Here is a 56998-nt window from a genome sequence, read left to right as displayed (position 1 = left end):
GGAAACGGGGCGGGGAACGGGGAAGGGATCGCGATGGAGCCGGCGCGGGCTGGGGACGGTGTGGCGGGAGCGGAGCGCTTCGTCGTGTTCCGGCTCGCCGGGGCGGAATACGGCCTGCCGGTCGCGGTGGTGCGCGAGGTGCTGCGGCGGCCCGACCATGTGACGCCGCTGCCCAACGCCCCCGACTTCGTCACCGGGGTACTGACCCTGCGCGGCGAGGTGCTGCCGCTGATCGACCAGCGCCGGCTGCTGCATCTGCCCGCCCTGGATGCCGGGGCAAGGGTCGGGCGGAGTGCCGGGGCGGAGCGTGGCCGGGTGGTGGCGGTCGGGCGCGAGGGGGCGGACGCGGCGCGCGTCGGGCTGCTGGTGGACGGGCTGTCCGGCCTGCTGACGGTAGCGGCGGAGCGGATCGGCCCGGCGCCCGCGGTGTCGGCGGCGCAGCGCCGGCTGATCCGCCGGGTCGCCACGCTGGAGACGGCCGGCGGTGCGGCGCGGCTGATCCTGCTGATGGACGCCGACGGGCTGCTCGACATGGACCGGCTTGCCGACCTGCACGGTCCGGCCCTGCCGGTTTCCCCAGGGTGAGGCAGTGAATGGGCAGGCCTGAGCCGACGGTGCTGGTGGTCGACGATTCCGCGCTGATGCGGCGGCGGATCGCCGACCTGCTGGGAGAGGCCGGTTTCCGGGTGGAGACCGCCGCGACCGGCGAGGAGGCGCTGGCGCGCCTGCCCGTCCTCGACCCCGACGTGGTGACGCTGGACATCACCATGCCGGGCATGGACGGGCTGGCCTGCCTCGCCCGCATCATGGTGGAGCATCCCAAGCCGGTGGTCATGGTCTCCGCCCTGACCGGCGCGGGTGCGGAGGAGACGCTGGAGGCTCTGCGGCTGGGCGCGGTGGAGGCGGTCCAGAAGCCGGCGGCCGGCGCCATCGGCCGCATCGGCATGGAGCTGGTGGAGACGGTGCGCGCCGCAGCCTCCTCGCGCCCGCGCCGCGTGCATGGCCTGCGCGAACGGTTGCGGCTGGCGCGTGCCCGCATCGCCGGGGAGGATTTCGCCGCCCCCGCCCCCCCATCGCCGCAGGATGCGCCGCCGTCCCCGGCGGAGGCGCTGGGCGGTGAGGGCGTCGTGCTGATCGGCGTGTCCACCGGCGGGCCGAGCACGCTGGAGGACATCCTGCCGCTGTTGCCGGCGGATTTTCCCTGGCCGGTGGTGGTGGCGCAGCACATGCCGGCCGCCTTCACCGCGACGCTGGCGCGGCGGCTGGATGAGCTGTGCGCGCTCAGGGTGGTGGAGGCGGCGCGGGCGACGGTGCTGGAGCCGGGGATGGTCTGCATCGCCCGCGGCGGCGCCGACCTGGAGCTGGCGCGGCGCGGCGGACGGTTGCAGGCGGTCTGCGTCCCGGCGTCGCCCGACCGGCCCTGGCATCCGAACGCCGACCGGCTGGTGACGAGCGCGCTGCGGCTGCTGCCGGCCGACCGGCTGGTCGGCGTGCTGCTGACCGGCATGGGCGACGACGGCGGGGCGTCGATGGCCGACCTGCATGGCCGTGGCGGCCGGACCATCGCGGAGTCCGAGGACAGCGCCGTCATCTTCGGCATGCCGCAGGATCTGATCCGCCGCGGCGGCGCCGGCATCGTGCTGCCGTCGAACCGGATCGCCGGCCAGCTGGTCCGCTGGCTGATGCCCGCCGCACGGCGGCCTGATCGGCGGCCGGACCAGCGGACAGGCTAGGGAGGATACGGGGCATGGGGCTGGTGAAGAAGAAAGCGGGCGCGAGCCCGGCCGTTCCGCCGGAGGATGTCCGGGCCGGTGCCGCGGCGGCCGATCCGCTCGCCGATCCGCTGGCCGCGCTTGGGAATGCCGACCCGTCGGTCCGGCGCGACGCGGCGCATGCGCTGGGCCGTGCGCCGGAGCCGGATGCCGTCGCGGCACTGGCCCGCCGGCTGGAGGAGGAGGGCGATGCCGGCGTGCGCGAGGCGGTGCTGACGGCGCTCGCCCGCATCGCCACGCCCGAGGCCGCGGCGGCCCTGGTCCCCTTCCTCGACCGCGAGGACGCCGCCCTGCGCAATGCCGCGCTGGAGAGCCTGCAGCAGATGCCGGCGGCGGTCGCCGCTTCGGTCCTGCTGCCGCTGCTCGGCCATGCCGACCCGGACCTGCGCATCTTCGCGGTGCAGGGGCTGGGCGGGCTGGCGATTGGACCCGGCCCGGAGCCCGGCCCTGGCCCGGCCTCCGGCTCCGGCCGGGGGGAGTGGCTGGCGGCGGTGCTGGAGCGCGACGCCGACGTCAATGTCGGCCTCGCCGCGGTGGAGGCGCTGGCCGAGGCCGGCAGTCCGGAAGCACTGTCGAGCCTGGAGATCCTGGCCCGCCGCTTCCCCGACGACCCTTTCGTCGCCTTCGCCGTCGACGCGGCCCGCTCGAGCTTCCGCGGTGGATGATCGCGTGACCGGCGCCGAATCCGAAGGCCTGTCCGCGGAGGATTATGCGACGCTGTGCGACTTCCTGCGCGAACGCACCGGCCTGTCCTTCACCGAGGCCAAGCGCTATTTCGTCGACCGCCGCGTCGCGTCGCGCATACAGGCGGTCGGGGCGGCCGGCCTGCGCGCCTATCTGAACCTGCTGCGCTTCCAGGCGTCGGGAGAGGAGCTTCAGCGGCTCGTCAACCTGATGACGGTGAACGAGACCTATTTCTTCCGCGAGAAGTACCAGTTCGACTGCCTGGTGAATTCAGCCCTCGACGAGCTGGTGCGCGGACGGCCCAAAGGATCGCGGCTGCGCATCTGGTCGGCCGGCTGCGCCACCGGGGAGGAGCCCTATTCCATCGCCATCATGCTGCTGGAGCATTGGAAGCGGGTGGACGATTACGAGATCGAGCTGCTGGCGTCGGACATCGACAGCGCGGTTCTGGACCGCGCGCGCGAGGGCGTCTATGACGAGCGCGCCCTGCAGGGGCTGCCGGCCCATCTGCGCGCCAAATATTTCCAGCCCTGGCGCGGGGCCGCCGAGGGCGGCGGGCCGCGCTGGCGGATCGTGGAGGAGTTGCGTGAGTCGGTCGAGTTCTCGCTGGTCAACATCGCCGATCCGCAGCAGGCGCGGGCGTTCCGCGGGATCGACGTCATCTTCTGCCGCAACCTGCTGATCTATTTCGACGACCTGGGCCGGCGGGAGGCGGCGGGCATGTTCCACGATGCGCTGGCGCCGGGCGGCTTCGTCTGCCTCGGCCATTCGGAAAGCATGAGCCGCATGTCCTCGCTGTTCGTCCCGCGCCGCTTCCCGGACGCGATCCTCTACCAGAAGCCGGCCGACGGAGGGGCACAATGAGCGAAGGTCCCAAGACCGCAGGCCCAAAGACCGCAGGCGGGCCGCGCGTCCTGGTGGTCGACGATGCCGTGACCGTGCGCGCCTTCGGCCGCCGGGTGCTGGAGGCCGACGGCTTCGTGGTGGACGAGGCGGTGAACGGGATCGAGGGGCTGGAACGCGCGATGGCCGCCCCGCCCGATCTGGTGATCGTCGACGTCAACATGCGCAAGATGGACGGCTACACCATGTTGCGCGTGCTGCGCCGCGATCCGGCCCTGCGCGACGTGCCGGCCATCATGATCAGCACCGAATCGAAGGACAGCGACCGCGAGCAGGCGCTGCTGGCCGGCGCCAACTGGTACATCGTCAAGCCGCCGCGGCCGGAGATGCTGGTGGAGGCGGCCCGGCTGCTGACCGGCCGACCGCTCGCCGGCCCTCCGGCAGAAAGCCCCGCCGGCACGGGCGGACATGGCGCGAGCCCGGAGGGAACGCCATGAACGAGCTGTTCGACCAGTTCATCGTCGAGGCGCAGGACCTGCTGGAGACCGCCGGCGCCGCGCTGCTGGCGCTGGAGCGCGACCCGGCCGACCGTACCGCGGTGGACGAGCTGTTCCGCGCCTTCCACACCCTGAAGGGGGCGAGCGCCCTGTTCGAGATGGCGCCCTTCACCCGGCTGGTCCATGCCGGGGAGGACGTGCTGTCGCTGCTGCGCGACGGCCGGCGCAGCATGACTCCCGAACTGGCCGACCGGCTGTTCCGTGCGCTCGACCAGTGCGCCCGCTGGGTGGCGGCGCTGGAAGACGGCGGCGCGCTGCCCGCCGATGCCGCGGACGCGGCCGAGCCGCTGGCCCGTGCGCTGTCGGGCGGCGGGGAGGCGCCTGCGGCGGAGGGGGCGGCCGGGGACGATGGAACCGGAGGCTTCCCCTGGCTGGCGGCGCTGACGGCGGAGGAACGGCGCGCGGCCGGCGAGGGGGTGCTGACGGCGATCGACTACACGCCCGATCCCGACTGCTTCTTCACCGGCGACGACCCGCTGGCGCTGTTCCGCCGGGTGCCCGACCTGCGGCTGCTGCGGATCGACCCGGCGGAGCCGCTGCCGCCGCCGGCGGAGATCGATCCCCATCGCTGCCTGCTGCGCTTCCGGGCGCTCAGCGGTGCTGTGCCGGAGGCGGTGGCGCCGGCCTTCCGCAGCGTGCCCGACCAGGTGCGGACCGGTGCGGTGGTGCTGGCGGCGCCCGCGCCCGCGCCGACGCCGGCCTCGCTGGCCGACGCCATGCTGGCGGAACAGGCGCACATCCTGGACCTGCCCGGCGGCGCGGCCGAACGCGATGCCCGCCGGGCGGCGGTGCTGCGGACGGTGACGGCGATCCAGGCGGCGCTCGGCCGGCGGGTGGACCGGCGCCGGCTGGAGGCCGCCTGCACCGATGGCGACGGCCTGCGCCGGTTCCTTGCCGGCGACGTCGAGGCCGGGCCTGAGCCGACCCCGGTCCCGACCGCCGCCGCCGCCCCTCCGCCGGCCGCGCGCCGCGCCCTGCGGGTGGAGCCCGAGCGGATGGACGCGCTGATGACGCTGGTCGGCGAGCTGTCGGTGGTGAAGGGACAGCTTGGGCCGCTGGTCCGCCGCGCCGCGGATGCCGGTCCGGGGGCCGAGTTCGGGCGCGACCTGAAATCCTTCTCCGCCCGGCTGGACACGCTGGTCGGCGACCTGCGCCATGCCGCCCTGCGGCTGCGGCTGCTGCCGCTGGCCCGGGTCTTCGAACCGCTGCCCCGGCTGGTCCGCGACACCGCCCGCCGGCTGGGCAAGAGTGTGGAGCTGGTGCTGGAGGGGGCGGAGACGGAGGCCGACAAGGACATTCTCGACATGCTGGGCGAGCCGCTGCTGCATCTGGTGCGCAACGCGCTCGACCACGGCATCGAGGGTCCGGAGCGCCGTGCCGCCGCCGGCAAGCCACCCGCCGGCACCCTGCGCATCCGCGCCTTCCAGGACAAGGACGGCGTGGTGGTCGAGGTTTCGGACGACGGCGGCGGCATCGACCCCGCCGCGATGCGCCGCGCCGCCGTGGCCAAGGGGTTGCTGGAGCCGGAGGCCGCCGCGGCCCTGGTCGATACTGACGCGCTGCGGCTGGTCTTCGCCCCCGGATTCAGCACGGCGACCGGTGTTTCCGACCTGTCCGGCCGCGGGGTCGGCATGGATGCGGTGCGCGCCGCGGTGGAACGGGCCGGCGGCCGGGTGGAGATCGCCTCGACGGTCGGCGCCGGCACGCGGGTCCGGCTCGCCCTGCCGCTGACGCTCAGCATCACCCGCGTCGTGGTGGTGGAGGCGGCGGGGGCGCTCTACGGCGTGCCGGTCGCCCTGGTCGGCGGCGTCCAGCGCGTGCCGCGCACCGCCATCCGCGCGGTGAAGCGGGCGGAAAGCGTCGTCCTGCGCGACCGCGTCGTCCCGCTGGTCCGCCTGCGCCGCCTGCTGGGCCAGCCGGAAGAGGAGCTGGGGGACGGGCCGGGAGAAGGCGGGACCGACTGCGTGCTGCTGGCCGAGATGGGGGACGGCCCGGTCGCCGTCGCGGTCGACGATGTCGGCGAGCGTGCCGACGTGGTGCTGCGGCCGATGAGCGGGGTGCTGCGCGGCCTGCGCGGCTATGCCGGAACCGCGGTGCTGGGGGACGGCCGGCTGATCCTGGTGCTCGACCTGAGGGAGCTGCTGTGATGCCGATCCGCTACGACGACGATCTCGCCCGCTTCGAAGCCGCCTGCACGGTGGACGAGGCGCTGCCGCTCGCGGAATGGCTGGAGGCGACCGCGGTGCCGCGCGTCGACCTGTCGGCCTGCACGGAGCTGCATACGGCACTGCTGCAGCTGCTGTTGGCCGCAAGGCCGGCGGTGGCCGGCGCGGCGGCGGACGCCTTCCTGGCGCGTTGGGTCGGGCCGCTGCTGGCGCCGGGCGCCCGCTCCTGAGTCGATAGCGCCGGCATCACTCCCCGGTCTGCAGCAGCGCGCCGCGAATGCGCGCCTGACGGAAGGCGTAGAGGAAGACCGCGACGCCCGCCGCCATGTAGAGCGCGTTCAGGCCGAAGGCCCAGGCCAGATGGTCCCAGCGCAGGATGCCGTCGAAGATCAGCGCCCGCATGCCCTCGAACACATGGGCCGACGGCAGGGCCAGCGCGACCGGCTGGAGCCAGACGGGCAGGATCGACACCGGATAGTAGACCGCGCTGACCGGGGCCAGCATGAAGACGACGATCCAGGCCAGCCCCTCCGCCCCCATGCCGTAGCGCAGGATCAGCGCCACGATCAGCAGGCCGAGCGACCAGCCCAGGACGATCAGGTTGACGAAGAAGGCCGCCAGCGGCAGGCCCAGCGCGAAGACCGAATAGCCGAAGAAGGGGATCGCCAGCAGCGCCGCCGGCAGCACGCCGATCAGCGTGCGCAGCAGGCTCATGGTCATCAGCGCGGTGATCCATTCGCCGGGGCGGAGCGGGCTGACGAACAGGTGGCCGAGGTTGCGCGACCACATCTCCTCCAGGAAGGAGACGGAGACGCCGAGCTGGCCGCGGAACAGGACGTCCCACAGCAGCACCGCGCTGACCAGCACGCCGGCCCCCTGCGCCACCCAGCCGCTGCCCCCGCCGCTGCCCGACGCCATGAACTGGTTGATGTAGCCCCACAGGATCATCTGCATGGTCGGCCAATAGGCCAGTTCCAGGATGCGCGGCCAGGATCCGCGCAGCAGGTACCAGTAGCGCAGCACCATGGCGGCGATCCGGCGTAGCGAGAAATCGGCGCGGGGAATGGCCGGATGGACCGAAGGGTCATTCATGGGATCTCTCATGGGCTCATTCGGCGGCATCGGCGGTCTCCCCGGCCGTCTGCCCGGCCGTCTCCCCGGCCAGGAGCGAGCCGTCGGGCGCGCGGGCGATGTCCAGGAACACCTCCTCCAGGGTCTGGCGGCCGTAGCGGGCGAGCAGGGCCGACGGCGCGCCGCGGTCGACGATCCTGCCCTGCCGCATCATCAGCACGCCGTCGCACAGCCGCTCCACCTCCAGCATGTTGTGGGAGGCCAGGAGGATGGTGGCGCCGGTGCGGGCGCGGTAGCGCTCCAGATAGGTCCGGATCCAATCGGCGGTGTCGGGGTCGAGCGAGGCGGTCGGCTCGTCGAGCAGCAGGAGCTCCGGGTCGTTCAGCAGGGCCTTGGCCAGGGCGACGCGGGTTTTCTGCCCGGCGGACAGGCCGCCGGACGGACGATCGAGAAACCGGGTCAGGTCAAGATGCTCGGCCAATTCTTGGACGCGCTTTTTGACGCATGTCAAACCGTAGAGGTGGGCATAGACGGTAAGGTTCTCCCGCACCGTCAACCGATGGGGCAGCTCGACGTAGGGGGAGGAGAAGTTCATGCGCGGAAGCACGGCATGCCGATGGCGCGCCATGTCGACGCCCAGGATCTCCACAGTCCCGGCCGTCGGCAGCAGCAGCCCGAGCAGCATCGAGATGGTCGTCGTCTTGCCGGCGCCGTTCCCGCCAAGCAGGCCGGTCACGCTGCCGCGCGCCACGGTGAAGCCGATGGCGTCGACCGCCGTGACCTGCCCGCCGCCGGGCGTCGGGAAGCGCTTGGTCAGCCCGTCGGCCCGGATGGCCGGGGCGGGGGCCGGGACAGCGGAGGGGGCAGGGGAGGGAATGATGGCCGGATGCTGCGGCATGGTTCGTTCGGTCATGGGCACAGAATATGGCGGCAACCGCCGCAACCGCCAGGGGCATCCGTCCCGAGGGCATCTGTCATGATGACGCTCGCCGGCGCATTGGCCGGACCTATCCCGGCCTCGCCGCCGCCGCAATGGGCGCAGCCCGACGGCCGCATCACGCTGCGCACGCTGATCCTGATCCGCTGGGTCGCGGTCATCGGCCAGCTGGCCGCGGTCGGCTTCGTCAGCCTCGGGCTGGGCTTCCCGCTGCCGCTGGGGCCGGTGCTGGCCGCCATCAGCGCGTCTGCCCTGCTGAACGTGGTGGCGATGGCCCAGCAGGGCGGCCGGCTGCGGCTGGCCGACCGCGACGCGGCGCTGTATCTCAGCTACGACATGCTGCAGCTGACGCTGCTGCTGTACCTCACCGGCGGTCTCAGCAACCCCTTCGCCATCCTGCTGCTGGCGCCGATGACCGTCGGCGCGGCGATCCTGTCGCGCTACAGCACGGTGCTGCTGACCGGCCTGAACCTGATCTGCCTGACCGCGCTCGCCCTGTGGCACTTCCCGCTGCCGTGGGAGGAGCCGGTGCGCTCCATGGCGCCGCTCTACGCCTTCGGGGTGTGGCTGTCGCTGACGGTGTCGGCGGTCTTCATCGCCGGCTACGTCTTCCGCGTCGCCGCCGAGGCGCGGCGCTTCGCCGATGCGCTCGCCGCCTCGCAGGTGGCGCTGGCGCGCGAACAGCGGCTGGGCGCCCTGGGCGCGCTCGCCGCCGCCGCCGCGCACGAGCTGGGCTCGCCGCTCGGCACCATCGCCGTGGTGGCGAAGGAGCTGGCGCGCGACCTGCCGCCCGACAGCCCCTATGGCGAGGATGTCGAGCTGCTGCAGAGCCAGGTGATGCGCTGCCGCGAGATCCTGGCCGATCTGGCGCGCAAGCCCGAGGCCGATGGCGGCGACCCGTTCGAACGGCTGCCGCTGACCACGCTGATCGAGGCCGCCGCCGCCCCGCACCGGCTGGGCCACATCGCCTTCGCGGTGGAGCCGCACCCGGTCGGCGAGGTCGACGAACCCTTCCTGCGCCGCAGCCCGGAAATCATCCACGGCATCGGCAACTTCATCCAGAACGCCCACCAGTTCGCCCGCCACAAGGTCACGGTCGCCGCCGCCTGGGACGGCCGCGGCGTCACCGTGACGGTGATGGACGACGGGCCGGGCTTCCCGCCCCATCTGCTGGGCCGCATCGGCGAGCCGTACCTGTCGGTGCGCGGCGAGCGCTCAGGCCCCAAGGGCCAGGCGGGCGGCGGCCATATGGGGCTGGGCATCTTCATCGCGCAGACGCTGCTGGAGAAGACCGGCGCGACCGTGCAGTACGCCAACAACCCGCCGGCCGGCATCCCGCCCGCCGACCCGCATGCCGGCGGTCATCAGACGCCGGGCGGCGGCGCGCGGATTTCCGTGCGCTGGAAGACCATCAACGCCAAGAAATGAGGTTTTGCGGTGGACACCCTCAAAACAACCGATGACCTGCTGTCGGGCGATGCCGTCAAACTGACCTTCACTGGCGACGTCACCCGCAGCCTCCTGATCGTCGACGACGATGCCCCCTTCCGCACGCGGCTCGCCCGCGCCATGGAGAAGCGCGGCTTCAACGTGGTGGCGGTCGACAGCGTGCAGCTCGGCATCGAGGTGGCGCAGGAATCGGCCCCCGCCTTCGCGGTGGTCGACCTGCGGCTCGGCGACGGCAACGGGCTGGACGTGGTGTCGGCCCTGCGCGACGCCCGTCCCGACGCCCGCGTCGTCATGCTGACCGGCTACGGCAACATCGCCACCGCGGTCGCGGCGGTGAAGGCCGGCGCGGTCGATTACCTGCCCAAGCCCGCCGACGCCGACGCCGTGGAATCGGCCCTGCTGGCCGACGGCCGCCCGCTGCCCCAGCCGCCGGAAAACCCGATGTCGGCCGACCGCGTGCGCTGGGAGCACATCCAGCGCGTCTTCGAGCAGTGCGAGCGCAACGTGTCGGAAACCGCGCGCCGCCTGAAGATGCACCGCCGCACGCTCCAGCGCATCCTGAACAAGCACGCCCCGCGCGCCTGACCGCGGCCGGCGTCTTCCGTCGGCGTCTTCCGCCGGAATGCGAACGGCCCGCCAGGGGGGCGGGCCGTTTCGGCATGTCCGTGATATGGCGGCATCAGACCATGCGGTTTTCCGTCCGGCAGGTCTTGATGCCCAGCAGCGTGTAGGCCGGGCAGAAGCCGGCGACGGCGGTCAGCAGCGGCACCAGCCCGACCAGTCCCCACAGGGTCTGCGGGCCGACGACGGTCAGCGAAATCAGGATCAGCCCGACGATGGCGCGCAACGCGCGATCGACCGGTCCCATGTTGCGGCAATTCATGGCGGCACCCGTCATGTTGAGGCGATGGCACGGGAAACGCTCGTCCCCGCATGACTATTGTTTATGCCGCGGCTGGGCTTGCCGTCTGTGACGGAGTCACAGGGGAGGCAGGTCCGGGCAGCAGCCCCTGCACGTCCCGGCATCGAACCGCCGCCGCCCTCACCGCTCCTCCGCCAGCGCCAGCAGCGCCGCCGGGTCCGGCACCTGGATCCGGCCGCGCGACAAGGCCACCAGCCCGCGGCGCTCGAACTCCTTCAACTGGCGGCTCACCACCTCGCGCGCGGTGCCCAGCTCCACGGCGAGCGCCTGGTGGGTGATGTCCAGCCCGCCGGCCGCGTCGCGGCGGTCGGCCAGGAACCGCGCGAGGCGCAGGTCGATGCGGCCGAAGGCGACCTCCTCGATCAGCATCATCATGCCGGTCAGCCGGGTGCCGAAAGAGGCGAAGACGAAGTCGCGGAAGGCGGCGGAGCGCGCCACCAGCTCGTGGAACGGGCCGGCCGCCAGCGCCACCGCGTCGATGTCGGTCTCCGCCACCGCCTCGGCACCATAGGGGGCATCGGTCAGCAGGCAGGCGGTGGTGACGATGCAGGTCTCGCCGCGGGCGACGCGGTACAGCACGATCTCCCGCCCGGTCTCCGAGGTCATCTGCACCCGCACCGCGCCGTCCAGAACCATCAGGAAGGTGTGGCAACGGTCGCCGGCGCGGAACAGGACGGTGCCGCGCGGAACCTCCACCCGCCGGCCTGCAGTGCCGAGATAGGCAGCCTGATCCGGCTCCAGCCTTGCCAATGCGGGGAAAAGCCCAGGCATTTCCGCGGCCCAACCGGTGCGTTCGCGCGTCATGATCCCTGTCCTTTCGAGTAGGCCCCATCATCCCCCGTCCGGCTGCGACGGTCCATACTGCACTGCAACAGGGCCAGGAAGACTACCCACTGCGCGCCCCTTGCTCGCCGCATGCGCTGGATGGCCGATGCAACGGCTGGACTAACACTGCGTTTCAGCCAATCGGACGAACCGCCGAGCCCGACCGCCGGACAGCAGCCGCTGGCCGGAACGGAGGGTCGGGCGAACGGTCGATCCTATGGCCGCGCTTCTGGTCGTTACGCGAGGAGGACCCTTTGGCCACCCAGGAACTTCAGGAACAGCCCCGTCGTCATACCCCTGAAACCCGGCGGGGGGCCGGTTCCGTATCCTACGACCTGTCGGCCAGCGCCGCCAGCGCGGTGCGCCGGACCACCGGGCTGCTGCGGCGGCACAAGCTGCTGATCGGCATGGCGATCGTGTTCGGCACCGGGCTGGCGGCCCTGGTCGCGTTCCGCATGACGCCGCTCTACACGGCCGAAACCCTGATCATGGTCGAGCATCGCAAGAACACCGTCCTCAATTTCGAGGGCGTGGTGTCCGACATGACCCCCGACATCAGCGCGCTGCAGAGCGAGGTCGCGATCCTGAAATCGCCGGCCTTCGCCGAGAAGGTGGTGACGAAGCTGGGGCTGACGAAGGATCCGGAATTCAACGCCGCACTGCGTCCGCCGCCGCCGGGCTGGCTGGTGGCGATGAACCCGCGCAACTGGATCCCCGACAGCTGGAAACAGTCCGGCGAGGTGCCGCTGTCGCCCGACGAGATCGAGCGCAACCAGATGACCTCGGTGGTCAACGCGGTGCTCGACAACACCTCGGTCCGGCCGCAGGGCCGCTCCTACGTCATCGCCGTCAGCTTCGACAGCGAGGATCCGCGCAAGGCGTCGCAGATCGCCAACACCATGGCCGACCTCTATCTGGTCGACCAGCTCGACGAGAAGTTCAAGGCGTCCAAGCGCGCCACCCAATGGCTGGAGGAGCGGCTGGGCGACCTGCGCAAGGAGGCCCAAACCACCGGCGACGCGGTGGAGAAATACCGCACCCAGCATGGGCTGACCGTCTCCTCGACCAATGAGAGCACGGTGGTCGGCCAGCAGCTGAGCCAGCTCAACGCCGACTATATCCTGACCCGCACCAAGCGGCAGGAGGCGGAGAGCAAGCTGCGCGACGTCACGGCGATGGCCAACTCGCCGCGCGGCGCATCGGCGGTCGGCGAGGTGCTGGGCTCGCCGCTGATCCAGGCACTGCGCGAGCGCGAGGTCGATCTGCAGCGGCAGATCGCCGACGCCACCAACCGTTATGGCAACCGGCACCCGATGCTGCAGGCGCTGCAGAGCCAGCTGCGCGACCTGCAGGGCCAGATCAGGGCGGATGTCGGCAAGATCGTCGCCAACCTCGGCAACGAGGTCGAGATGGCGAAGGGCCGCGAGCAGGCGTTGAAGGCCAGCCTGGACCAGGCGGAGGCCAGGCAGAACGAGCAGCAGCAGGCGACCGTCGGCCTGCGCACGCTGGAACGCGACGCCAGCACCGCCCAGGCGATGTATGAATCGCTGCTGACCCGCTCGCAGCAGATCGCGGCGCAGACCGACATGCGCCAGCCCGATGCCCGCATCGTGTCGGAGGCGTCGATCCCGCTCGACCCGTCGCAGCCCAACCGCAAGCTGATCCTGCTGCTGGCGCTGGTGGCGTCGGGGACGATCGGCGTGCTGCTGGCCATGCTGCGCGAACGGTCCGACGGCGGCTTCCGCAGCCCGCACCAGTTCGAACTGGCCACCGGCGTGCGCAGCCTCGGCATCGTCCCGCGCATCCCGCGCTTCGGCGGAGCCCCGGCCAGCTACATCGTCGACAAGCCGGTCTCGGCCTTCGCGGAGTCGATGCAGAACCTGCGCACCTCGCTGCTGCTCGCCAATCCGGACGGGCGGCACCGGGTGATCCTGTTCAGCTCGTCGGTTCCCGGCGAGGGCAAGAGCTCCGTCGCCGCGGCCTTCGCCCGCACCTGCGCCAACGCCGGCCAGCGGACGATCCTGGTCGATTGCGACCTGCGGCGCAAATGCCTGCACGAGATGCTCGGCCTGTCCAACGACCGTGGCCTGTCGGAGGTGCTGGCGGGAACCGTGGCGCTGGAGGAGGCGATCCAGGTCGATCCGCGCACCGGCCTGCATGTCATCTCCGCCGGCCATGGCCGGGCCCTGCCGCAGGACAGCCTGGGGTCGTCCGGCATGCATCAGCTGCTGTCGCGGCTGTCGGTCAACTACGACCGCGTCGTGCTGGACTCGCCGCCGGTGCTGGCGGTGTCGGAAGGCAAGCTGCTGGCGGCGCTGGCCGACCAGACCGTCTTCATCGTCCGCTGGGGCCTGACCAAGCGCGGTACCGCGATGGCCGGGCTGAAGGAGGTGGTGGAGGCCGGCGGCGAGGTGGTCGGCGTGCTGTTCAGCCAGGTCGATGCCCGCCGCCATGCCCAGTACGAGTTCCCCGACAGCGGCCGCTACCACGGCTATCGCCGGTACTACGCGAATTGAGGAACTCCCTTCCGTGTTCCGTGAGCTTTCCACCATTGATGAGCCCGTGAATGACCGCTGGCCGCCGTATCTTCCAGAACATCCGGGCCCTGGCCGCCGCGAAGGCGGCGACGATGGCGAGCGGGCTGGTCACCGCCGCCTGGACCGCCCGGGTGCTGGGTCCGGACAGCTTCGGCGTGCTGGGCTTCGGCACCTCGCTGATGGCCTATGCGGCGCTGTTCGTGAACATGGGCCTGTCCACCTACGCCATCCGGGAGATCGCGCGGGACCGCGACCAGGCGGCCCGGCTGTCGGAGCATGTGCTGACCCTGCGCACCGTGCTGGCGCTGATCGTCGGCGCGCTCTATGCCGCCTTCATCCTGTCGCTGGACAAGCCGATGGCGGTGAAGGCGGTTCTTCTGGTGCAGGCGGTCCAGCTTCTCGGGAACGCTTTGGTGCTCGACTTTGTTTACCAGGCGACCGAGAAGATGGGGGTGATCGCCACGCGGGAGATCGGCACCTCCATCGGATCCATGCTGCTCGTCTTCCTGCTGGTGCGCGGCCCTGAGGATGCCATCACCGCCGCCGCCATCACCGGCGGATCCATCACCGTCAACGCGCTGGTGATGATCGGCCGTTTCCGCCGCGACTTCGGCACGCTGCGCCCGCGGGTCGACCTGAAGGTCTGGCGCGAGATCCTGGCCGCCGCGACGCCGATGGCGGTCGGCGTCTTCGCCTGGGCGATCTTCACCCATCTCGACGTGGTGATGCTGGGCTTCCTCGCCCCGCATACCGATGTCGGCTGGTACAGCGCGGCGGTGAAGATCCAGACGCTGGCCAATCTGGTCGGCAACATCGTGATGAACGCCTTCCTGCCGCAGCTGGCGGCGGCCTATGGCGAGCTGGGGCCGATGCGCGACCGGATGCGTGCCTATGCCTCGGTCATGCTCGCGGTCGGCGGGCTGGTGGTCGCCGGCGGCTTAACCCTGGCGCCGGTCATCCTGGGCACGCTGTTCGGCGATGCCTACGCCCCGGCGACGCTGGCGCTGCGGCTGCTGATGCTGGCCTCGGCGGTGGTCTACGCCAACATGATCCTGGGCAACCCGCTGCTCGTCTGGCACAGGCAGACCGGCTACATGATCGCCATGCTGTCCGGCGGTGCGCTGAACGCGCTGCTGAATGTCTGGTGGATCCCCCGTTACGGGATCGAGGGTGCGGCGATGGCGACCTTCACGGCGGAGCTGGCGGCCACGGTCGCCATCGCCTGGATCCACCGCCGGGCGGTCGGCGAGCTGTATGGCGGGATCGCGGCGCGGGCGCTGCTGTGCGCCGGCATGGCCATCGCCGCGGCACTGGCGCTCGACCGCTTCGCCGCCCCGCTGTTCGACCGTGCGCCGCCCTTGGTGCATTTCGTGCTGGGCAGCGTCGTCATGGTGGCGGTCTATGCGGCGGTCGCGGTGCTGACCGGTCTGGTGCGCCCGAAACGGTTGCGCCGGCTGGCCAGCGCCACCGCCTGACGGAGCATCTTGGGGGCGGGACGGTGACGGCGCCCCCCGATTCCTGCAGACCAGGACTTCCTGTACCGGACAGCGAATCTCTTTGTGCCCATTGCACCACTTCCGAACGTCTCTGTTGGTGCCTCCAAGCATTCATTCGATAGCGGCCGGGGTTAGTACCATTAATACGGCCGTGACCGGCAATCATAGTCTTTTCATGGGATGGTGATTTCTGAAACACTTCGCGCTGCACAACGTCGGAAACGGGTTACTTCAGCATCACGGCGAAGTCACAACAATAAAACAATTTCGAATTTCGCAGTATCTCCACCTGCATCTTCTCCGGCGTTTCCGCCGGCAGGGCAGGCAGGGCGTCTTCAAACTCACGGGCGGCCCGCTCCATGCGGCGGGTCCACAGCAAACGGCAGGAGCGACGATGCTTCCCAAGACTTTTCCCGATCGTAACGTCTGCGTCCTCGGGCTCGGCTATGTCGGCCTGACGCTGGCGGTGGCGATGGCGGACGCCGGCTTCCAGGTGCATGGGGTCGAGGTGCGGCAGGACGTGCTCGAACAGCTCGGCCGGGGCAATCCCCACTTCCACGAACCGGGCCTGACCGAAAAGCTGCGCCATGTGACGGCACGCGGCCGCTTCACCTTCAGCCGCAGCCATGACGGCTGCGACAAGGCCAGCGTCTTCATCATCACGGTCGGGACGCCGCTCGGCAAGGACGGCCGGGTCCGCACCGACATGATCGAGGCGGCGACCCGTCAGGTCGCCGCCTGCCTGAACGACGGCGACCTCGTCATCCTGCGCTCCACCGTCAAGCTCGGCACCACGCGCAACGTCGTGGCGCCGATCCTGCGGTCGACCGGCAAGCGGTTCGACATCGCCTTCTGCCCGGAACGCACGCTGGAGGGGCAGGCGCTGCTGGAGCTGAACCAGCTGCCGCAGATCATCGGGGCGGAAAGCATGGACGTCGCCACCCGCGCCGCCCAGATCTTCGGCTTCCTGACGCCGACCACAGTCAAGGTCTCCACCCTGGAGACGGCGGAGCTGATCAAGCTGGTCGACAACACCTACCGCGACGTGACCTTCGCCTTCTCCAACGAGATCGCCAAGCTGTGCAACGCCATGGAGATCTCGGCGGTCGAGGTGGCGCGCGCCGGCAAGCTGGGCTATCCGCGCACCAACCTGCCGCTGCCCGGCCCGGTCGGCGGTCCCTGCCTGGAGAAGGATCCCCATATCCTGATCGAGGCGGCGCGCGAGGCCGGCGTGGAGATGGCGATCACCGCCGCCGGACGCCGCGTCAACGAAAGCCAGCCGGCCGAGGTCGCCGACTTCCTCGGCAAGCTCGCCCAGTCGATGCAGGGCTTCCCGCAGGTGCCGACCATCAGCCTGATGGGGCTCGCCTTCAAGGGCCGGCCGGCGACCGACGACCTGCGCGGCACGATGGCCAGGCCGGTGCTCGAGGAACTGCGTCGGCGCTTCCCCACCGCCCGCCTGCGCGGCTTCGACGCGGTGGTCCGCCCCGACGACATCCGCTCCTTCGGGCTGGAGCCGGCGGCCAACATGTCCGACGCGGTGTCGGGCGCCAACCTTGCGGTGATCCTGAACAACCACCCGGTCTTCACCTCGATGCCGCTGCCCGATCTGGCCGAGCGGATGGACCGGCCGGGGGTGATCTACGACTTCTGGAACAATTTCAACAGCCGCGACGTCGATCTGCCGGATGGGACCGCCTATGTCGCGCTCGGCAGCCACGGCACCGCCCGCTACGCGCATGTCGCCTGACCCCGCGGCCCGAAGGGACTCCATTTCCATGAAACACTATCTCGTCACCGGCGGCAGCGGCTTCATCGGCGCGGCTCTCGTCCACCGGCTGGTCCGCGACGGCCACCGGGTCCGCGTGCTCGACGACAACTCGCGCGGCCACACCGGACGGCTTGCCGGCGTGCTGGAGGACGTCGAGTTCGTCCAGGGCGACATCCGCGACCCGGCCGCCGTGCAGGGCGCGGTGCGCGGCGTCGACGGCGTGCTGCATCTGGCCGCCGTCAACGGCACCCGGCATTTCTACGAGAAGCCGGAGGTGGTGCTGGACGTCGGCGTGCGCGGCATGCTGAACGTGCTGGACGCCTGCCGCGCCGGCGGCGTCGGCGATCTGGTCGTGGCGTCCTCCTCGGAGGCCTACCAGACGCCGCCCGTGGTGCCGACGCCGGAGGACGTGCCGCTGGTGGTGCCGGACGTGCTGAACGCCCGCTACAGCTACGGCGGCTCCAAGCTGATCTCGGAGCTGCTGGCGATCAACTGGGGGCGCAACGGCTTCGACCGCGTGGCGATCTTCCGCCCGCACAACGTCTACGGCCCCGACATGGGCTGGGAGCATGTGGTGCCGGAATTCTCCCGCCGCGCGGTGGAGGCCATCGCCTCCCACCCGAGCGGGGCCGTGCCCTTCCCGATCCAGGGCGACGGCCGCCAGACCCGCGCCTTCGTCCACATCGACGACGCCGTCGACGGCATCGTGACGGTGGTCGGCAAGGGCGAGCATCTCGGCATCTACCACATCGGCAACCCGGAGGAGGTCACCATCGCCGACCTCGCCCGCCGCACGGTGGCCTGCCTCGGCCGCGAGGCCCAGGTGATGCCCGGCCCGGCCGCTCCCGGCGGCACCGACCGCCGCAGCCCCGACATCGCCAAGCTGACCACGCTGGGCTTCACCCCGCGCATCCCGCTCTCCGCCGGCCTGCCCGGCGTGGTGGAGTGGTATGCCGGGCGCGCGCGGGAGAGTTTGGGGGCGGAGGTTGGGCGCATGGGGCAGGCGGCGGAGTAGGGGCGCCGTTTGCCCCCACCTAACCTCCCCCGCTGGGCGGGGGAGGGACTGCCGCCATTTTCCCAAACATGCGCCAATCTCCCTCCCCCGCCCAGCGGGGGAGGGTCGGGGTGGGGGAAACGGGCGGCAACTGCTCGCACAAGACCATTCAAGGAGACGGCCCGCATGGACCGCAACAGCCGTATCTTCGTCGCCGGCCACCGGGGCCTCGTCGGGTCCGCCATTCTGCGGCGGCTGACGGAGGCCGGGCATACCGACCTCGTGATCCGCGACCGCTCGCAGCTCGACCTGACCGATCAGGCGGCGGTGCGCGCCTTCTTCGACCGCGAGGGCATCGACCAGGTGATCCTGGCTGCGGCGAAGGTGGGCGGCATCCTCGCCAACGACCGCTTCGGCGGCGACTTCATCCGCGACAACCTGCTGATCCAGACCAACGTCATCGACGCCGCCTGGCGCGCCGGCGTCAAGAAACTGCTGTTCCTCGGATCCTCCTGCCTCTACCCGAAATACGCCGAGCAGCCGATCAAGGAGGAGGCGCTGCTGTCCGGCCCGATGGAGCCGAGCAACAAGCCCTATGCCGTCGCCAAGATCGCCGGCATCGTCATGGCCCAGGCCTACCGGCGCCAGTTCGGCTTCAACGCCATCTGCGCCATGCCGTCGAACCTCTACGGCCCCGGCGACCATTTCGAGCCCGAGACCTCGCATGCGCTGCCGGGCATGATCCGCCGCTTCCACGATGCGAAGATGGCGGGCGACCCGACGGTCACGCTGTGGGGCACCGGCACGCCGCGGCGCGAGTTCCTCTATGTCGACGACATGGCGGACGCCTGCCTGCACCTGATGGACCATTACGACGGCGAGGAGATCATCAATGTCGGGCCGGGCGACGACATCGCCATCGCCGATCTCGCCGCGCTGATCCGCGAGACCGTCGGCTATCCCGGCACGCTGACCCACGATTTGACCAAGCCCGACGGCCACCCGCGCAAGCTGATGGACGTGTCGCGCCTGTCCGCCACCGGCTGGCGGCCGAAGGTCGCGCTGGAGGAGGGGCTGCGCCGGACCTATACGTGGTTCCTGGAGAACGCCGCCCCCGAACGCGGTGCGCGGCAGGCGCCCCCCCGGCAGGCGCCCCCCCGGCAGGCGGCGGAGTAAGCCCCGATGCCGGACGAGTCCATCCAACTGCGGCAGCCGGTCAGGAACCGGCCGTCGGCCGATCCCGCCTCGGCGATGCCGTCCCTGTCGGACGTGCCCGTTCCGGAGGAACTGCTGCTGGTGGCGCAGAGCTATTGGCCGGAGCCGGCCGGCAGTGCGCCGATGATGACCGACCTCGCCACCGCCTTCGCGGCGGCCGGGACCGAAACCACGGTGCTGACCGCGCGGCCCAACTATCCCGGCAACAGGGTCTATGACGGCTACGCCGACGGGTCGCAGGACAGCCTGACGGTGGACGGGGTGCTGATCGAGCGGCTGCGCACCATCCCGCCGGCCGGCGGCGGCATGAAGGCCCGGCTGATCCATGAGGGCGTGCTGCATGCCGGCTTCGTCGCCGTGCTGGCCCGCGGCCGGGTCGGCCGGCACAAGGCGGTGCTGTCGCTCTGCCCGTCGATCCTGTCGGTGGCGCTCGCCGACCGCTTCAGGGCGCCCGGCGGCCGGCACATCGCCATCGTCCACGACATCCAGTCCGGCCTTGCCGGTGCGCTCGGCATGGGCGGCAAGGCGGCGGTCAAGGCGATCCGCGCCATGGAGCGCACCGCCCTGAACCGCGCCGACGCCATCGTCGTCCTGTCGGAACCGATGCGCGGCGTGCTGGAGGACCTCGGCGTCACCCGGCCGATCATGGTGATCCCGCCGCATGTCGATGCCGATGCGGTCCATCCGCTGCCGCGGCCCGACCAGCCGCCGACCGCGCTCTACAGCGGCGCCTTCGCCCGCAAGCAGGGACTGGAACAGGTGCTGGACATGGCCGGCCATCTGGCCGGGCTGATGCCGCAGGCCCGCGTCCTGCTGCGCGGGCAGGGCGGGCTGGAGGAGGAGCTGAAGTCCCGCGCCGCCGCCATGGGGCTCGCCAATGTGGTCTTCCAGCCGCTGGCGCCCAAGGACCGGCTGAACGAGGCGATGGCGGAGGGCGACGTCCATCTCGTGCCGCAGCGGCCGGAGGGCGCGGCCTTCGCCATGCCCGGCAAGGCGGTGACCATCCTCGCCGCCGGCCGCCCCTTCGTCAGCACCTGCCTGCCGGGGTCGGCGCTGGCCACGCTGGAGGCGCAGGTCGGTGCCTTCCTGTGCACGCCGCCGGAGGAGCCGCGCGCGATGGCCGAGGCGGTGGCCGCCCTGCTGTCCGACCCGGCCCGCGCCACCGCCATGGGCCGCCGCGGCCGCGCCTGGGTCGAATTGCATGCCACCCGCGCCGTGGTGCTCGACCGCTACGCCCGTCTTCTGTTGGGAGAGGCAGCATGAAGAAGCCCGCCCTGGTCTTCAGCTGGGAGATGTTCGGCCCCTACCATATGGACCGGCTGGAGGCGGTCGGCCGCCGGCTGGGCCGTGTCTACGACGTGATCGGACTGGAGGTCGGGTCGAAATCGCATACCTATGCCTGGGACCAGACGGGGGCCGGGCAGAATTTCCGCAAGATCACCCTGTTCCCCGGCCGGTCCAAGGCCGACCTGTCCAGGGCCGCCGTCTACCGCGCCCTGCTGCGCGAATGCCGGCGCGTCGACGCCCGTTATGTCTTCCTGTGCCATTACGAGGATCCGGACGTCTTCGCACTGGCGCTGACCATGCGGCTGACGGGGCGCAAGGTCATCAACATGAACGCGTCCAAATACGACGACAAGCCGCGCATCCTGTGGCGCGAGATTGTGAAAAGCTTCTTCTACGCCCCCTATCAGGCGGGGATCGGCGGCAGCCACCGCACGGTGGATTACTTCCGCCTGCTCGGGCTGCCGAAGGAGCGGCTCTATATCGGGTACGACACGCTGTCGCTCGACCGCATCCGCCGCCTGTCCGGGATGGAGCCGGCCCCGGGGGGAGTACCCTTCGCCGACCGGCACTTCACCATCATCGCGCGCTTCGTCCCGAAGAAGAACTTGTTCCGGGCGGTCGAAGCCTACGACATTTACCGGCGGCTGGCCGGCCCGTCCGCCCGTCCGCTGCACCTCTGCGGCTCCGGTCCCCTGGATGCGGAACTGCGGGCCGAGGTGACGCGGCGCGGGCTGGACGGACAGGTCGTCTTCCGCGGCTTTCTGCAGGAGAAGGGGATCGCCGAGACGCTGGGGTCGACGCTGTGCCTGCTGCTGCCGTCGCTGGAGGAGCAGTTCGGGCTGGTGGTGAACGAGGCGTTGGCCATGGGGGTGCCGACCATTCTGTCCGACCAGTGCGGCGCCCGTGACGTTCTGGTCCGCAGCGGGTTGAACGGCCACATCGTGGAGCCGGACAACCCCGAGGGGCTGGCGCGCTACATGCTGTCGGTGGCGGGGGACGAGGCGGAGTGGCGCCGCCTGAGCCTGAACGGCCGGCCCTTCCAGGCGCTGGCCGATGCCAGCTTCTTCGCCCTGTCGGTGGAGAAGGCGGTGGTGGCGCTGGGCGGCCCGAAGGCGGAGCGCAGCGCCGATGCGGAGTTTGCGTCCGACTATTCCGCCGAACCGGAGGGGGGCCGACACGGCCCGTCCGCCGGGGCGGCCCTGACCGGGAGTTGACGATGGAACCGAACGCGCGTCCCCATGTGGTCGTCTCCGGGCGGCTGCCGCCGCCGGTGGACGGGATGAGCCGGGTGACCGCCCTGGTGCTGGACCGTCTGCGCGACCGGATGCGGGGGCGCGGCGATGTCGAGGTCGCCGACCTGTCGCCGGGCTGGAACGGCGGCGGCGCGGCCTACCACCTGCGCAAGGCGGGGCGGGTGTTCGGCACGGTCGGCCGGCTGTTCGGAGGCATCCGGCGCCCGGACCGGCGGTTCTACATGCCGGTCGATTCCGGCTGGGGCGCGCTCTACACCGCGGCGCTGGCCGGCACGGCGCGGATGCTCGGCTACGAGCGGGTGCTGCACCATCATTCCTTCGCCACCATTGCCAAGCCCACCTGGCGGATGCGGCTGCTGACCCGGATCGCCGGGGCCGGCTGCACCCATGTCCTGCTGTGCCCGGCGATGCAGATGCGTTTCCAGTCGGTCTATCCGGCGGCGCGGACCTGCATGACCATGTCGAACGCCATCTTCTCCGTCCCCGCCGCCGCCCTGCGCCCGCGGCGCGACGGGCCGCTGCGCATCGGCCATCTGTCGAACCTGTGCGCCGACAAGGGGCTGGACACGCTGTTCGCCCTGCTGCGCGCGCTGCAGCAGGACGGCGTCGACGCCCGGCTGGTGCTGGCCGGGCCGGGGCTGAAGCCCAGGGACGATGCCATGGTCGCCGCCGGGCTGATGGCCTTCGACGGCGCGGTCGAATATCACGGCCCGGTCCATGGCGAGGCCAAGGAGGCCTTCTACCGCGACATCGACGTCTTCGTCTTCCCCACCCGCTACCGCAACGAGGCGCAGCCGCTGGTCCTGTTCGAGGCGATGGCCGCCGGCGTGCCGGTGCTGGCCTACGAGCGCGGCTGCATCGGCTCTGACATCCCGGCCGACGGGCTGGTGCCGCAGGACGCCGACTTCGTGAAGGCGGCGCTGCCGATCCTGGCGGCCTGGGCCGACGACCGCGAGGCGCTTGCTGTCGCGTCGGCACAGACGCTGACCCGCGCCCGCGTCGCCTACGAGACCAGCCGGACCGGCCTGGACCTGCTGCTCGACCGCATCGCCGGCCCGCATCCCGCAGCCGCCGCGGCCGCCATGCGGGCCAAGCGGCGGGTGGCGGGGTAGGGGCGGGAGACGGGACGGGACGGCTACGGCGCCCCGCTTCCCAACGGCAGCGCCGTCTCGAACTTGATCTCCTTCAGGGCGAAGTTGGAGCGGATGCGGACCTGGAAGGGCAACTGGAAGACGAACTCCTCCAGGAAGCGGTTGTAGTCGGCGATCGCCGTCACCGCGACCCGCAGCAGATAGTCGGCATCGCCCGACACCGCGTAGCATTCCAGCACTTCCGGCCGCTTGCGCACCGCCTCGATGAAGACGGCGGCGGTCTCGGCCGAATGATGGTCGAGCGTGACATGGGCGAAGACGCATTCGCCGACCGACACCGCCTTGGGATCGACCAGCGCCGTGTAGCGGCGGATCACCCCGGTCTCCTCCAGCGAGCGCAGCCGCCGCCAGCAGGAGGAGGGGGAGGAGCCGACGCGATCCGCCAGCTCCTGCACGGTCAGGCGCGAATCCTCCTGCAGGGCAATCAGGATTTTGACGTCGATTTCCGACAGGGAAGCAGACAACGGAAAATTTCTCCGGTCAGACGGCCAGATATGAGGAATCCTGCCAAAATCATAGGTCTGGCCGCGTCGCTTTGAAAGCTATTTCCATCAACAGTCAGCCATACTGACCGCATCACATCCACCCGGAGACGCGACCATGGCCGATATGTGGGAAAACCCGATGAAGACCGACGGATTCGAGTTCATCGAGTTCACGGCGCCGGACACCGAGGCGCTCGGGCGCCTGTTCGAGCAGCTGGGCTTCACCGCCATCGCCCGCCACCGGTCCAAGGACGTGACGCTCTACCGCCAGGGCGACGTCAACTTCATCGTCAATGCCGAGCCGGCCGGTTTTCCGCGCAACTTCGCCGCCCTGCACGGTCCGTCGATCTGCGCCATCGCCTTCCGTGTCGCCGATGCCGCCTTCGCCTACCGCCGCGCGCTGGATCTCGGCGCCTGGGGGGTGGAGACGCGTGTCGGGGCGATGGAGCTGAACATCCCCGCCCTCAAGGGCATCGGCGATTCGCTGATCTATCTCGTCGACCGTTACGCCGACCGCGGCAGCATCTACGAGGTGGATTTCGTGCCGCTGCCGGGGGTGGACCAGCATCCCAAGGGCGCCGGCCTGACCTACATCGACCACCTGACCCACAATGTCCACACCGGCCGGATGGAGGAGTGGGCCGGCTTCTACACCCGCCTGTTTGGCTTCCGCGAGATCCGCTATTTCGACATCGAGGGCAAGCTGACCGGCCTGCGGTCGAAGGCGATGACCAGTCCCTGCGGCAAGATCCGCATCCCGATCAACGAGTCCGCCGACAACAAGTCGCAGATCGTCGAGTATCTGCGCGATTATCGCGGCGAAGGCATCCAGCATGTCGCGCTGGGCACCGACGACATCGTCCGCACGGTGGAGACGATGCGCGGCCTGGGCACCCCGTTCCAGGACACGCCCGACACCTATTACGAAGGCGTTGACGCCCGGGTTCCCGGCCACGACCAGGATCTGGAGCGCCTGCGTGCCAACCGCATCCTGGTCGACGGCGCGCCGACCGAGGGCCAGGGCCTGCTGCTGCAGATCTTCACCCAGACCGTCATCGGCCCGATCTTCTTCGAGATCATCCAGCGCATCGGCAACGAGGGCTTCGGCGAAGGCAACTTCAAGGCCCTGTTCGAATCCATCGAGCTCGACCAGATCCGCCGCGGCGTGCTGAAGGAGGACGCCGCCTGACCGGCCTGTCCTTCCCCCTCCCGCACGGGAGGGGGAGAACGGGGGCACATGCATGCCTTTTTGCGTAGGTGCTTCCAAAAAGCATCGGTTGACGGAAACGGACGGATACCTACAATTTTAGCCGACTAATCCGCTCGGTTAAAATCGCTCCGTCCGGCTCCGCTGAATGACCCTCTGGCTCGATGCCTTCTTCCGGCCCGCTCCACCCAGTCCGCTGGAGACGGCGATGGCCGGGACCCATGCCCCCGGACTGATCGTCCTGTCCGTCTTCGTCGCGATGCTGGCGTCGCTGGGCGCATTGATGATCGCCCAGCGGTTGGCCACCGCCCGCCGGCTCGCTTGGGCGGTGTGGCTGTTGGCGGGCGCCGTCAGCATGGGCGGCGGCATCTGGTCGATGCATTTCATCGGGATGCTGGCTTTCTCGCTGCCCTGCGGCGTCAGTTACGATGTCGGCACCACCATGCTGTCGGCGCTGCCCGGCATGCTGGCCAGCGCGGTGGCCCTGACGGTGATCGGACGGCCGCAGCAGGCCGGGCTGAAGGAGCTGTGCGTCGGCGCGGTGCTGATGGGCGCGGGGATCGGTGCCATGCATTACGCCGGCATGGCGGCCATGCGGCTGGACGGCTTCCTGCGCTATGACGCAGGCATGGTGCTGGTGTCGGTCGTGGTCGCCGTGGCCCTGGCCTTCGTCTCGCTCGGCATCCGGCGGCAGGCGGGGCGGTCGACCTCGACCCGGCAGCGCACGCTGACCATGCTGGCCTCGGCGGCGGTGATGGGGGCGGCGGTCGCCGGCATGCATTATACCGCCATGTCCGCCGCGGTCTTCTTTCCGACGCCCAACCCCGACGGGGTCGGGATGTCGCTGCCGCCCACCACCCTGGCGATCCTGATCGTGGTGTTCGCGGTCTCGATGGCGATGACGACGATGGCCGCCGCCTTCGCCGGGCAGCAGGTCGAGACCTCCCGCGCCCTGCGCGAGGAGGTCGGCCGCCGGCTCGCGCTGGAGCATGAGGCGAAGGCGGGCGAGGCGCGCCTGCAGGCGATCTTCGACACCGTGGTCGACGGCGTCGTCACCATCGACAGCCGCGGGATCGTCCAGCGCTGGAGCCCGAGCGCCGCCCGCATGTTCGGCTACCGGGTCGACGAGGTCGTCGGCCGCAACGTCTCGATGCTGATGCCGGAGCCGGACCGCTCGGCCCATGACGGCTATCTGCGCCATTTCCTCGACACCGGGGAGGCGCGGATCATCGGGATCGGGCGCGAGACCACCGGCCGGCGCAAGACCGGCGAGGAGTTTCCGCTGGAACTGTCGATCAGCCAGGTGCGGCTGGGCGACGAGCTGCTGTTCACCGGGATCGTCCGCGACGTGACCGAGCGCAAGCGCGTCCAGCGCGAGCTCGAGGATGCCGTCCGCGGGGCCGACGCCGCCAACCGCGCGAAATCCGCCTTCGTTGCGAATGTCAGCCACGAGATCCGCACGCCGCTGAACGCCATCATGGGCATGGCCCACATCCTGCTGCGGTCGGGCCTGGCGCCGGGCCAGCGCGACCAGGCGGCGAAGATCCTCCAGGCCGGGCGCTCGCTGCTGTCGATCATCAACGACATCCTGGATTTCTCGAAGATCGAGGCAGGCCAGCTCGCCATCGAGGCGATCCCGATGGACCTGGAACAGGTGCTGCGCGGCGTCACCGACATGGTGGTGGAGCGTGCCGCGGCGAAGGGCCTGGAACTGGTCCTGGATGTCGGGACCGACCTGCCGTCGCGGCTGGTCGGCGACCCGCTCCGCCTCGGCCAGATCCTGCTGAACTATGCCAACAACGCCATCAAGTTCACCGACAGCGGCGAGATCAAGCTGACCGTCCGCGATGTGGGGCGGGGCGGAAGCGGGCAGGACGGAAGCGGGCAGGGCAGCGGCATGGTCCTGCGCTTCACCGTCAGCGACACCGGCATCGGCCTGTCGGAGGAGGCGCGCGCCCGCCTGTTCCAGCCCTTCCAGCAGGCCGACGTGTCGATCACCCGCCGCTTCGGCGGCACCGGCCTCGGCCTTGTCATCTGCAAACGGCTGGCCGAGCTGATGGGCGGCACCGTCGGCGTGGACAGCCGCCCCGGCGAGGGCAGCAGCTTCTGGCTCGAGGTGCCGCTCGGTCTGGCGGCGGACGCCGGGCCGCGGCCGCTTCCCGTCCTCGGCATGCGTGGCCGCCGCGCACTGGTGGTGGAGGACAACGACAGCACGCGCGCCGTCATCGGCGACATGCTGCGCTCGATGACCTTCGAGGTGGAGGAGGCCGAGGGCGGCGACCGGGCGGTGGAGCTGGTGCGGGCGGCGGTCGCCGCCGGCCGGCCCTTCGACATCGTGTTCGCCGACTGGCGCATGCCGGGACGCGACGGGCTGGAAACGGTCAAGGCGATCCGCCGCCTGTCGGACGGACCGGCGATGCCGGCCTTCGTGCTCGTCACCGCCTATGGCGGCCACGAGATCATGCACCGCGCCGCCCAGGCCGCGGTGGAGGAGGTCCTGTTCAAGCCGGTCAACCCCAGCACCTTGCTCGACGCCGCGACCCGCGCCCTGGGCATGGTGGTGGATGCCGCGGCACTCATTCCCCAGCTGCCGGAGGATGCCGCCGCGCGCAGCCTCGCCGGACTGCGCATCCTGGTGGCGGAGGACAATCCGCTGAACCAGGACGTGGTGCGCGAGTTGCTGACCAGTGCCGGCGCCGGTCCCGACATCGTGGATGACGGTGCCGCGGCGCTCGGCCGGCTGGCGGCGTACCGCTACGACCTCGTCCTGATGGACATGCAGATGCCGGTGATGGACGGGCTGGAAGCCACCCGCCGCATCCGTGCCGACGGCGGTCTGGCCGGCGTCCCGGTCGTCGCCATGACCGCCAACGCGATGGAGGCCGACCGCCGCGCCTGCCTGGAGGCCGGCATGGACGACCATCTTTCCAAGCCGATCGACCCGGAAGAGCTCTATGCGATGGTCGGCCGCTGGGCGCTCCGGCCGCCGGCAGCCGCCGAACCGGCGGCGCCGCTGCCGCCGGCCGCGCCGGCGGGCCGGGCCGCGGCACTCCTCCCGCCTCCACCGCCCTTCGACCGGCTGGCCCCGGAGATCGACGCCGCGTCCGCGCTGAAGCGTGTCCTGAACAATGCCGCCATGTACCGTTCGATGCTGGGCCGCTTCCAAAGCGATCAGCGCGACACGGGGCAGCGGCTGGCCTCGGCGCTGGAGGCCGGCGAGGCCGCCGGGGCGGAACTGCTGGTCCACAGCCTGAAGGGCGTTGCCGGACAGATCGGCGCCATGGCGCTGGCCGACGCGGCGGCGGTCGTCGAGAGCCTGGTCCGGGCCGGGGCCTGCGGTGCCCAGCCGCTGGTCCGCCTGGGGGAGGAACTGGCCCGCGTGCTGGTTGCGATCGACCGGGCGATGCCGGAGCCGGAGCCGGAAGCGGCGGCGGCGGGCGGGCCGAACACTGCAGCGGCCGGCATCGATATCGCCGGCGGGATGGAGGCCGAATGCGGAGAACTCCTGCACCGGCTCGCCACGATGCTGGCCGAGGACGATCCCGAGGCGCAATCCCTGCTCCGGCAGGAGGGGACGGCGCTGCAGGCCGCCCTGGGCCGCGACGCCTATGGCCGGCTGGCCGGCGCGGTCGAGCGTTTCGATTTCGACGAGGCGCTGGAGCTGGTCCGGTCCCTGCCGTTCCACCCCGCGCCGGAGCCGGCAGTGCCGGCATGACGATGTCTTTTGCGGTCTCCCTGCGGACGGCCGCTTCCCTCTGGAGAGTTCAGTGAACAACGAGTCCAATGGCGACCGCCCCGTGATCCTGGTCGTCGACGACACGCCTGACAATCTGGCCCTGATGTCGGCCCTGCTGCGCGACAGCTACAAGGTCAAGGTCGCCAACGGCGGCGAGAAGGCGCTGCGCATCGCCCGCACGGTTCCCCGTCCCGACCTGATCCTGCTGGACATCATGATGCCGGACATCGACGGCTATCGGGTGTGCCGCGACCTGAAGGCCGATCCGGCGACCCGCGACATTCCCGTCGTCTTCCTGACCGCCCTGGCCGAGCAGGAGGACGAGCGGATCGGGCTGGAGCTGGGAGCGGTCGATTACATCACCAAGCCGATCGGCGCGCCGATCCTGCAGGCCCGTGTCCGCAACCACCTGAACCTGAAGGCGGCGGCCGACTTCCTGCGCGACAAGACCCGCTACCTGGAGGCGGAGGTCGAGCGGCGCACCGCCGACATGCGGGCCATCCAGGACGTGACCATCGTCGCCATGGCCTCGCTGGCGGAAACCCGCGACAACGAGACGGGCGCCCACATCAGGCGGACCCAGCATTATGTCCGGGCGCTGGCGGAGGAACTGCAGGGTCACCCGCGCTTCGCCGCCGTGCTGACCGACGACATGATCGACCTCCTGTTCAAATCGGCGCCGCTGCACGACATCGGGAAGGTCGGCATTCCGGATGCCATCCTGCTGAAGCCGGGCAAGCTGACCGCCGGGGAATGGGAGGTGATGAGGAGCCATGCCACGCAGGGCGCCGCGGCGATCGCACAGGCCGAAGCCATGCTGGGCGGCGGCACCGCGTCCTTCCTGCACCTCGCCCGCGAGATCGCCGAGTCCCATCACGAGAAGTGGGACGGCTCCGGCTATCCGCGCGGCCTGAAGGGCGAGGAGATTCCGCTGTCGGCCCGGCTGATGGCGCTGGCCGACGTCTATGACGCCCTGATCTCGAAGCGGGTCTACAAGGATCCGATGCCGCACGAGGAAGCGGCTGGCATCATCGCCGACGGCCGGGGGCGGCATTTCGATCCCGACGTGGCGGACGCCTTCCTGCGAAACGCCGACCGCTTCAAGGCCATCGCGCTGCGGTTCCAGGAGTGACAGGGCGGGCGTGGCGAATAGGGGACGCGCCGCGCGTCCCTTACTCTCCGCAAACAGCCGGTGCCGCCTCCCGGCGGGCGGCGTGCAGGATGCTGTCCAGGTCCGCCGGCACCGGGTCCGGCGCCCCTGGCGGGGCCGTGACCCGCAAGGCCTTGGCCACATAGGTCAAGGACAAAAGCACGCTCCGCCCCCGCCGTCGCGCGTGAGGGACGAGCAAGCGCAAGGCTTCCTGCGCCATCCCCCACGCCTCATCCCGCGGCAAGCCCGGCCGCAGCCCCCGGATCGGGTCGTGCCCCACGGGGTGGTGTAGGAGCTGTGGGGAACCGGCCCGCCGTAGCGCCCTCCGATGGCTGGCGTAGGCGGGCCGGTTATCCATAGCGGGGCGGTCATCGCGGTTCTTCGATAGAGTCTGGTCACCACACCTCAACCCGACCGAAGGGTGACCACGATGACCGACGAGATGATGGCGCTTCGCGCGATGCTTGAGAAGGGCGCGGATGCCGATGTTCTGCGCGAGATGATCGGCTTTGCTGCCGAGCGGCTGATGGAGTTGGAGGTGCAGGGCCTGACCGGCGCCGGTCATGGCGAACGGTCGGCCGAGCGACTGGTTCAGCGCAACGGCTATCGCGATCGCGACTGGGAAACCCGAGCCGGCACCGTCGAGCTGCGCATTCCCAAACTGCGCAAGGGCTCCTACTTCCCCGGCTTTCTGGAGCCGCGGCGGATGGCTGAGAAGGCGCTGACGGCGGTGATCCAGGAGGCCTACATCCAGGGCATCTCGACGCGCTCGGTGGACGATCTGGTCCAGGCCATGGGAATGTCTGGCATCTCCAAGAGCCAGGTCAGTCGGTTGTGCGCCGAGATCGACGAGCGGGTTAAGACCTTTCTCGGCCGTCCCATCGAGGGCGACTGGCCCTACCTGTGGCTGGATGCCACCTACGTGAAGGTGCGCCAGAACGGACGCATCGTTTCGGTCGCCGTGACCATCGCGGTGGCGGTCAACACCGACGGCCGGCGCGAGGTGCTGGGCATGGACATCGGCCCGTCCGAGGCGGAAACCTTCTGGATCGAGTTCCTACGCAAGCTCAAGCGCCGTGGTCTGAGCGGCGTCAAGCTGGTGATCTCCGACGCCCATGGCGGCATCAAGGCCGCCGTCACCCGGGTCTTCCAGGCGACGTGGCAAAGGTGCCGGGTCCATTTCTCCAGGACAGCGCTCGCCCACGCCGGCAAGAGCGGACGCCGTGTCGTGGCGGCCTTCATCGCCACGGCCTTCGCCCAGGACGATGCGGCATCTGCTCGCACGCAGTGGCGGCAAGTGGCCGATCAGGTCCGGGCCAAGCTGCCGAAGCTGGCCACCCTGATGGACGAGGCGGAAGAAGACGTCCTGGCCTACATGACCTTTCCCAGGGAGCATCGGGCCAAGCTCCACTCGACAAACCCGATTGAACGTCTCAACGGCGAGATCAAGCGGCGCACCGAGGTTGTCGGCATATTTCCCAACGAGGAAGCGATTACGAGGCTCATCGGCGCCATCCTCTTGGAGCAAAACGATGAATGGGCCGTTCAGCGGGCACGCTACATGACGCTGGAAACCATCGCCCCGCTCGGCGATGATCCCATCGTCAGCCTGCCCGCTGTGGCCGCCTGACCATCCGGCCAGACCGGCCGGAGAACCTGATGAGCGACCCAGATCCTACACCACTCCTCGGGGCATGATCTTCTTCAGCCGCCGGTTACGAACCGGAATGATCGGAATCCGCTTTGGGATACACTTGAGCAATAGCCGAAGCCATTTCGGCCTCGGTGATCGTGGGAAAGGCTGCCTGCACTCCTTTCCTGGCCTCATCCTGACCGTACCCGGCCATGAACATCGCCAATATCAGAGCGCCGAAGTAGTAGTCTGCATGCAGCAAGATCATCTGCCGGCCGCAATCGGCAGCACTCATCCCAAGCGCCCGGCAATTTTCGATCAGATCGAAGGGGTCATAGGTCGGCGGAGCGAGCCGGCGGATGATCTCGTTCAACTGTTCGGAGGCAATCGACGGAAACGCCGCCCGCAGTGCAGTACGAATGTCGTCGGTACGGTATGCAGAGACATCCATCGCCTTGGCCAGGCCATAGGGAAGCAGGGGCGGGAAGGCCGTGATCACCTCCCGGCCGCAGGCAGCGGGATCGCCCTCTTTCTTGCGGTCGCGTACCATCCTGACCGGCCCTCCCGGCAGAGCGATCAAGGCGGTCGCCGGCGCGCTCAACGGGCTGCCAACGACCCGGTCCGCGTCGTCGGCAGGCAAGGCTTGCAGGGCGACCGTCCAGGCGTCGCCTTCGGCCTCCAAATTCAGCGACTTGCCGTAACGCTGATAACGCGTATCGGCCGCAGCGATCGTCTCGGTCACGCTCTTTCCGTCCGGGGTCGTCAAAAGTAGGAAATAGGCTTCCGCACCGGCGACAGTGTTCCACATGACACCGCAAGCCGTGGGAGAGCGCTCGACTTGCAGCAGAACGGGAGTGGCGAGCCGGACCAGGGCGGATGCGGCGGATTGCGCACTGGGAAGGGTTTGCTCGCCGCCTTTGGCGGTGACCGTCACTGAATACTCGCCGGCCGGTTCATCGGAGTTGAAGCTCAGCACGGCCTCGGCAGCCGAGACGGTGACGCTGAGTGTCGCCGGCCCCACAGCGGTCACTGTATAGGACGTGGCCTGGGCGACAGCACTCCAGCGAACCTCCGCCGCAACATCGGGCGGATCGGAAGCCACGCTCCTCACAATGGTCAATCCGGTGGGAGCCGGCAGGCCGGTAAAGGGGACGACGGTCGACAGCGTACCGGCGACGGTCGAGGATTCCCCGTCGGGCGGCAATGCCTGAACCGCCAGCGTCCATGCTCCGCCGGCCGGTGCCGGCACCATGACCTCGCCGGACTGGGAATCACCCTCGGCAGCAACCACCGGCACCGCGGTAATTGTGCCGTCCGGCGCGGTCAGGATCAGCCGGTAGGAGCCGGCATTGGCGACGGTTTCCCAACTGGCGACGATCATGGCGGGCGCCGCGACATCGGCAGTGGTCTTCGCAGCGGCGATCAGCCCGGTGGGCGTGCCAAGCCGGATCAGAGTCAGCGGCGCGGACGGCAGGCCGGCGACGGTCCCCTCCTCCCCGGTTACGGCGACGGTCACCACGTAATCGCCGGCCGGGTCGTCGGGACCGAAGGCCAGGGTGGTTTCGGCGGTGGTGACGGTTCGGCTCAGCATTACCGGCCCGGCGGCGGTCACCGTGTAGAAGGAGGCGCCGGCGACGGCCGTCCAGCGCAGGGCGACCGTGCCGGCGTCATCGACAGTGGCAGCCAGCCCCTCGGGGATGCCGAGGCGGGTCAGGGTCAGCGGCGCGGATGCCGGACTCGACACGGTTCCGGCACCGCCGGTGGCGACGACCGTCACCACATAGGTGCCAGCCGGTTCGTCCGGGCCGAAGGTCAGCGTGGCGGCGGTTGCCGGCCCGGTCCGGTGGAGCGTCGCCAGGCCGGCCGCGGTCAATGCGTAGGACGTGGCACCGTCGACGCCCGTCCAGGTGACCTCCAGGCTGGTGCCCCCGTCGGAAACGGTCGCCGGCCCGGCCACGAGGCCGGCAGGAGCGGCAAGATAGGTGACCGCCGTGGTCGCCGCCGGGCCGGTTCCGTGGTCGCCCGTCGCCGTGACGGTGATGGTGCAGTGGGCGGGAAGAGCTTCCGGCCGGACGTCGAAGGAATGGGAGCGCGCCCGGTAATCCAACATGCCGCTGGCGGCAATCGGCTTGCCGTCCTGGCCGGAGAGGGTGGCCGTATAGCCTTGGGCGCCGCTGCTGGGCATCCAGCGGGCGGTGACCACCCCGCCCGAAACGGTGACGGCGAGGTTGCCCGGTGCGGCGGGCGGATCGCCGTCGGGACGGCTCTGGCTGCCGGCGGCGGCAAGGGCGGCGGCGATGGCCGGTCCCATCGCCGCGATGGCTGCGGCAGGACCGGCCGCGGTGGCGGCCGCGTCGGCCAGGGCGGCAAGGGCGGCGTCGACGGCAGCGTCCAGCGCCGCATCGACCAGCTTCTGGCAGATCAGGGTCGCGGCATACTCCGCAGCCTCCTTGCCGGCGAACAGCGCCAGGAACTTGGCGATCGATTCCGTGTCGTTCAGCAGGGCCTGGACGATCGATTCCGCAGCGCCCTCGATGGCCTTGCCAATGACCGTCCACAGGTAGTGCGGACTGGAGGAGTCCAGGCTGACGCTGTTGGGAATGGGGATCACCAGCGCGTCCTTCAGCGTGACGGTGGCGAAGGCGTTGCCGTCGCAGGCCAGGCTGTAGGAAATGCTGAGGTTCAGGCTGAGGCCCCTGGTGCTGTCGGAGGCGAAGGTGGGAGACAGGGACCATGTCTGGCCCAGCAGCTTGTCGGTGATGATGTCGACGATCTTGCCGCAGATGCCGTTGCCGCCCTTCGCGCTGGACAACTCCTTCAGGGTGCTGAAGAAATCAATGATGTCCTCGACCGCCTCGAACACCGGCCAGTGATCGACCTTGAAGCCCTGGTCGGCGCTGTAGCTGAAGGACAGCCGGTCGGATGCGTGCAGAAGCGGCAGGTAGTCCCGGGACGGGGAAAGGATGGCCTCGATCTTCAGCCTCCCAGCCGCGCTCTTTGTGGCGGCGACGGTCGCGGCGACGCCGAAGGATTCCTGGAAGAACAGCAGCGACCCGGCGAAGCCGAGCGATCCTGTCCTGCCCTTGGTGTTCAAGGACAGCACGGGGCCGAGACTGCGGTCGCCCTGCCGGGTGATCGACAGGACATAGATGTCGATCGGCTTGGCGATCTCGATCCTGGCGGTGACGCCCTCGTCGTTGACCAGGAGGGTACCGGCGATCTCGATGTCCTTCAGCAAGGTCAGGACGAACGAGGCGGCGACGTTGAAGCCCTCGCGGTAGGTGACGCTCCTCGGACCGCCGGGAAGCGGGCCGGCCGCGCCGGCGGGAGCCGGCAGCAGCGTCGGGGCTGTTCCGTCATGGGACAGCGTCAGGGTCAGCGGGTCCCGTGTCGCGTTGTAGTAGACCTGGCTGCCTGCCAGCAGGGTCAGGTCGACCAGATCGGAGGGCCAGGATGCGTTCTCGATGCACTGGTCGAACAGGGTGCTGATGGACGCCGACCGGGTGAAGACGACGCTGGCCAATGTCGGCTTCGTGCCCTCCAGATACAGGAGACCGGTGAATTGGAGGCTGGCGAAATCGCAGTTGCCCCGCATCATGAACTTGGCGGCGCTCTTGTTCCGCCCGTACGGATAATGGAGGTTGAAGCGGAGGCCGGTGAACGAGATGTTCGGAAAACCGCCATCGAACAGCGAGGCGAGATCGACGTTCCCGACCGCTGCGATATCGGCGGTGACGACCTTCCTGGCGCTGTCCGACTGGATGTCGCCGGTGAAGGTGAAGTGGCTGCCGAACAGGGAGACGTCGAGCGAACCGCTGACGGAGAGCTTTTTCCCCTCCACGATGCTGTAGGTGACGGCGATGTCGCGGAAGGTGAAAATGTCGAACAGGCTGACCGAACCATCCAGTCTGGCGGTGTAGAGCGCATTGCGGATGGCGGTTGCGGCCTTGGTGTCCTTGGCGAAGGTCGCCGACAGGGATATCGAGCTCGCCTTGGAAATTCCGATGTCGGCGATGCTGTAGAACAGGCCGCCGTCGGCATCGGGATCGGTCAGCGCGACCGTCAGCCAGAAGGACGTGGTGCCGGTGACCGGCCGGGTGACAGCCGCGACGGAGGCGGGAACCGGCGACTGGGGAAAGGCGCTTCGCAGGGTGGTTTCCGGAGAGCCGCCGCCGGTGGCGGAAAAGGTGAAGAAGCCCGCCGAGGATACCTTGAGGAAAACCCCGTCCAATTCGAGATCGAAGGATTCGTCCAGCAATTCGACGATGTCGAGATCTCTCATTTCGGCATAGATCAGGCTGTGCGACTTCGATATCGACAATTTGCAGACGGTCGACGCTTCCAGTTTCTTGCTGAAAACCTTGAAAAACTGGAAGGTTGCGCTGATGCCGATCTGCATGGACGGGCTCTTTCCGCAAATTTTCAAACGAGGAGGCGGGTGTGCGGCAAGCGACCCGGCCGGATCGCGGGATCGATACGCCGCACAGGAACGCCGCAGAGAAACGCCACATCGGGATCGGATCGTGAAGAACCGGAACCGCTCCCGGGCGTGACTCCGACCGCCATGCAGGACGCTATGGCTTTACGGTTCTCAATTGCCCTCGATGGCTGCCGCCGCCTTGAAGGTCTTCTTGACCTTGTCGTATTCGCCTTCCGCCACCACCACGTTCAGGGACTGGACGATGTCGCCGGCAGCGGCGGTGATCAGATCCTGCGGCGGCGCCACCGCGACATAGACGAAACCGGAACCGCCGATGGCAACCGTCAGGACGCTCGCCTCCTTGTCATCGCCGTCGGTCGCCGGCTTGCTGGTGACATCGAAGATGAAGGGACTGTCCTTGGTCGGTGTCGCGGCCGGAACGCTCATGCTGGCGTTGTAGATCGCATTACCGACCTTGAACACCGCGTTCAATTGGATATCGATCGACATTTCATTCTCCAGATCGGCATCTTGGCGTGTCATGCGCGAAAGCCAATGATGGTGTCGTTAACTTGATGGATCGACCGACCCATCACGACAAGAACATAGGTTGTTACATCTAGTAATAGCAATGATCATGTTGTATCAACTTTTTTGATGAAAAATAAATAAGCAATACAATTTAAAAATATAGCTGGGCACCTCGGAACATCCGTGGCGGTGTCAGCGGCGCCATCACGTTCAGGCCTCACCGTGGAAATGCAGATCAGCAAAACGGCGCCATGACCATGCCCAATGGTCGCCGCCATACCGGCTTCCGCTAGCTCGACGAGGCCTTTGCGTCGGTGGTAGGCCAGCGAGCAGGGCAGGAGGAGACTGCAAGGGTGAAGTGCCTTCTTAGCAGGACACGGAAAAACGAACATATTCCGGCTTTTTTCCTCGGCTGAGGCTTGGAAATGGGGTTTCCGACGCCCGTTTTTGTCGGAATGGAGTGCCTTTTCGCGCTCCGAGACGCCCGTAGCCGCCGTTGAGGCGGACTTCGGGCGTGATTATGCCGCCGCCAGCAGCTTGGGCAGGCGGATCAGGTTGTAGGCGGTGGCGGTCAGGGTGAACATCCAACCGACGCGGGCCGTTCCGCGATGACGCGTTTTGCGCAAGCCGGCTCCCTTGATCCAGCCGAACACCTCCTCGATCCGTTTGCGGATTCTCAGGCTGACGGCGTAGCCGGGGTGACGGGTGGTCCGGCCGTCGATCGCCGAGCGGCGGTTGCTCGTGTTCTGCGCGACATGCGCAGCGGCGCCCAGGCTGCGCATGTTCGCCACGAAATCCTTGGTGTCGTAAGCCTTGTCGGCACCCACCGTGATGCAGTGGCGGCCGGGGATGGCCTCGACCATGGAAACCGCCGCTTCGCGCTCAGCCAGACCGGTGGCCGCGGTGATGCGCGGCGTAGATTCGATGTCAGAAACGGTGTCGCGAAAAGGAGCGGTTCGCCGTTAGCGAATAGCAGCTTGACGGGTAATTCGCTATCAGCGATCATAGCTGCATGAAGCTCGTGATCGAAGCCACTGCGCTGAAGGTTCTGCTCCGCATGCCAAAGGGCGATGCGGCCGGGCTGCGGGATAAGTTGAAGACCTTCGCCGCCGCTCCTTATGACCCGCATCCCTGGGCGAAGGCTTTCGGCGGCGGGCAAGGCCGCATCCGCCACGGCGACTGGCGGGCCGTCTACCAGATCGACGGCGATGCGCTGTTGGTCACGGTGCTGAAGGTCGGGAACCGCAAGGAGGTCTATCGATGAACGCTCTGCCCATCACGCCGATCGCCGAGACGGCGGACAGCGTCACCCTCAGCCGGGCCGACTTCGAGGCCCTGGCCGATCTGGTGACGGATGCCCAGGACTTGGCCGACGCCGAAGCCGTAAAGGCACGGCTCGCTGCGGGGGAGACGGAGGCGTTTCCCTTCGAGGTCGCGGAGCGCATCCTTGATGGAGAGCACCCGGTCACGGTGCTCCGCGAGCATCGCGGCTTCACGGCCCGCGGACTGGCGGAAGCCGCCGGCGTGGCTCCGTCCTACCTGTCCGAGATTGAGAACGGGAAAAAGCCTGGCAGCTTCGACGCGATGGCCCGCATCGCCGGCGCGCTCCAGGTGCCGCTGGACCTGCTGGTACGCCACTGAACGGCTGTCGCGAAAAGGAGCTGTCTGGGTGTCCGGCCGATGTCGCAGAAAGGGGCTGGCGCGACTTTCAGGCTTCCTCATTCCTTTCGGGTGTACCGTGACAGCGCAGCCTCGGTTTCACTATGGTCCCGCCGACACGAACGGAGGGGATGAGTATGGCGCGTCGGCGGCTGCTGACCGAGGAGCAATGGGCGAGCTTTCTGGCGGTCCCGGACGATGAGCGCGCCATGGTGCGCCACTACACCCTCGGCCGGGACGACCTCGATATCATTGCCCTCCGGCGGACGCCGCACACCCGCCTGGGCTGCGCGGTTCTGCTCTGCTATCTCCATCATCCGGGGCGGATTCCCGGACCGGAAGAGCGCCCACCCACCGCGCTGCTGGAGTTCGTGGCCCGGCAGGTGGCCGCCGAACCGGACGACTTCATCGCCTACAGCCGACGCGACCAGAACCGGCGCGAGCAGGTCGCCGCGATCATGGCACGAACCGGGCATCGCGCCTTCGACCGCACGCTTTTCCGTGATCTCGCCGCTTGGCTGACCTCCAAGGCACAGATAGCGCGAGACCCAATCATTCTGGCGACGACCCTCATCGATGAGTTCCGCCGCCGCCGCATCCTGATCCCTTCGGCCGCGATCCTGGAGCTGATGCTCCACCAAGCCCGCGGCCGGGCCGAACGAATTCTGCACCGCGCGCTCGTCGAGGGAATCGATCAGCGGTCGACCGACGCACTGGACCGATTGCTGACCCCCTGGGCCGACACCGAAACGACGATGCTCGCCTGGCTGCGCCGTGTGCCGGCGGGCCCCACTGCCCGCAACATGCTGGCGGTCATCGAGCGCCTCACCGCCTTGAAGGGTCTCAGCATCGACCGGGCGTTGCGCGCCCGTGTGCCGGAGGTCGCGTTCGAGCGCCTCGCCGCCGAAGGCCTGCGGATGACGCCGCAACACCTTCAGGATCTGGCAACCTCGCGCCGACGGGCCGTTCTCACTGCCACCGCGATCCGTTTGGAGATGGATCTGACCGACGTCACCCTGTCGATGTTCGACAAGCTGATCGGCAGTCTGGCGCGGAAGGCCGAGCGCCGGACGGCGGAAAACACCCTGCGCTCCGTCCGCGACACCCAGACCCAACTGCGGGTGCTGCTGACCGCGTGCAAGGCGGTGATTGGTGCGCGGGAGGCCGGAACCGATCCCTTCGAAGCCGTCGACCAAGGTGTCGGTTGGTTCCGCTTCATGAAATGCGACACCGACAGCGAAGCCTTGGCAAAGCCGGAGGCCGCCGATCCACGCACCGAGATGCTTGGCCGCTACGCCACCGTCCGGGCCTTCGCCCCCACGCTGCTCAACCGCTTCACCTTTCTCGGCAGTTCCTCGGTGACGCCGTTGCTGCGGGCGCTCGACGTCATTCGGGTCATGCACGCCGCCGGGCGCCCCACCCTGCCCGATAAGCCGCCGACCGGCTTCATCCGCCGGTCCTGGCGCCCCTTCGTCATCAAGAAGGAGGGCATCGACCGGAAAGCTTATGAAATCTGCGCGCTGTCCGAACTGCGCGACCGGTTGCGGGCGGGCGACGTCTGGGTCGAGGGGAGCCGCCAATACCGGGATTTCGAAAGCTGCCTCATGCCGCGTCCGACCTTCGACATTCTTCGGGAAGAGGGGGCGCTGCCCGTGGCCGTTCCACGCAACGCCGAGGGGCATCTTGCCGAAAGGGGCGCCGAACTGGACCGCATCGCCGCCGAAGTGGCGGGCCTTGCTGGGAAGGGGTTGCTGGAGGACGTCGATCTGTCCGACGGTGAACTCCGCGTAACGCCGATCCGGGACACGACCCCACCAGAGGCCGAGGAACTCGGCCGCCGCGCCTACGATCTCATGCCCCGGATCAAGGTCACCGACCTTCTGCTGGAGGTGGACGGCTGGACCGACTTCTCCGGTTGCTTCACGCACCAGCGCAGCGGCCGTCCCGCCGACGACCGGGCGGCGGCGTTGACCGCTGTCCTGGCTGACGGCATCAACCTCGGCCTGTCACGGATGTCGGAAGCCTGCCGGGGATCATCCATGCGGCAACTGGCCTGGATGCACGACTGGCACGTCCGCGACGACACCTACATGGCGGCGCTCGCCCGCATCATCGACACGCATCGGGCCTTGCCCCTGGCCGCCGTCTGGGGCGATGGTCGTACATCATCCTCCGACGGGCAGTTCTACCGCGCCGGCGGCCGCGGCGAAGCCATCGGCGATGTGAACGCCCATCACGGCAACGAGCCGGGCATCGCCTTCTACACCCATGTCTCCGACCAGTACGGCCCTTACCACACCAAGGTGATCGCCGCGACCGCCAGCGAGGCGCCCCACGTCATCGATGGCCTTCTTCATCACCAGAGTGGCCTTGCCATCGAGGAGCACTACACGGATACCGGCGGCGCGAGCGACCATGTGTTTGGGTTGTGTGCCTTGCTCGGTTTCCGTTTTGCCCCACGCATTCGTGATTTGAAGGACCGGCGGCTCTACCTGCTGCCCGGCCGAGAGGCCCCGGCCATTCTGCAGCCTTTGGTCGGCGGAACCATCGACATCGACCATCTCACCGCCAACTGGGCGGAGCTGCTGCGACTGGCAACCTCAATCCATTCAGGAACCACGACGGCCTCGGCCATGCTGCGGCGACTCTCGGCTTACCCACGGCAAAATGGCTTGGCTTTGGCCCTGCGAGAGCTGGGCCGTATCGAACGGACAGCGTTCACCTTGCAATGGCTGCGTGATCCCGGACTTCGGAGACGCGCCAACGCCGGTCTCAACAAGGGGGAGGCCCGAAACGCCCTGGCCAGAGCGATCTTCTTCAATCGTCTGGGTGAAATGCGCGATCGCAGTTTCGAGAACCAGGTCTTCCGCGCATCGGGGCTGAACCTGCTGGTGTCGGCGATCATCCTGTGGAACACACGCTATCTCGAAGCTGCCTTCGTCGAGCTGGCAAGCCAAGGGCATGCTGTCACTCCGGAATTGATGCGGCATGTCGCACCTCTGGGATGGGAGCACGTCGGTCTCACCGGCGATTATGTCTGGGGAGTCGATCCCCTGCCGGAATCCGGTCTCAGGCCATTGCGAAGGATGCAGTCGCTCCTTGCAGCATGAGTTCCATTTCTGTTCTCAGATCCCGGACAATCTGATCACTTTCGTGTAGTGACCCCAGCCGGTCGCAGCCGATCCAGCGGCCGATCAGGTACCAGAACAGTCCACCCGCCACAGCGCCGGCCGTGCCGGCGATCACCACCGGGACGAATTGCAGATCCCCGCGTGCCGCGGTGAAGCCGGCCAGCGGCAGGATCAGCTCCGAGGGGACCGGCGGGAACAGGTTTTCCGCGAACATCAACAGCGCCACCCCGGCATAGCCGGTCTGCTCCACCATCCTCACGATCCAGTCGAACAAGCCCTCGTCCCCCGCCTTTGCCGCCCGTTGCCGTCCGGTCCTGGGGCAAGCAACGCCGGCCGGGCGGAATGGTTGCACGGGAGGGCTCGAACCGGCCGCAAGCCCGGCTTATGTTTGGAGCGGAAACCATCGGGTCGGCGGAGAAGAGGACGGCGGAATGGCGGCGATCAAGCTCGACCGGCATGAGAAGGGGATCCTGGCGGCCCTGCAGGAGAACGCCCGCCTGACCATGCAGGAGCTGGGCGACACCGTCGGCCTGTCGGCCTCGCCCTGTTGGCGCCGGGTGCGCTCGATGGAGGACATCGGCGTCATCCGCCGCTACACGGTGCAGCTCGACCCGCGCAAGCTGGGGCTCGGCGAGTGCGTCTTCGCCCATGTCACGCTGGAACGTCACAAGGAGAATGCTGTCGACCAGTTCGAGACCGCCATCGCCGGCATGCCGGAGGTGCTGGAATGTTTCGCCGTCACCGGCGAGGCCGATTACCTGCTGCGCATCGTCGTGCCGACCACCGAGGATTACGGCCGCTTCCTCAGCGAACGCATCTTCTCGATTCCCGCAGTGTCGCACGTCAAATCCAGCGTGACCCTGAAGGAGGTCAAGTTCGAGACCCGGCTGCCGCTCAATCATTTGGAATAGAGTTTAGAAATGAAAACTCTAAGTTTCATATCTTAATAAATTTATCGTGATTTGTATGTTTTGGGCAACATCTTAACGAGTAGATGTTTCCATCTTCTGGATTATGATATTCATGAATATAATCAGGATAGTCGCTTCCGACTTCTTTCATGAAGTCTAGATAGTCAGATATGTGTAATAAAAACAGAAATCGCCCCTTTCCTTGATGAGAAGAAACAAAAAATCCTTCAATATGATTTAAATCATTTAATTCGAATCCAAAAGAAAAACTGTGAATTATTTGGTTGATAATAGAGCTTGCGCTAACATATTTTTCTGTTTCTGACTCCAAATCATAATTTTCTTCTATCTTATGACAATTCCATCTCGATTGATTGCTACATAAAGCCTTGAAAGTTCTGCATTTCAATAGTTTAGTATGAAGTTCCGTGCATACTTTTCCAGATTCAAACAACTTTCTTATAGAGTAAGCAGAAATAAATATCTTTTTTTCAAAAAGAAATCCCCTCTGTGATGACCTTCTATCTTTTGTTGCCCAGCGTTCAAGAAGAGCGGCGTCACGGAGGAGCCCCTCTTTCCAGGGATAAGATTCGTTAATCACGATTAATCCTCGTTTGCAAAATGCTGCATCGTCTATTCAAAAAGAGCTTACTATATCTATCAATGAACAGAAATCCACGTTAAGAATAACTAATTTTTCCTGCCAAGGCCGGCGCCAGATCGCCGCCGCCCGTCACCGTCACCCGCTCCAGCCCGAGCCAGACGGCCAGACGGCGCAGCTCCACCGCCAGCGGCTGGGCGACGGCATCCGGCCGGGCGTGCGATTCGGCGTGGGCGGCCTGGACCAGCAGGATGCCGGCCTTGCGGTCGGATTTCAAATCGACGCGGGCGGCGATGCGCTCGTCCATCAGGAAGGGCAGGACGTAATAGCCATGCTCCCGCTTGTGGGCGGGGGTGTAGATCTCCAGCCGGATGCGGGCGCCGAACAGGCGTTCGGTCCGCTGCCGTTCCCAGATCAGCGAATCGAAGGGCGACAGCAGGGCGCGGGCCGGGGCCTTGCGCGGCACGCGCAGGTCGGGGGTGACGTAGGCGGTGCGGTCCCACCCCTCCACCGTCACCGGCAGCAGCTCGCCGGCCTCCACCAGTTCGGCGATGCGCAGGCGGGCGTCGGCGACGTCGAGCCGGTGGTAGTCGCGCAGGTCGCGTTCGGTCGCCACGCCATGGGCGCGGGCGGCGATCCGCAGCAGGGACCGCTGGGCCTCGGCCTCCTCCGGCGTGGGGATGTCGAGCACGGCGGACGGCAGCACCCGCTCCGGCACATCATAAAGCCGCTCGAAGCCGCGGCGGCCGGCGGTGGTGACGCGGCCGGCCCAGAACAGGAACTCAAGCGCCCGCTTGCCGTCGCTCCAGCCCCACCAGCCGCCGGCCCCGCGCCCGGCCTCGCTGAGTTCCGAGGCGCCGAGCGGGCCGCGCGCCGCCACCTCGGCCAGCACCGCGTCGAGGTAGGGTCGGCGCTCGGCGGAAAAGCGGGCCAACTCGCCATAGATGCCCTCGCCGCGCTCGGCCCGCGCCATGCGCCAGCGGAACAGCGGTTGCTGCTCCACCGGGATCAGCGAGGCCTCGTGTCCCCAATATTCGAACAGCGAGCGCCGCTTGCCGCCATAGGCCAGCCGGTCGAGCAGCGCCGCCTCGTACGGCCCGAGCCGTGAGAACAGCGGCAGGTAATGCGAGCGGACCAGCACATTGACCGAATCGATCTGTACCAGCCCGAGCCGGCCGATCAGGCGCCGCGCGCGGCGTGCCTCCACCTGGGCAAGCCCTTCGGAAGCGGTTTCGGAAGCGCTGTCGGGGGCCGGGCCGGGGACGGCGTTGGAAAAGCCCTGGGCGGCGATGGCGACGCGGCGCGCCTCGCGCAGGGACAGGCTGTCGGGACGGGGCATCGGACCGGAACGGACGGGGCGGGGACGGGGTGGGGCGCCAGCTTGCGAATGCGTTTGACTTTCGTCAAGGCGGCCGGCGGCGTCCGGACCCAGGCTTGCCGGCGATCCTGCATTTCCGCACCCGTTCCGGGGGAGTCCCCTTCCATGTCCTCACCCAGCCTTGCCGGCCGCGACGCCGGCCCCGCGATCCCGATCCTGTTCCAGTACGGCTTCCGCTGCTTCTTCCTGTTCAGCGGCCTGGCCGCCATGGGCCTGGTGGCCGCGTGGCTGGGCGTGCTGGTCACCGGCGAATGGCCGGACGGCGCGGTCGGCGCCGGCGCCTGGCACGCCCACGAGATGCTGTTCGGCATGATCGCGGCGGCGGTCGCCGGCTTCCTGCTGACGGCGGTGCCGAGCTGGACCGGGACCAGGGCGGTGTCGGGCGTGCCGCTGATGGTGCTGGCCGCCCTGTGGCTGGCCGGCCGCATCGCGGTCTTCCCCTGGGTGGGACCATGGGTGGCGATGCCCGGAGCGCTGGCCGCGGTCCTCGACCTCGCCTTCCTGCCGGCGCTCGGTGTGGCGCTCGCCCGGCCGCTGGTGGCCGCCGGCAAATGGCGCAACAGCGCCTTCCTGATCCTGCTGGGGCTGTTGACCGCCGGCAACCTGCTGATCCATCTGGAATGGCTCGACCTGCTGTCCGGCGGGGTGGAGGCCGGCTTCGCGCTGGGCCTCGGCATCGTGCTGATGATGGTGACGGTAATCGGCGGGCGCATCCTGCCGGCCTTCACCCGCAACGGGCTGGGCAAGGCCGGCATGGCGGTGCGGTCCTGGCCGCTGGTGGAGCGGGCAACCCTGCTGGCGACGCTGGCCCTGATCCCGGCGGCGATGGTGGATGCGGAGTCGGTCGTCACCGGGCTGATCGCGCTCGCCGCGGCGGCCGCCCATGCGGTGCGGCTGGCCGGCTGGCAGGGCTGGAGGGCCTGGCGCTCGCCGATCCTGTGGAGCCTGCATGTCGGCTATCTGTGGGTGCCGGTGGCGCTGCTGCTGCGCGGGCTGCATGCGCTGGCCGGGCTGCCGGCGGCGGCGGGCACGCATGCGATGACGGTCGGCGCCTTCGCGACGCTGATCCTGGCGGTGATGAGCCGCGCCTCGCTCGGCCACACCGGCCGGCCGCTGGTGGTGTCGCGGGCGACGGTCGCCGCCTATGGGCTGCTGACGGCCGCGGCGGCGCTCCGCACCCTGTCGCCGCTGCTGCCGGTGGAGTGGGTGTGGGCGGCGTTGCAATGGTCGGGCTATGCCTGGGTCGCGGCCTTCGCCCTGTTCCTGGCCGCCTATGCCCCGGTCCTGCTGTCCCCGCGCGCCGACGGCCAACCGGGCTGACTGGCCCGGTCCAGGCTCAGTGTTCAGGTCATGCCGCGGAAATGACGGTCGATGGCGTCGTTCATCTCGACCTCGCGGAAGGGCTTGGTCAGGACGGGGCGGTCCTGGTGGCCCTTCGGCAGGCCGGCGACGCCATGGCCGGTGGTGAAGACGAAGGGGATCCCGCGGGCGCTGAGGGCATCGGCGACGCTGTCGACCCGCTCGCCGCGCAGGGTGACGTCGAGCAGAGCCGCGTCGATGCCGCCCCTTGCGATCAGGTCCAGCGCCTCGGCCACCGTGCCGGCCGGGCCGATCACGCCGACATTCTGCACTTCGAGCGAATCCTCGATGGCCATGGCCACCAGCGGCTCGTCCTCGACGAGCAGGATGCGCAACGGCTTGGAGTGGTCGGCTTCCATGGGCGAACGGCTCGCTGAGGGTCTGGGCGGGAAGGTCTTGGGCGGCGGTCGGACTGCAGATGGGGGCGATGTCCCCATGCGGCAACCGGGGTGAGCTTTTCCGTTCAACCCACCGCTTGTCCACTCCGACCTTGGTCATCGCCCATAGGGCCATCCACAAAGCGTATCCGGATATCACCCCGGCCGGACACATCGCCCTAAATCGCCATCAACCTGGATCGCCATCAGCCCAGATCGTCGAGCGCCTGTTGCAGCGACGGATAGAGCGCCTCCACCAGCGAGCCGTCCGGCCGCATCGGCGAGGGCAGCGTGTCCGCCCCTTCCAGGGCACGCGACAGCGGCAGGCCGCCGACTTCGACGAAGCCGCCGCGTTCGCCATATTGGCCGACGATCCAATCCTTGACCGCCGGGTCGCCGTCCAGCGCGTTGTTGTGCGAGATCAGCGCATGGCTGCCGTCGTCGGCGCGCCGGTACCAGGCATGGCAGCCGTCGCCGAGATCCATGGGCTTGAACCCGGCCGCCCCCAGGGGCTCCCGCACCGTCGTGCGCACCCTGTCGGTGCCGAGGCCGGTCTTCCGGTCGAGATCGTCCGCGAGCTCGCTCATGTCGCCTCACTGTTCGTGGTCCTGGATGGACAACGGCGCAGGGCAGGTTTTGTGCCGTGGCCACCTGTCCGAACGTGGGGGGAGGGGATGCCTGTTCGGGGCGGCCGGGTGCACCGGCTATCCGATCAGACGTCGATCGGCTTGCAGGTGCGGAGCGCGGCCAGCGAGCGTTCCAGCAGGTCGCAGAGGTGATCCGCCTGCGCGACAACGTCGGCGGACGGGGCGTGTTCCAGCTCCTTCGCCAGACGGCCGAGCGCAGCGGCGCCCAGGTTCAGCGCGGTGCCCTTCAGCGTGTGGGCGGTGCGGTCGTGCGGCTCCCCGGCGCTGGCCTGGGCGATCAGCCTGTCGACGGTCTTGCGCCCGTTGTCGGTGAAACCGGCGACCGATGCGTCCCAGTCCTCGGCGGTCAGCACCTCCAGCAGCAGGGACACCTGCTCCTCGTCCAGAAGGTCGGCTTGCGGTTCGCTCATGGCGGGCTCCGGTTCGGCGCTGTCGGAAGGAAAACGGCGGGGGCGAAGGGTGAATTCTCCGCATCGTACGGTACGTGTGACATTTCGGCCAGCAGCACCGCGGGACGCAAGGGGTGCCCACATGCTTCGGCATCGGGTGTCGACGGCGACGGCGACGGCGACGGCGACGGCGACCAAGAAATATCACGCTTTGGTTGCGCCCGCTTCGGTAAGTGTCGACGGCATTTTCCATCGTCGAGGATCCCGTCGTGCCTGAAAGAGCCGCCGACCCGCAATCCGCCATCTGCCGCGCCATCCGCCTGCTGCGCGAGCACAGCCGCGGCTGCGATTGCATCGAGACCCGGCGCGTCCTGATCCATACCGAGCGCTGGATGGTCTGGATGCTCCGCCGCGAGGAAGGGGAAACCCTGCCGATCCCGGCCAATTGGTGAGCCATCCGGCGGACATGGACAAAAAAACAGGCCCCTCCGGGTCGGGAGGAGCCTGCTTCGAGGGGGACGCGGCTTGCGGCGCGTCAGGTCATGCTGCGCAGCTCCTCGGCGCGGGTGGAGCGCGAGGCGGCGAAATGGTCCTTGGCCAGCAGCGTGTAGACCGCCGGCAGGACGAACAGCGTGAACAGCGTGCCGATCAGCATGCCGGCCACGATGACGAGGCCGATGGAGAAGCGGCTGGCCGCGCCGGCACCGGCCGCGGTCAGCAGCGGAAGCAGGCCGACCACCATCGCCGCGGTGGTCATCAGGATCGGGCGCAGGCGGACGCGGGCGGCATGCTCGATCGCGGTGCGGCGGTCGACGCCCTCGTTGATCTGCATCTCGCGGGCGAACTCGACCAGCAGGATGCCGTGCTTGGAAATCAGGCCGATCAGCGTCACCAGGCCGACCTGGGTGTAGATGTTCATGGTGGACAGGCCGAAGAACAGCGGCAGCAGCGCGCCGCAGATCGACATCGGCACCGACACCAGGATCACCAGCGGGTCGCGCAGCGATTCGAACTGCGCCGCCAGCACCAGATAGATCACCACCAGCGCGAAGGCGAAGGTGACCATCAGCTGGCTGCCCTCGGTCACGAACTGCCGCGATTCCGACAGGTAGGCGTGGTTGAAGCCGGCCGGCAGCTGGGTGCGCGCCTGCTCCTCCAGGAAATCGACGACCTGGCCCATCGAGACGCCCGGCATCGGCACCGCCGAGAAGGTGGCCGACGGCAGCTGGTTGTACTTGTTCAGGGCGTTGGGCTCGGTCGCCGTATCCACCGACACCACGGTCGACAGCGGGATCTGGGCGCCGGACCCGGAGGTGACGTAGTAGCCGGTCAGCGAGTCCGGCGTCAGCCGGTCGGCCCGCGGCACCTGCGGGATGACCTCGTAGGAGCGGCCGTTCAGGTTGAAGCGGTTGACGTAGTTGCCGCCGACCAGCACCGACAGCGTGCTCGACACCGACTGCATGGTCAGCCCGAGATCGGCCGCCTTGGCGCGATCGATCTTCAGCCGGACGACCGGGCTGTCATATTGCAGGTCGCTGTCAGTGATGATGAACATGCCGCTCTTGGTGGCGGCGTCCTTGATCCGCTCGATGGCGTCGAAGATGGTGCGGTAGTCGCCGGGGCTGGAGATGACCATCTGCACCGGCAGGCCGCCGGTGGATCCCGGCAGGGCCGGCGGCGACACCAGGAACACGTTGATGCCCGTCACCTTGCTCAGCTCCGCCTGGGCCAGCGGCTGGAGTTCCGACGCACTGCGCTCGCGCTCGTCCCACGGCTTGAGGATCATGCCGGCGAAGCCCTGGTTCAGGGTGGGCATGCCGGTCAGGACGAAGCGGGTATCGGTCTCGGGGAAGGAAGCGAAGGTGTCGTCGATCTGCTTGCCGAAGCTGTCGATGTAGTCGAGGTTGGCGTATTGCGGCCCCTTGGAGATGCCGAACAGGATGCCCTGGTCCTCCTCCGGCGCCAGTTCCGACATGGTGTTGGCGAACAGGTAGCCGACGCTGGCCAGGATGCCGACGGCGAACAGCAGGGTGGCCGCGCGATAGTCGAGCGTGCCGTGCAGGCGCCGCTCGTACCAGTCGGCCAGCTTCTCGAACTGGCGGTCGAGGAAGGCAGCGAAACGGCCCTGGGAGCCGCCCTCCTTGAGGATGACCGAGCACATCATCGGCGACAGCGTCAGCGCCACGACGCCCGACACGATCACCGCGGCGGCGAGCGTGAAGGCGAACTCGCGGAACAGGGCGCCGGTCAGCCCGCCCAGCAGGCCGATGGGGGCATAGACCGCCGCCAGCGTGATGGTCATCGAGATGACCGGCCCGACGATCTCCCGCGCCCCCAGCAGCGACGCGGCGACCGCCGATTTGCCCTGCTCGATGTGGCGGTGGATGTTCTCGACCACGACGATGGCGTCGTCGACCACCAGGCCGATGGCGAGCACCATCGCCAGCAGCGTCAGCAGGTTCAGCGAGAAGCCGAGCGCCAGCATGAAGCTGGCGGCGCCGATGATCGACAGTGGGATGGTCACCACCGGGATCAGCACCGAGCGCAAGCTGCCCAGGAACAGGAAGATGACGACGATGACGATGGCGACCGCCTCCAGCAGCGTCTTCACCACCTCGTCGATCGAGGCCTGGATGAAGCGGGTGCTGTCGTAGACGATCTCCATCTCCATGTTGGGCGGCAGGTTGCGCCGCAGCTCGGACTCCATCTTGCGGATGTCGGCGACGATGTTCAGCGGGTTGCCGGTGGGGGTGCTGTCGACGCCGATGAAGATCGCCTGCTGCCCGTTCATCGCCACGCTGGCGTCGAAGCTCTTGGAGCTGAGTTCGACCGTGGCGATGTCGCGCATGCGCACCAGCGCCCCGTCCTTGGCCTTCACCACCATCTCGCGGAACTGCTCGACGTCGGTCAGGCCGGTGTTGGCGGTGACGTTGGAGACGACGAAGACGCCCTTGGTCTGGCCGGGCGCTGATTGGTAGTTGTTGGCGGTGATCGCCGCCGAGACGTCGGCGGGGGAGATGTTGCGCGCCGCCATCTTGACCGGGTCGAGCCACAGCCGCATGGCGAAGGTCTGGCCGCCCAGGATCTGGGCGCGGGCGACGCCCTCCACCGTGGACAGCACCGGCTGCACCACGCGCGTCAGATAGTCGGAGATCGCCGCCCCGGACAGCTCGGGGCTGGAGAAGCCCATGTAGAGGATCGAGGTCGTCTCGCCGGTCGATTTCAGGATGACCGGGTCGTTGGCCTCGCGCGGCAGCTGGTACTTCACCTGCTGCACCTTCGCCATCACGTCGGTCATCGCGACGTTGGGGTCGAAGTTCAGCCGGACATAGGCGGTGACCACGCTCTGCCCCTGGGTGGAGGAGGAGGTCAGGTAGTCGAGCCCCTCGGCCGAGGACACCGCCTGTTCGATCGGCGTGGCGATGAAGCCCTGCATCAGTTCCGGCGAAGCGCCGGGATAGCTGGTGGTCACGGTGATGACCGTGTTCTGCAACTGCGGATACTGCCGGATCGGCAGTTCCAGCATCGCGCGGGCCCCGATCAGCAGGATCAGCAGGCTGACCACGACCGACAGGATGGGCCGGCGGATGAAGATGTCGGTGAAACTGCCCATGGGGTCGGCCTCAGTTCTGCGGCAGGGTCTGCGGCGGGGTGAGCGGATTGCTCTCCGCCGGGACGACGGCGGCGCCGTTCGCCAGCTTCAGCTGGCCCGACACCACGACGCGGTCGCCGGGCTTGATGCCGCTGCGGATCTCCACCTGGTTGGCGAGGCGGTCGCCGACCTTCACCGGTTTGCGCTCCACCACCAGCTGCTCCTTGCCGTCGGGGGTCTTCTGCGATGTGGCGACGAAGACCGAATCGCCGTAGACGGTGTAGTCGATCGCGGTTTCCGGCACGATCAGCGTGTCGGGCTGCGGCGGCAGGACGACGCGGACATTGGCGAACATGCCCGGCCGCAGCTGGCGTTGGCGGTTGTCCATGGTCGCCTGTACCTTGACGGCGCGGGTGTCGACGCTGACCTGCGGTTCGATGGTGGTGATCTTCGCCTCGAAATCGCGACCGGGCAGGGCATCGACGTTGATCAGCACGCCCTGGCCGACCGACAGCCTGGTGAAGGACTGCTCCGGCAGGGTGAAGTTGATGTAGAGCTGCGACAGGTCGGTCAGCGTGACGATGGTGGCGCCGGGATTGACGTAATCGCCGACATTGACCTGCCGGATGCCCAGCTCGCCGTCGAACGGCGCCTTGATCAGCTTCTGGCCGATCAGGGCCTGGGTCCGCTTCATGTTCGCGTTGATCTCGTCGAGCTGCGCCTGATACTGGTCGACGTTGCTCTGCGGCGTGGCCTGGCTGCGGCGCAGGTCGCGGTAGCGTTCCAGGTTCAGCTCGGCCAGCCGCGCCTGGGCGCGCTGGGCCAGCAGGTCGGCCTGCTCGGTGGCGTCGTTCAGCTGCACCAGCGGGTCGCCGGCCTTGACGCGGGCGCCCGATTCGAAGGGAATGCGGTCGACGCGGCCGGCGACCTCGGGGGCCACCGTCACCTGCCGGGCCGCCTGCAGCGTGCCGATGGCGGACAGGTATTTCGGGATGGTCTGCACCGTCGCCTCCGCCAGCGCCACCGGGGTGGGCGGAGGCTTGTTGTTGGCGAAGAAGTCGGCGATCGCCTTGGCGCGGAAGGTGTTGAAGCCGTAGAGCGCCGCGCCCAGCAGCCCCAGCACCACCAGCATGATGACGATGCGAACCGTCAGCCGCCCACGGGTGACGGGCTTGCGCGGATGCTTCGGCGGCGGGGGCGGCGACGCCCCGTGGCCCGGCTCGGCCGCCGGGTGCCCGAATGACGTCTCGGTCTTTGGCGAATGGTCCAGGGTCACGATCGGCTACTCCGGTCTCTCGGGTGTGGGTTCGTCATTGTGGATCCCGCCGTCCTGCGGCGGGGCGAATGGCACGAAGGGAAAGCGTCCGCCGCGTTCCTGGGCGGCAATCGACTCGTCGCGCAGGCCGATGCCGCGCAGGATGAACCAGATGGCCTGCCGCGCAAGGTCGGGACGGCCGCAGGGGTAGGGGACGACCGCGCCGCCGGACAGGCAGACGGTCGCCATCATCCCGCAAAGATGCTCGGCAAGCCAGAGTCCGTTCTCGGTGTCGATCGGTCCCGGAACAAGGTCGCCTGCGGCGGTGGCGGCGGCGATGGAGGCGGCGAAGCAGGGCAGGAAGCGGCTGCGGATGCCTTCATAGACCTGCCGCATGAACTCGCCGTCGTCCAGCAGGCTGATGATCGACAGGCGATGGCGGGCCCGCTCTTCCGGATCGGCGGGAACCTCGATCACGAAATGGGTGACCAGCCCCTGGATCATCTGCGCCAGCGTCGCGGTGCCCGGCGGCAATGCCACCAGCCGGTCATATTCCGGATCGTCGTCGATGCAGGTGAGGAAGATCGCCTCGTACAGCGAGGCCTTGGTCGGGAAATGCTTGAAGATCAGCGCCTCCGACACGCCGGCGGCCTGCGCGATCTCCTTGGTGGTGGTCGCGGCAAAGCCCTTGCGCGCGAACAGCGGCAAGGCGGCGTCTAGGATCGCCCGCTTGCGGGCGTTGCTGTCGAGGCGTGGAGCCATCGGAGGGTGGAACACTCGCTGGTGATAAGTGAGTGCTTACTCACCCTGGATGGGGTTGATATAGCTTGGCTGCGTCACTCTGTCCATCGGCTTCAGTGCGGGGGCGAAAGGTCTCCTGCCCGGTCCCTGACAGAGTTCCCCCCGGCCGTACCCCCGATCTTTCGTCATTTTTTGAAGCTGTTGGGATGGACGAGCGGTTTTCCGCACCCGCACAATCGCCTTACAGTCAGGTCATCGACCTGACCGGAAGGAGCGTGCGTGTGATGGAGCCCATCCTGTGGGAATGGATCAACGCCCTGGCGCGGTGGCTGCACGTCATCACCGCCATCGCCTGGATCGGATCGTCCTTCTATTTCATCCATCTCGACGCCTCGCTGCGCAGGCGGGCGGGGGCGCCAGCCGGCACGGCGGGCGATGCCTGGCAGATCCATGGCGGCGGCTTCTACCACATGACCAAATACATGGTCGCGCCGCCGCAGCTGCCCGAGGATCTCACCTGGTTCAAGTGGGAATCCTACGCCACCTGGCTCAGCGGCTTCTTCCTGATGTGCGTGCTGTACTATCGCGGCGCCGACCTGTTCCTGATCGACCAGGACGTGCTGGCGCTCACCCACTGGCAGGCGGTGGCGATCAGCGTCGGCGCGCTGGCGGCGGGCTGGGTCGCCTACGACCTGATGTGCAAGTCACCGCTCGGCCGCAACGACGGGGCGCTGGCGCTGGCCGGCTTCGTCATGCTGGTGGCGACCGCCTGGGCGATGACCCGGATCTTCAGCGGACGCGGCGCCATGCTGCAGGTCGGCGCACTGATGGCGACCATGATGGCCTGCAACGTCTTCATGCTGATCATCCCCAACCAGCGCAGGACGGTGGCCGCCATGCTGCGCGGCGAGACGCCGGACCCGTCCTTGGGCAAGAAAGCGAAGCAGCGCTCGCTGCACAACAACTACCTGACCCTGCCGGTCGTCTTCCTGATGCTGTCCAACCATTACCCGCTGGTCAGCTCCACCCGCTACAACTGGGTGATGGTGGCGCTGGTGCTGGTGGTGGGCACGGCGATCCGCCATTTCTTCAACAGCCGCCATGCCGGCAAGCCGACTCCCTGGTGGACCTGGGGCGTCGCCGCCGCCGGCATGCTCGCCTGCGTCTGGCTCAGCACCCTGGGCCCGGCGGGGAGCGGCGGCGACAGCGCCGCGCTGCCGGCCAAGGTCGGTTTCGCTCAGGTGGAGGAGATCGTCTCCACCCGTTGCAGCATGTGCCATGCCGCCCAACCGGTGTGGGAGGGCATCGCCACCCCGCCGCGCGGCGTCGTGCTGGAGGGCGACGGCATCCGCCGCCATGCCGGAGAGATCCGCCTGCAGGCCGGATTCAGCAACGCCATGCCGCCCGCCAACATCACCGGCATCACGCCGCAGGAACGTGCGGTGTTGGCTGCGTGGTCGGGCGACATCAAGTAACCCTCCCTCTTATCGACGTCATCGAACCGGATCCCCATGACCGACCAGCCCGCCGCCTCTCCATCTGCCGCCCCCGTATCCGCCGCCATCCGCGGACGCCTGCTCAGCTTCCACCGCGCGCCCGTGGGGCCGGGCAACCTCGATGCCCTGCGCCATCACGAGGACGGGCTGCTGCTGGTCGGGGTCGATGGCCGCATCGCCGCGGTGGGGGACTGGGCCGCGCTGCGCGGCCAGGTGCCGGACGGCGTCACGGTCGACGACCATCGCGGCCGGCTGGTGCTGCCGGGCTTCATCGACACCCACATCCATTTCCCGCAGACCCAGGTCATCGCCTCCTACGGGGCGCAGCTGCTGGACTGGCTGGAAAAATACACCTTCATCGAGGAGCAGAAATTCGCCGACCCGGCCCACGCCGCCGCCAATGCCGCCTTCTTCATGGACGAGCTGCTGCGCAACGGCACGACGACCGCGGTGGTCTACGGCTCGGTTCACCCGCAGTCGGTCGACGCCCTGTTCGCGGAGGCCGAGGCGCGCGGCGCCGGGCTGATCGCCGGCAAGGTGATGATGGACCGCCACGCCCCGGCCGTCCTGACCGATACGGCGGAAAGCGGCTACCGCGACAGCAAGGATCTCATCGCCCGCTGGCATGGGCGCGGCCGGCAGCGCTACGCCGTCACCCCGCGCTTCGCCATCACCTCGACTGAGGCGCAGCTGGAGGCGGCTGGCGCGCTGCTGCGCGAGCATCCCGGCGTCCACATGCAGACCCACCTGTCGGAGAACACCGAGGAGATCGCGACGGTGCGCCGCCTGTTCCCCGGTGCCCGCGACTATACCGACGTGTACGACCGCTTCGGGCTGCTGGGGCCGACCTCGCTGTTCGGCCACTGCATCCATCTGTCCGAGGCGGAGATGATCCGGCTGCACCAGAGCGGGTCGGTCGCCGTCTTCTGCCCGACCAGCAACCTGTTCATCGGCAGCGGCCTGTTCGATCTCGACGCCCTGTCGAAGCCGGAACGGCCGGTGCGCACCGCCATCGCCACCGATGTCGGCGGCGGCACCAGCTATTCCATGCTGCGCACCGCGGCGGAGGGCTACAAGGTGCTGCAGCTGCAAGGCCGCAACCTGCCGGCGCTGGCGGCGCTGTACTGGATGACCCGCGGCAATGCCGAGGCGCTGGGAATGGCCGGCGAGATCGGCAGCCTGGAGCCCGGCTGCTGGGCCGACCTCGTCGTGCTCGACCCGGCGGCGACGCCGGCTATGCGACATCGCATGAAGACGGTGGAGGGCGACCTGGAGGAGGAACTGTTCATCCAGGTGACGTTGGGCGACGACCGTTCCGTCGCCGCCACCTACCTGCGCGGCCGCAACTCGCACCTGCGGCAAACGTGTGCTTGACCGAAGCCCCCAGCGCCTGTAGGACTTCCTCCGTCATTGGGGAGTAGCCACCCGCCGGCGAGCAGATCCGGTGGGGTTCGCGTCAACAGACTTGGACGGTTCCGGCCTTCGGCCGTTTCCGCCATGGCGCGCACGGCGGCCATTGGGCCGACCCGGCGAGACCAGTGGATCGGGCATCTCCGCGGCCAGCCGGGGTCCGTCCGATTCCACTGCGTTGTCTGGCCCGGGAATAGCCATGATCGCCACGTCCCTCGCTCTCGCCTTCAGTCTCTCGATGGATTCCTTCGCCGCGGCGCTCGGCCGTGGCGCCTGCTCGCGCCGGTCCGGCCTGCCCGAGGCGATGCGCGTCGGTGCCGCCTTCGGCATCTGCCAGTTCGCCATGCCGCTGGTCGGCTGGGGCATCGGCATCGCCTTCGCCAGCCTGGTCGAGTCGGTCGACCACTGGATCGCCTTCGGCCTGCTGCTGGCGGTCGGCGGCGCCATGCTGCGCAACGCCGTCATGAACAGCGACGACGGGGCGGAGGATGATTGCAGGCCGGTGAAGAGTGCGCGGTCCGAGTGGCTGGCGCTGCTGACCACCGCCATCGCCACCAGCATCGACGCCGCCGCGGTCGGCGCCGGCCTTGCGATGGTCGATGTCGACATGGTGACGACCTCGGCCCTGATCGGCGCGGTGACCTTCGCCGTCGCCTTCGGCGGCGTCCTAATCGGCCGTGCCGCCGGCAGCCATCTCGGCCGCTGGGCGGAAATGGCCGGCGGCGTCGTGCTGATCGGGCTGGGGGCGAAGATCCTGCTGGAACACACGCTGGGGTGAGTAGAAAAGGGCCGGGGCGGGGGCTCCCGCCTCAGCCCGCCCCCGCTTCAGCCCGTCCTGCCTCAGCCCGCCAGCGTCGTTCCCATCTCCCAGAAATCCGCCTCCAGCCGGCAGGCCTGCCGGAAGACCGTCAACAGCTTGGGGAAGCGTGCCGGCGTCATCCCGTCGGCCGCCAGTCGGTCGAGAGTCTCGCGCGCCGCCCGCGCCACCTCCTGATAGGTGTCGCCGGCATATTCGGCGATCCACACGCGATAAGGGTTGCTCTCGTCCAGGGCGCCCGGCAGTGCGGCCAGCCTGCGGCCGATCTCGGCATAGCCGATGACGCAGGGGCTGAGCGCCACATGCAGATCCAGCAGGTCGCCGCGCAGCCCGGTTTCCAGCACATAGCGGGTGTAGGCCATCGTCGCCTTGGCCTCCGCCGCCTGCTCCAGCTCGGCGGCCGACAGTCCCCAGCCGGCGCACAAGCCGACATGCAGATCCATCTCGACGTCCAGGATCGCCTTCAGCCCGCCGAGCGCCGAACGCATCTCGCGCAGGTCGCGCCCCTTGTAGATGGCGAGCGCGTAGGCGCGGGCGAAATGGATCAGGAACAGGTAATCCTGGACCAGATAATGGCGGAAGCACTCTTGCGGCAGGGTGCCGTCGCCCATCCCGCGCACGAAGGCGTGGTCGACATAGGCCGCCCAGTCCGGCCGCGCTTCGGCGACGAGCCGGTCGAACAGGTCGGGGCCAGGGAGGATATCCGCGGTCATGGTCTCGTTCTCCGCTGAAGCCGATGAATGAGGATGTGGATGCGGGCGTGGCCGGCAGTCACCTGTCTGCCCCCCACCGGTCGCGGAACACCAGCTCCTCCAGCGGCAGGCGCCGGCGCCAGCCTTTGCTTTCCAGCTCCGGCGCCGTCTCGAAATGGGTGACGTGCCCGATGCAGAGATAGGCGATCGGCACGATGCGCTCGGGAATCCCCAGCGCCTCTTTCAACGCGTCCTCGTGCAGGATGCTGACCCAGCCGACCCCCAGCCCTTCGGCCCGTGCCGCCAGCCACAGATTCTGCACCGCGCAGACGCAGCTGTAGAGATCCATCGCCGGCATGTGGGTGCGGCCCAGCACCACCGGGCCGCTGCGCTCGCGGTCGCAGGTGATGCAGAGATTGACCGGCGCCTCGCGGATGCCTTCCAGCTTCAGG

At 68.7% G+C, this 56998-nt stretch carries 50 protein-coding genes, 1 pseudogene and 1 riboswitch (2 of these 52 running past the window's edge); of the genes and pseudogenes, 30 read left to right on the top strand and 21 right to left on the bottom strand.

Translation table 11 applies throughout. The features are described from left to right. The 7 genes in view from AL072_RS25610 to AL072_RS25580 are tightly spaced (at most 14 nt apart) and all read left to right on the top strand, a layout consistent with a single transcriptional unit that may run on beyond the window. Nucleotides 1–585 carry the 3' portion of a chemotaxis protein CheW gene (locus AL072_RS25610; protein WP_045583828.1) on the top strand. It extends 1059 nt beyond the left edge of the window, so only the last 585 of its 1644 coding nucleotides appear in the window; its start codon lies beyond the left edge, outside the window; it ends in the stop codon at nucleotides 583–585. An 8-nt stretch (nucleotides 586–593) separates the two neighbouring features. Beyond that, on the top strand, nucleotides 594–1733 hold the full coding sequence (gene cheB, locus AL072_RS25605) for a chemotaxis-specific protein-glutamate methyltransferase CheB (protein WP_045583829.1): 1140 nt from the start codon (nucleotides 594–596) through the stop codon (nucleotides 1731–1733). A 14-nt stretch (nucleotides 1734–1747) separates the two neighbouring features. Next, entirely contained in the window at nucleotides 1748–2437 is a 690-nt protein-coding gene (locus AL072_RS25600; RefSeq protein WP_045583830.1) for a HEAT repeat domain-containing protein, read from the top strand. A 4-nt stretch (nucleotides 2438–2441) separates the two neighbouring features. Then, nucleotides 2442–3320, top strand: a complete 879-nt coding sequence (locus tag AL072_RS25595; protein ID WP_167543401.1) for a CheR family methyltransferase — start codon at nucleotides 2442–2444, stop codon at nucleotides 3318–3320. Further along, the gene (locus AL072_RS25590; protein WP_082109133.1) at nucleotides 3317–3796 is read left to right on the top strand and encodes a response regulator; all 480 of its coding nucleotides are present in this window, start codon (nucleotides 3317–3319) and stop codon (nucleotides 3794–3796) included. The genes AL072_RS25595 and AL072_RS25590 overlap by 4 nt, the downstream gene beginning before the upstream one ends. Next, nucleotides 3793–6003 (top strand): chemotaxis protein CheA, encoded by a 2211-nt coding sequence (locus AL072_RS25585; protein WP_045583832.1) that lies wholly within the window; start codon nucleotides 3793–3795, stop codon nucleotides 6001–6003. The genes AL072_RS25590 and AL072_RS25585 overlap by 4 nt, the downstream gene beginning before the upstream one ends. Beyond that, nucleotides 6003–6251, top strand: a complete 249-nt coding sequence (locus AL072_RS25580) for a hypothetical protein (protein WP_045583833.1) — start codon at nucleotides 6003–6005, stop codon at nucleotides 6249–6251. Before AL072_RS25585 ends, AL072_RS25580 begins: the two co-directional genes overlap by 1 nt. Before the next feature lie 16 nt (nucleotides 6252–6267). Here the strand turns inward: AL072_RS25580 and AL072_RS25575 are convergent, their stop codons facing one another. Beyond that, a complete protein-coding gene (locus AL072_RS25575; RefSeq protein WP_045583834.1) occupies nucleotides 6268–7113 on the bottom strand; it encodes an ABC transporter permease in 846 nt (281 codons plus the stop codon). Between the two features lie 16 nt (nucleotides 7114–7129). Continuing rightward, complete coding sequence (locus AL072_RS25570; protein WP_144428386.1) at nucleotides 7130–7990, bottom strand: ABC transporter ATP-binding protein; 861 nt, start codon at nucleotides 7988–7990, stop codon at nucleotides 7130–7132. Between the two features lie 78 nt (nucleotides 7991–8068). On the opposite strand from AL072_RS25570, the gene AL072_RS25565 reads away from it, so the two are divergent. Further along, nucleotides 8069–9457, top strand: coding sequence for an ActS/PrrB/RegB family redox-sensitive histidine kinase (locus AL072_RS25565; protein ID WP_045583835.1), 1389 nt, complete (start codon nucleotides 8069–8071; stop codon nucleotides 9455–9457). A gap of 9 nt (nucleotides 9458–9466) precedes the next feature. Continuing rightward, nucleotides 9467–10063 carry an ActR/PrrA/RegA family redox response regulator transcription factor gene (locus AL072_RS25560; protein ID WP_082109135.1) on the top strand — a complete coding sequence of 199 codons (597 nt, stop codon included), beginning with the start codon at nucleotides 9467–9469 and terminating at the stop codon, nucleotides 10061–10063. Nucleotides 10064–10157: 94 nt separating this feature from the next. Here AL072_RS25560 and AL072_RS25555 read toward each other — a convergent pair whose 3' ends face one another. Together AL072_RS25555 and AL072_RS25550 are read right to left on the bottom strand one after the other, a co-directional pair. Beyond that, nucleotides 10158–10346 carry a YgaP family membrane protein gene (locus tag AL072_RS25555; RefSeq protein WP_245636979.1) on the bottom strand — a complete coding sequence of 63 codons (189 nt, stop codon included), beginning with the start codon at nucleotides 10344–10346 and terminating at the stop codon, nucleotides 10158–10160. Between the two features lie 174 nt (nucleotides 10347–10520). Beyond that, nucleotides 10521–11204, bottom strand: a complete 684-nt coding sequence (locus tag AL072_RS25550) for a Crp/Fnr family transcriptional regulator (RefSeq protein ID WP_144428377.1) — start codon at nucleotides 11202–11204, stop codon at nucleotides 10521–10523. 275 nt (nucleotides 11205–11479) lie between these two features. Here AL072_RS25550 and AL072_RS25545 point away from each other — a divergent pair, with 275 nt between their 5' ends. After that, the gene (locus AL072_RS25545) at nucleotides 11480–13741 is read left to right on the top strand and encodes a GumC family protein (protein WP_045583836.1); all 2262 of its coding nucleotides are present in this window, start codon (nucleotides 11480–11482) and stop codon (nucleotides 13739–13741) included. Between the two features lie 50 nt (nucleotides 13742–13791). Continuing rightward, nucleotides 13792–15237, top strand: coding sequence for a flippase (locus tag AL072_RS25540; protein ID WP_045583837.1), 1446 nt, complete (start codon nucleotides 13792–13794; stop codon nucleotides 15235–15237). Nucleotides 15238–15484: 247 nt separating this feature from the next. Here AL072_RS25540 and AL072_RS36050 read toward each other — a convergent pair whose 3' ends face one another. After that, on the bottom strand, nucleotides 15485–15619 hold the full coding sequence (locus AL072_RS36050) for a hypothetical protein (protein WP_281178698.1): 135 nt from the start codon (nucleotides 15617–15619) through the stop codon (nucleotides 15485–15487). A 33-nt stretch (nucleotides 15620–15652) separates the two neighbouring features. On the opposite strand from AL072_RS36050, the gene AL072_RS25535 reads away from it, so the two are divergent. The 6 genes from AL072_RS25535 (at nucleotide 15653) to AL072_RS25510 (ending at nucleotide 22890) form a co-directional block, all read left to right on the top strand. Beyond that, nucleotides 15653–17008, top strand: a complete 1356-nt coding sequence (locus tag AL072_RS25535) for a nucleotide sugar dehydrogenase (protein ID WP_045583838.1) — start codon at nucleotides 15653–15655, stop codon at nucleotides 17006–17008. Nucleotides 17009–17036: 28 nt separating this feature from the next. After that, complete coding sequence (locus AL072_RS25530; protein ID WP_045583839.1) at nucleotides 17037–18044, top strand: NAD-dependent epimerase/dehydratase family protein; 1008 nt, start codon at nucleotides 17037–17039, stop codon at nucleotides 18042–18044. Nucleotides 18045–18209: 165 nt separating this feature from the next. Continuing rightward, the gene (locus AL072_RS25525) at nucleotides 18210–19199 is read left to right on the top strand and encodes a GDP-L-fucose synthase family protein (protein ID WP_045583840.1); all 990 of its coding nucleotides are present in this window, start codon (nucleotides 18210–18212) and stop codon (nucleotides 19197–19199) included. Nucleotides 19200–19205: 6 nt separating this feature from the next. Beyond that, on the top strand, nucleotides 19206–20501 hold the full coding sequence (locus AL072_RS25520) for a glycosyltransferase family 4 protein (protein WP_045583841.1): 1296 nt from the start codon (nucleotides 19206–19208) through the stop codon (nucleotides 20499–20501). Continuing rightward, nucleotides 20498–21739: a glycosyltransferase family 4 protein gene (locus tag AL072_RS25515; protein WP_045583842.1), complete on the top strand. Its 1242-nt coding sequence runs from the start codon at nucleotides 20498–20500 to the stop codon at nucleotides 21737–21739. The genes AL072_RS25520 and AL072_RS25515 overlap by 4 nt, the downstream gene beginning before the upstream one ends. Before the next feature lie 2 nt (nucleotides 21740–21741). Next, nucleotides 21742–22890, top strand: coding sequence for a glycosyltransferase family 4 protein (locus tag AL072_RS25510; RefSeq protein ID WP_045583843.1), 1149 nt, complete (start codon nucleotides 21742–21744; stop codon nucleotides 22888–22890). 23 nt (nucleotides 22891–22913) lie between these two features. Here the strand turns inward: AL072_RS25510 and AL072_RS25505 are convergent, their stop codons facing one another. Beyond that, complete coding sequence (locus tag AL072_RS25505; protein ID WP_045583844.1) at nucleotides 22914–23393, bottom strand: Lrp/AsnC family transcriptional regulator; 480 nt, start codon at nucleotides 23391–23393, stop codon at nucleotides 22914–22916. 136 nt (nucleotides 23394–23529) lie between these two features. On the opposite strand from AL072_RS25505, the gene hppD reads away from it, so the two are divergent. The 4 genes from hppD (at nucleotide 23530) to AL072_RS25480 (ending at nucleotide 31137) form a co-directional block, all read left to right on the top strand. Beyond that, the gene (gene hppD / locus AL072_RS25500; protein WP_045583845.1) at nucleotides 23530–24603 is read left to right on the top strand and encodes a 4-hydroxyphenylpyruvate dioxygenase; all 1074 of its coding nucleotides are present in this window, start codon (nucleotides 23530–23532) and stop codon (nucleotides 24601–24603) included. A 166-nt stretch (nucleotides 24604–24769) separates the two neighbouring features. Further along, nucleotides 24770–28336 (top strand): response regulator, encoded by a 3567-nt coding sequence (locus tag AL072_RS25495; protein ID WP_082109136.1) that lies wholly within the window; start codon nucleotides 24770–24772, stop codon nucleotides 28334–28336. Between the two features lie 124 nt (nucleotides 28337–28460). Then, nucleotides 28461–29489 (top strand): HD-GYP domain-containing protein, encoded by a 1029-nt coding sequence (locus AL072_RS25490; protein WP_245637003.1) that lies wholly within the window; start codon nucleotides 28461–28463, stop codon nucleotides 29487–29489. A 448-nt stretch (nucleotides 29490–29937) separates the two neighbouring features. Continuing rightward, the gene (locus AL072_RS25480; protein WP_045580661.1) at nucleotides 29938–31137 is read left to right on the top strand and encodes an IS256 family transposase; all 1200 of its coding nucleotides are present in this window, start codon (nucleotides 29938–29940) and stop codon (nucleotides 31135–31137) included. Nucleotides 31138–31222: 85 nt separating this feature from the next. On the opposite strand, the gene AL072_RS25475 is transcribed toward AL072_RS25480, so the two are convergent. The 4 genes and pseudogenes from AL072_RS25475 to AL072_RS25465 form a co-directional block, all read right to left on the bottom strand. Then, nucleotides 31223–35539, bottom strand: coding sequence for a phage tail protein (locus AL072_RS25475; RefSeq protein ID WP_045583848.1), 4317 nt, complete (start codon nucleotides 35537–35539; stop codon nucleotides 31223–31225). Between the two features lie 192 nt (nucleotides 35540–35731). Then, nucleotides 35732–36070 carry a hypothetical protein gene (locus AL072_RS25470; RefSeq protein WP_045583849.1) on the bottom strand — a complete coding sequence of 113 codons (339 nt, stop codon included), beginning with the start codon at nucleotides 36068–36070 and terminating at the stop codon, nucleotides 35732–35734. Nucleotides 36071–36195: 125 nt separating this feature from the next. Continuing rightward, nucleotides 36196–36369 carry a hypothetical protein gene (locus AL072_RS35005; protein WP_158511099.1) on the bottom strand — a complete coding sequence of 58 codons (174 nt, stop codon included), beginning with the start codon at nucleotides 36367–36369 and terminating at the stop codon, nucleotides 36196–36198. 240 nt (nucleotides 36370–36609) lie between these two features. Further along, a pseudogene (locus tag AL072_RS25465) lies at nucleotides 36610–37002 on the bottom strand (transposase); the annotation flags it as partial. Between the two features lie 101 nt (nucleotides 37003–37103). Here AL072_RS25465 and AL072_RS25460 point away from each other — a divergent pair. The 3 genes from AL072_RS25460 (at nucleotide 37104) to AL072_RS25450 (ending at nucleotide 40860) form a co-directional block, all read left to right on the top strand. Beyond that, a complete protein-coding gene (locus AL072_RS25460) occupies nucleotides 37104–37355 on the top strand; it encodes a type II toxin-antitoxin system RelE family toxin (protein WP_052710194.1) in 252 nt (83 codons plus the stop codon). After that, nucleotides 37352–37732, top strand: a complete 381-nt coding sequence (locus AL072_RS25455) for a helix-turn-helix domain-containing protein (protein ID WP_045583850.1) — start codon at nucleotides 37352–37354, stop codon at nucleotides 37730–37732. The genes AL072_RS25460 and AL072_RS25455 overlap by 4 nt, the downstream gene beginning before the upstream one ends. A 155-nt stretch (nucleotides 37733–37887) precedes the next feature. Further along, nucleotides 37888–40860 (top strand): Tn3 family transposase, encoded by a 2973-nt coding sequence (locus AL072_RS25450; RefSeq protein WP_045583851.1) that lies wholly within the window; start codon nucleotides 37888–37890, stop codon nucleotides 40858–40860. Here the strand turns inward: AL072_RS25450 and AL072_RS25445 are convergent. Continuing rightward, nucleotides 40820–41155, bottom strand: a complete 336-nt coding sequence (locus AL072_RS25445) for a DedA family protein (RefSeq protein ID WP_060721748.1) — start codon at nucleotides 41153–41155, stop codon at nucleotides 40820–40822. The genes AL072_RS25450 and AL072_RS25445 overlap by 41 nt on opposite strands. Nucleotides 41156–41312: 157 nt before the next feature. Here AL072_RS25445 and AL072_RS25440 point away from each other — a divergent pair, with 157 nt between their 5' ends. Continuing rightward, on the top strand, nucleotides 41313–41792 hold the full coding sequence (locus AL072_RS25440) for an Lrp/AsnC family transcriptional regulator (protein WP_144428376.1): 480 nt from the start codon (nucleotides 41313–41315) through the stop codon (nucleotides 41790–41792). A 25-nt stretch (nucleotides 41793–41817) separates the two neighbouring features. Here AL072_RS25440 and AL072_RS34540 read toward each other — a convergent pair whose 3' ends face one another. Both AL072_RS34540 and AL072_RS25435 read right to left on the bottom strand, forming a co-directional pair. Next, the gene (locus AL072_RS34540) at nucleotides 41818–42393 is read right to left on the bottom strand and encodes a hypothetical protein (protein WP_144428375.1); all 576 of its coding nucleotides are present in this window, start codon (nucleotides 42391–42393) and stop codon (nucleotides 41818–41820) included. 79 nt (nucleotides 42394–42472) lie between these two features. Continuing rightward, nucleotides 42473–43732 carry a winged helix-turn-helix domain-containing protein gene (locus tag AL072_RS25435; protein WP_045583852.1) on the bottom strand — a complete coding sequence of 420 codons (1260 nt, stop codon included), beginning with the start codon at nucleotides 43730–43732 and terminating at the stop codon, nucleotides 42473–42475. A gap of 144 nt (nucleotides 43733–43876) precedes the next feature. Here AL072_RS25435 and AL072_RS25430 point away from each other — a divergent pair, with 144 nt between their 5' ends. After that, entirely contained in the window at nucleotides 43877–45091 is a 1215-nt protein-coding gene (locus AL072_RS25430) for an NnrS family protein (RefSeq protein WP_045583853.1), read from the top strand. A gap of 23 nt (nucleotides 45092–45114) precedes the next feature. Here the strand turns inward: AL072_RS25430 and AL072_RS25425 are convergent, their stop codons facing one another. From AL072_RS25425 to AL072_RS25415, 3 genes are all read right to left on the bottom strand, one after another. Continuing rightward, the gene (locus AL072_RS25425; RefSeq protein WP_045583854.1) at nucleotides 45115–45489 is read right to left on the bottom strand and encodes a response regulator; all 375 of its coding nucleotides are present in this window, start codon (nucleotides 45487–45489) and stop codon (nucleotides 45115–45117) included. Between the two features lie 224 nt (nucleotides 45490–45713). Beyond that, a complete protein-coding gene (locus tag AL072_RS25420; protein ID WP_045583855.1) occupies nucleotides 45714–46094 on the bottom strand; it encodes a hypothetical protein in 381 nt (126 codons plus the stop codon). 125 nt (nucleotides 46095–46219) lie between these two features. Continuing rightward, nucleotides 46220–46564 carry an Hpt domain-containing protein gene (locus AL072_RS25415; RefSeq protein WP_045583856.1) on the bottom strand — a complete coding sequence of 115 codons (345 nt, stop codon included), beginning with the start codon at nucleotides 46562–46564 and terminating at the stop codon, nucleotides 46220–46222. A gap of 248 nt (nucleotides 46565–46812) precedes the next feature. Here AL072_RS25415 and AL072_RS25410 point away from each other — a divergent pair, with 248 nt between their 5' ends. Further along, nucleotides 46813–46995: a hypothetical protein gene (locus tag AL072_RS25410; RefSeq protein ID WP_082109164.1), complete on the top strand. Its 183-nt coding sequence runs from the start codon at nucleotides 46813–46815 to the stop codon at nucleotides 46993–46995. An 83-nt stretch (nucleotides 46996–47078) separates the two neighbouring features. Here the strand turns inward: AL072_RS25410 and AL072_RS25405 are convergent, their stop codons facing one another. From AL072_RS25405 to AL072_RS25395, 3 genes are read right to left on the bottom strand one after another with little or no spacing between them, the layout of a single operon-like run. Continuing rightward, complete coding sequence (locus AL072_RS25405) at nucleotides 47079–50156, bottom strand: multidrug efflux RND transporter permease subunit (RefSeq protein ID WP_045583858.1); 3078 nt, start codon at nucleotides 50154–50156, stop codon at nucleotides 47079–47081. Nucleotides 50157–50166: 10 nt separating this feature from the next. After that, nucleotides 50167–51411, bottom strand: a complete 1245-nt coding sequence (locus tag AL072_RS25400; protein ID WP_245636978.1) for an efflux RND transporter periplasmic adaptor subunit — start codon at nucleotides 51409–51411, stop codon at nucleotides 50167–50169. A 6-nt stretch (nucleotides 51412–51417) separates the two neighbouring features. Continuing rightward, a complete protein-coding gene (locus AL072_RS25395) occupies nucleotides 51418–52152 on the bottom strand; it encodes a TetR/AcrR family transcriptional regulator (RefSeq protein ID WP_045583859.1) in 735 nt (244 codons plus the stop codon). A gap of 263 nt (nucleotides 52153–52415) precedes the next feature. Between AL072_RS25395 and AL072_RS25390 the strand changes: the two genes are divergently transcribed. The 3 genes from AL072_RS25390 to AL072_RS25380 all read left to right on the top strand — a co-directional run bounded on the left by AL072_RS25390 (nucleotide 52416) and on the right by AL072_RS25380 (nucleotide 55815). Next, on the top strand, nucleotides 52416–53606 hold the full coding sequence (locus AL072_RS25390; RefSeq protein ID WP_045583860.1) for a urate hydroxylase PuuD: 1191 nt from the start codon (nucleotides 52416–52418) through the stop codon (nucleotides 53604–53606). A gap of 36 nt (nucleotides 53607–53642) precedes the next feature. Continuing rightward, nucleotides 53643–55001 carry a guanine deaminase gene (gene guaD / locus AL072_RS25385; protein WP_045583861.1) on the top strand — a complete coding sequence of 453 codons (1359 nt, stop codon included), beginning with the start codon at nucleotides 53643–53645 and terminating at the stop codon, nucleotides 54999–55001. A 26-nt stretch (nucleotides 55002–55027) separates the two neighbouring features. Beyond that, nucleotides 55028–55154: riboswitch (yybP-ykoY riboswitch) on the top strand. A gap of 82 nt (nucleotides 55155–55236) precedes the next feature. After that, nucleotides 55237–55815: a manganese efflux pump MntP gene (locus tag AL072_RS25380; protein ID WP_045583862.1), complete on the top strand. Its 579-nt coding sequence runs from the start codon at nucleotides 55237–55239 to the stop codon at nucleotides 55813–55815. A gap of 62 nt (nucleotides 55816–55877) precedes the next feature. Here the strand turns inward: AL072_RS25380 and tenA are convergent, their stop codons facing one another. Both tenA and bluB read right to left on the bottom strand, forming a co-directional pair. Continuing rightward, on the bottom strand, nucleotides 55878–56567 hold the full coding sequence (gene tenA, locus AL072_RS25375; RefSeq protein ID WP_045583863.1) for a thiaminase II: 690 nt from the start codon (nucleotides 56565–56567) through the stop codon (nucleotides 55878–55880). A gap of 58 nt (nucleotides 56568–56625) precedes the next feature. Next, a protein-coding gene (gene bluB, locus AL072_RS25370) for a 5,6-dimethylbenzimidazole synthase (protein ID WP_045583864.1) crosses the window boundary here: on the bottom strand, nucleotides 56626–56998 show its 3' portion. Its footprint extends 296 nt past the window's final position; the window shows 373 of its 669 coding nt (coding positions 297–669); its start codon lies beyond the right edge, outside the window; the stop codon is at nucleotides 56626–56628.

The sequence above is a fragment of the Azospirillum thiophilum genome (assembly GCF_001305595.1).
In the GTDB taxonomy this organism is placed as follows: Bacteria; Pseudomonadota; Alphaproteobacteria; order Azospirillales; family Azospirillaceae; genus Azospirillum; species Azospirillum thiophilum.
Note: the sequence above shows the minus strand (reverse complement) of the source record. Positions and strands in the feature narration are given on the sequence as shown.

Coding starts and splice junctions, on each gene's coding strand:
- AL072_RS25435 (WP_045583852.1), bottom strand. CDS start 43,732: ATGCCCCGTCCCGACAGCCTGTCCCTGCGCGAGGCGCGCCGCGTCGCC.
- AL072_RS25380 (WP_045583862.1), top strand. CDS start 55,237: ATGATCGCCACGTCCCTCGCTCTCGCCTTCAGTCTCTCGATGGATTCC.
- guaD (WP_045583861.1), top strand. CDS start 53,643: ATGACCGACCAGCCCGCCGCCTCTCCATCTGCCGCCCCCGTATCCGCC.
- AL072_RS25425 (WP_045583854.1), bottom strand. CDS start 45,489: ATGGAAGCCGACCACTCCAAGCCGTTGCGCATCCTGCTCGTCGAGGAC.
- AL072_RS25460 (WP_052710194.1), top strand. CDS start 37,104: ATGAAGCTCGTGATCGAAGCCACTGCGCTGAAGGTTCTGCTCCGCATG.
- AL072_RS25580 (WP_045583833.1), top strand. CDS start 6,003: ATGCCGATCCGCTACGACGACGATCTCGCCCGCTTCGAAGCCGCCTGC.
- AL072_RS25585 (WP_045583832.1), top strand. CDS start 3,793: ATGAACGAGCTGTTCGACCAGTTCATCGTCGAGGCGCAGGACCTGCTG.
- AL072_RS25515 (WP_045583842.1), top strand. CDS start 20,498: ATGAAGAAGCCCGCCCTGGTCTTCAGCTGGGAGATGTTCGGCCCCTAC.
- AL072_RS25395 (WP_045583859.1), bottom strand. CDS start 52,152: ATGGCTCCACGCCTCGACAGCAACGCCCGCAAGCGGGCGATCCTAGAC.
- AL072_RS25530 (WP_045583839.1), top strand. CDS start 17,037: ATGAAACACTATCTCGTCACCGGCGGCAGCGGCTTCATCGGCGCGGCT.
- AL072_RS25555 (WP_245636979.1), bottom strand. CDS start 10,346: ATGGGACCGGTCGATCGCGCGTTGCGCGCCATCGTCGGGCTGATCCTG.
- AL072_RS25430 (WP_045583853.1), top strand. CDS start 43,877: ATGTCCTCACCCAGCCTTGCCGGCCGCGACGCCGGCCCCGCGATCCCG.
- AL072_RS25405 (WP_045583858.1), bottom strand. CDS start 50,156: ATGGGCAGTTTCACCGACATCTTCATCCGCCGGCCCATCCTGTCGGTC.
- AL072_RS25475 (WP_045583848.1), bottom strand. CDS start 35,539: ATGCAGATCGGCATCAGCGCAACCTTCCAGTTTTTCAAGGTTTTCAGC.
- AL072_RS25420 (WP_045583855.1), bottom strand. CDS start 46,094: ATGAGCGAGCTCGCGGACGATCTCGACCGGAAGACCGGCCTCGGCACC.
- AL072_RS25525 (WP_045583840.1), top strand. CDS start 18,210: ATGGACCGCAACAGCCGTATCTTCGTCGCCGGCCACCGGGGCCTCGTC.
- AL072_RS25535 (WP_045583838.1), top strand. CDS start 15,653: ATGCTTCCCAAGACTTTTCCCGATCGTAACGTCTGCGTCCTCGGGCTC.
- AL072_RS25490 (WP_245637003.1), top strand. CDS start 28,461: ATGTCGGCCCTGCTGCGCGACAGCTACAAGGTCAAGGTCGCCAACGGC.
- AL072_RS25590 (WP_082109133.1), top strand. CDS start 3,317: ATGAGCGAAGGTCCCAAGACCGCAGGCCCAAAGACCGCAGGCGGGCCG.
- AL072_RS25455 (WP_045583850.1), top strand. CDS start 37,352: ATGAACGCTCTGCCCATCACGCCGATCGCCGAGACGGCGGACAGCGTC.
- AL072_RS25565 (WP_045583835.1), top strand. CDS start 8,069: ATGATGACGCTCGCCGGCGCATTGGCCGGACCTATCCCGGCCTCGCCG.
- AL072_RS25470 (WP_045583849.1), bottom strand. CDS start 36,070: ATGTCGATCGATATCCAATTGAACGCGGTGTTCAAGGTCGGTAATGCG.
- AL072_RS35005 (WP_158511099.1), bottom strand. CDS start 36,369: ATGGCGGCGACCATTGGGCATGGTCATGGCGCCGTTTTGCTGATCTGC.
- AL072_RS25495 (WP_082109136.1), top strand. CDS start 24,770: ATGACCCTCTGGCTCGATGCCTTCTTCCGGCCCGCTCCACCCAGTCCG.
- AL072_RS25450 (WP_045583851.1), top strand. CDS start 37,888: ATGGCGCGTCGGCGGCTGCTGACCGAGGAGCAATGGGCGAGCTTTCTG.
- AL072_RS25480 (WP_045580661.1), top strand. CDS start 29,938: ATGACCGACGAGATGATGGCGCTTCGCGCGATGCTTGAGAAGGGCGCG.
- AL072_RS36050 (WP_281178698.1), bottom strand. CDS start 15,619: ATGGAGCGGGCCGCCCGTGAGTTTGAAGACGCCCTGCCTGCCCTGCCG.
- AL072_RS25510 (WP_045583843.1), top strand. CDS start 21,742: ATGGAACCGAACGCGCGTCCCCATGTGGTCGTCTCCGGGCGGCTGCCG.
- tenA (WP_045583863.1), bottom strand. CDS start 56,567: ATGACCGCGGATATCCTCCCTGGCCCCGACCTGTTCGACCGGCTCGTC.
- cheB (WP_045583829.1), top strand. CDS start 594: ATGGGCAGGCCTGAGCCGACGGTGCTGGTGGTCGACGATTCCGCGCTG.
- AL072_RS25520 (WP_045583841.1), top strand. CDS start 19,206: ATGCCGGACGAGTCCATCCAACTGCGGCAGCCGGTCAGGAACCGGCCG.
- hppD (WP_045583845.1), top strand. CDS start 23,530: ATGGCCGATATGTGGGAAAACCCGATGAAGACCGACGGATTCGAGTTC.
- AL072_RS25575 (WP_045583834.1), bottom strand. CDS start 7,113: ATGAATGACCCTTCGGTCCATCCGGCCATTCCCCGCGCCGATTTCTCG.
- AL072_RS25540 (WP_045583837.1), top strand. CDS start 13,792: ATGACCGCTGGCCGCCGTATCTTCCAGAACATCCGGGCCCTGGCCGCC.
- AL072_RS25600 (WP_045583830.1), top strand. CDS start 1,748: ATGGGGCTGGTGAAGAAGAAAGCGGGCGCGAGCCCGGCCGTTCCGCCG.
- AL072_RS25440 (WP_144428376.1), top strand. CDS start 41,313: ATGGCGGCGATCAAGCTCGACCGGCATGAGAAGGGGATCCTGGCGGCC.
- AL072_RS25390 (WP_045583860.1), top strand. CDS start 52,416: ATGGAGCCCATCCTGTGGGAATGGATCAACGCCCTGGCGCGGTGGCTG.
- AL072_RS25550 (WP_144428377.1), bottom strand. CDS start 11,204: ATGACGCGCGAACGCACCGGTTGGGCCGCGGAAATGCCTGGGCTTTTC.
- AL072_RS25415 (WP_045583856.1), bottom strand. CDS start 46,564: ATGAGCGAACCGCAAGCCGACCTTCTGGACGAGGAGCAGGTGTCCCTG.
- AL072_RS25570 (WP_144428386.1), bottom strand. CDS start 7,990: ATGCCGCAGCATCCGGCCATCATTCCCTCCCCTGCCCCCTCCGCTGTC.